53 protein-coding genes, 6 tRNA genes and 1 rRNA gene (1 of these 60 only partly in view) are annotated in these 57282 nt (G+C 55.9%); 16 read left to right on the top strand and 44 right to left on the bottom strand.

From position 1 onward, the window contains the following. Together yigL and pldB are read right to left on the bottom strand one after the other, a co-directional pair. Positions 1-388, bottom strand: the beginning of a protein-coding gene (gene yigL / locus M2433_RS23130; protein WP_063431779.1) for a sugar/pyridoxal phosphate phosphatase YigL. The gene continues 413 nt to the left of window position 1, outside the view; only the first 388 of its 801 coding nucleotides appear in the window; it begins with the start codon at positions 386-388; its stop codon lies off the left edge, out of view. Positions 389-413: 25 nt separating this feature from the next. After that, complete coding sequence (gene pldB, locus M2433_RS23125; protein ID WP_047345450.1) at positions 414-1406, bottom strand: lysophospholipase L2; 993 nt, start codon at positions 1404-1406, stop codon at positions 414-416. Positions 1407-1515: 109 nt separating this feature from the next. On the opposite strand from pldB, the gene rhtB reads away from it, so the two are divergent. Further along, complete coding sequence (rhtB, locus tag M2433_RS23120; RefSeq protein ID WP_063431778.1) at positions 1516-2136, top strand: homoserine/homoserine lactone efflux protein; 621 nt, start codon at positions 1516-1518, stop codon at positions 2134-2136. Here rhtB and rhtC read toward each other — a convergent pair. The 3 genes from rhtC to pldA form a co-directional block, all read right to left on the bottom strand. Continuing rightward, the gene (rhtC, locus tag M2433_RS23115; protein WP_006179256.1) at positions 2133-2753 is read right to left on the bottom strand and encodes a threonine export protein RhtC; all 621 of its coding nucleotides are present in this window, start codon (positions 2751-2753) and stop codon (positions 2133-2135) included. The genes rhtB and rhtC overlap by 4 nt on opposite strands. A gap of 61 nt (positions 2754-2814) precedes the next feature. Beyond that, positions 2815-4644: an ATP-dependent DNA helicase RecQ gene (recQ, locus tag M2433_RS23110; RefSeq protein ID WP_429057848.1), complete on the bottom strand. Its 1830-nt coding sequence runs from the start codon at positions 4642-4644 to the stop codon at positions 2815-2817. A gap of 90 nt (positions 4645-4734) precedes the next feature. Next, entirely contained in the window at positions 4735-5604 is an 870-nt protein-coding gene (pldA, locus tag M2433_RS23105) for a phospholipase A (protein WP_047345453.1), read from the bottom strand. A gap of 163 nt (positions 5605-5767) precedes the next feature. On the opposite strand from pldA, the gene yigI reads away from it, so the two are divergent. After that, a complete protein-coding gene (yigI, locus tag M2433_RS23100) occupies positions 5768-6235 on the top strand; it encodes an acyl-CoA thioesterase YigI (RefSeq protein WP_008501538.1) in 468 nt (155 codons plus the stop codon). A gap of 51 nt (positions 6236-6286) precedes the next feature. After that, complete coding sequence (rarD, locus tag M2433_RS23095; RefSeq protein WP_429057850.1) at positions 6287-7183, top strand: EamA family transporter RarD; 897 nt, start codon at positions 6287-6289, stop codon at positions 7181-7183. A gap of 43 nt (positions 7184-7226) precedes the next feature. Here the strand turns inward: rarD and corA are convergent, their stop codons facing one another. The 8 genes from corA to lptM all read right to left on the bottom strand — a co-directional run bounded on the left by corA (position 7227) and on the right by lptM (position 14156). Beyond that, positions 7227-8177 carry a magnesium/cobalt transporter CorA gene (gene corA, locus M2433_RS23090; RefSeq protein WP_008501540.1) on the bottom strand — a complete coding sequence of 317 codons (951 nt, stop codon included), beginning with the start codon at positions 8175-8177 and terminating at the stop codon, positions 7227-7229. Between the two features lie 151 nt (positions 8178-8328). Then, entirely contained in the window at positions 8329-8385 is a 57-nt protein-coding gene (gene ysgD, locus M2433_RS23085) for a YsgD/CorL family protein (protein WP_212743980.1), read from the bottom strand. A gap of 149 nt (positions 8386-8534) precedes the next feature. Next, positions 8535-10697, bottom strand: coding sequence for a DNA helicase II (uvrD, locus tag M2433_RS23080; RefSeq protein WP_429057853.1), 2163 nt, complete (start codon positions 10695-10697; stop codon positions 8535-8537). A gap of 76 nt (positions 10698-10773) precedes the next feature. After that, positions 10774-11490: a 5-amino-6-(5-phospho-D-ribitylamino)uracil phosphatase YigB gene (gene yigB, locus M2433_RS23075; protein WP_047345456.1), complete on the bottom strand. Its 717-nt coding sequence runs from the start codon at positions 11488-11490 to the stop codon at positions 10774-10776. Continuing rightward, positions 11490-12392, bottom strand: coding sequence for a tyrosine recombinase XerC (gene xerC, locus M2433_RS23070; RefSeq protein WP_059311535.1), 903 nt, complete (start codon positions 12390-12392; stop codon positions 11490-11492). Before xerC ends, yigB begins: the two co-directional genes overlap by 1 nt. After that, complete coding sequence (locus tag M2433_RS23065; RefSeq protein WP_047345458.1) at positions 12389-13096, bottom strand: DUF484 domain-containing protein; 708 nt, start codon at positions 13094-13096, stop codon at positions 12389-12391. Before M2433_RS23065 ends, xerC begins: the two co-directional genes overlap by 4 nt. Continuing rightward, the gene (gene dapF / locus M2433_RS23060; protein ID WP_008501545.1) at positions 13093-13917 is read right to left on the bottom strand and encodes a diaminopimelate epimerase; all 825 of its coding nucleotides are present in this window, start codon (positions 13915-13917) and stop codon (positions 13093-13095) included. Before dapF ends, M2433_RS23065 begins: the two co-directional genes overlap by 4 nt. A 35-nt stretch (positions 13918-13952) precedes the next feature. Further along, entirely contained in the window at positions 13953-14156 is a 204-nt protein-coding gene (gene lptM / locus M2433_RS23055; RefSeq protein ID WP_013099260.1) for an LPS translocon maturation chaperone LptM, read from the bottom strand. Positions 14157-14291: 135 nt separating this feature from the next. On the opposite strand from lptM, the gene cyaY reads away from it, so the two are divergent. Then, entirely contained in the window at positions 14292-14612 is a 321-nt protein-coding gene (gene cyaY / locus M2433_RS23050; protein WP_047345459.1) for an iron donor protein CyaY, read from the top strand. 95 nt (positions 14613-14707) lie between these two features. On the opposite strand, the gene cyaA is transcribed toward cyaY, so the two are convergent. Next, entirely contained in the window at positions 14708-17251 is a 2544-nt protein-coding gene (gene cyaA, locus M2433_RS23045; RefSeq protein ID WP_429057856.1) for a class I adenylate cyclase, read from the bottom strand. A 349-nt stretch (positions 17252-17600) separates the two neighbouring features. Between cyaA and hemC the strand changes: the two genes are divergently transcribed. The 5 genes from hemC to M2433_RS23020 all read left to right on the top strand — a co-directional run bounded on the left by hemC (position 17601) and on the right by M2433_RS23020 (position 23088). Continuing rightward, positions 17601-18542, top strand: coding sequence for a hydroxymethylbilane synthase (gene hemC / locus M2433_RS23040; protein ID WP_429057858.1), 942 nt, complete (start codon positions 17601-17603; stop codon positions 18540-18542). Further along, complete coding sequence (gene hemD / locus M2433_RS23035; RefSeq protein WP_429057860.1) at positions 18539-19279, top strand: uroporphyrinogen-III synthase; 741 nt, start codon at positions 18539-18541, stop codon at positions 19277-19279. The genes hemC and hemD overlap by 4 nt, the downstream gene beginning before the upstream one ends. 20 nt (positions 19280-19299) lie before the next feature. Next, entirely contained in the window at positions 19300-20502 is a 1203-nt protein-coding gene (hemX, locus tag M2433_RS23030; RefSeq protein WP_047345463.1) for a uroporphyrinogen-III C-methyltransferase, read from the top strand. A gap of 2 nt (positions 20503-20504) precedes the next feature. Next, positions 20505-21704, top strand: a complete 1200-nt coding sequence (gene hemY / locus M2433_RS23025; protein ID WP_047345464.1) for a protoheme IX biogenesis protein HemY — start codon at positions 20505-20507, stop codon at positions 21702-21704. Between the two features lie 172 nt (positions 21705-21876). Continuing rightward, the gene (locus M2433_RS23020; RefSeq protein ID WP_429057863.1) at positions 21877-23088 is read left to right on the top strand and encodes an MFS transporter; all 1212 of its coding nucleotides are present in this window, start codon (positions 21877-21879) and stop codon (positions 23086-23088) included. Positions 23089-23594: 506 nt separating this feature from the next. On the opposite strand, the gene M2433_RS23015 is transcribed toward M2433_RS23020, so the two are convergent. The 17 genes from M2433_RS23015 to trxA form a co-directional block, all read right to left on the bottom strand. Then, positions 23595-23671, bottom strand: a tRNA-Pro gene (locus tag M2433_RS23015). A gap of 46 nt (positions 23672-23717) precedes the next feature. After that, positions 23718-23803: transfer RNA gene (locus tag M2433_RS23010), tRNA-Leu, on the bottom strand. A gap of 22 nt (positions 23804-23825) precedes the next feature. Further along, positions 23826-23901 (bottom strand) — tRNA-His (locus M2433_RS23005). A 64-nt stretch (positions 23902-23965) separates the two neighbouring features. Beyond that, positions 23966-24042: transfer RNA gene (locus tag M2433_RS23000), tRNA-Arg, on the bottom strand. A 102-nt stretch (positions 24043-24144) separates the two neighbouring features. Then, entirely contained in the window at positions 24145-25530 is a 1386-nt protein-coding gene (gene thrP, locus M2433_RS22995; RefSeq protein WP_024907972.1) for a bifunctional threonine/serine APC transporter ThrP, read from the bottom strand. Positions 25531-25727: 197 nt separating this feature from the next. Next, positions 25728-26468, bottom strand: a complete 741-nt coding sequence (gene wecG / locus M2433_RS22990) for a lipopolysaccharide N-acetylmannosaminouronosyltransferase (RefSeq protein WP_059311526.1) — start codon at positions 26466-26468, stop codon at positions 25728-25730. A gap of 12 nt (positions 26469-26480) precedes the next feature. Then, positions 26481-27833, bottom strand: a complete 1353-nt coding sequence (gene wzyE / locus M2433_RS22985) for an ECA oligosaccharide polymerase (RefSeq protein ID WP_429057865.1) — start codon at positions 27831-27833, stop codon at positions 26481-26483. Next, positions 27830-28909, bottom strand: coding sequence for a TDP-N-acetylfucosamine:lipid II N-acetylfucosaminyltransferase (locus M2433_RS22980; RefSeq protein WP_429057867.1), 1080 nt, complete (start codon positions 28907-28909; stop codon positions 27830-27832). The genes wzyE and M2433_RS22980 overlap by 4 nt, the downstream gene beginning before the upstream one ends. Beyond that, a complete protein-coding gene (gene wzxE, locus M2433_RS22975) occupies positions 28906-30156 on the bottom strand; it encodes a lipid III flippase WzxE (RefSeq protein WP_429057869.1) in 1251 nt (416 codons plus the stop codon). Before wzxE ends, M2433_RS22980 begins: the two co-directional genes overlap by 4 nt. Position 30157: 1 nt before the next feature. Further along, positions 30158-31288 (bottom strand): dTDP-4-amino-4,6-dideoxygalactose transaminase, encoded by a 1131-nt coding sequence (rffA, locus tag M2433_RS22970; RefSeq protein WP_429057870.1) that lies wholly within the window; start codon positions 31286-31288, stop codon positions 30158-30160. A gap of 4 nt (positions 31289-31292) precedes the next feature. Further along, a complete protein-coding gene (rffC, locus tag M2433_RS22965; RefSeq protein ID WP_429057872.1) occupies positions 31293-31970 on the bottom strand; it encodes a dTDP-4-amino-4,6-dideoxy-D-galactose acyltransferase in 678 nt (225 codons plus the stop codon). Then, on the bottom strand, positions 31967-33229 hold the full coding sequence (wecC, locus tag M2433_RS22960) for a UDP-N-acetyl-D-mannosamine dehydrogenase (RefSeq protein ID WP_429057874.1): 1263 nt from the start codon (positions 33227-33229) through the stop codon (positions 31967-31969). Before wecC ends, rffC begins: the two co-directional genes overlap by 4 nt. Beyond that, positions 33226-34356, bottom strand: a complete 1131-nt coding sequence (wecB, locus tag M2433_RS22955) for a non-hydrolyzing UDP-N-acetylglucosamine 2-epimerase (protein WP_429057875.1) — start codon at positions 34354-34356, stop codon at positions 33226-33228. Before wecB ends, wecC begins: the two co-directional genes overlap by 4 nt. Positions 34357-34412: 56 nt before the next feature. Further along, positions 34413-35459 (bottom strand): ECA polysaccharide chain length modulation protein, encoded by a 1047-nt coding sequence (wzzE, locus tag M2433_RS22950; RefSeq protein ID WP_047345475.1) that lies wholly within the window; start codon positions 35457-35459, stop codon positions 34413-34415. A gap of 13 nt (positions 35460-35472) precedes the next feature. Then, positions 35473-36576 (bottom strand): UDP-N-acetylglucosamine--undecaprenyl-phosphate N-acetylglucosaminephosphotransferase, encoded by a 1104-nt coding sequence (gene wecA / locus M2433_RS22945; RefSeq protein WP_429057876.1) that lies wholly within the window; start codon positions 36574-36576, stop codon positions 35473-35475. A gap of 242 nt (positions 36577-36818) precedes the next feature. Then, the gene (gene rho / locus M2433_RS22940; protein WP_001054528.1) at positions 36819-38078 is read right to left on the bottom strand and encodes a transcription termination factor Rho; all 1260 of its coding nucleotides are present in this window, start codon (positions 38076-38078) and stop codon (positions 36819-36821) included. Between the two features lie 341 nt (positions 38079-38419). Further along, complete coding sequence (gene trxA, locus M2433_RS22935; RefSeq protein ID WP_006179218.1) at positions 38420-38749, bottom strand: thioredoxin TrxA; 330 nt, start codon at positions 38747-38749, stop codon at positions 38420-38422. A 144-nt stretch (positions 38750-38893) separates the two neighbouring features. On the opposite strand from trxA, the gene rhlB reads away from it, so the two are divergent. Together rhlB and gppA are read left to right on the top strand one after the other, a co-directional pair. Then, entirely contained in the window at positions 38894-40162 is a 1269-nt protein-coding gene (rhlB, locus tag M2433_RS22930; RefSeq protein ID WP_021242834.1) for an ATP-dependent RNA helicase RhlB, read from the top strand. Between the two features lie 6 nt (positions 40163-40168). Beyond that, entirely contained in the window at positions 40169-41653 is a 1485-nt protein-coding gene (gene gppA, locus M2433_RS22925; protein WP_429057880.1) for a guanosine-5'-triphosphate,3'-diphosphate diphosphatase, read from the top strand. Positions 41654-41710: 57 nt separating this feature from the next. Here the strand turns inward: gppA and rep are convergent, their stop codons facing one another. Next, positions 41711-43735 (bottom strand): DNA helicase Rep, encoded by a 2025-nt coding sequence (gene rep / locus M2433_RS22920; protein WP_264440326.1) that lies wholly within the window; start codon positions 43733-43735, stop codon positions 41711-41713. A 112-nt stretch (positions 43736-43847) separates the two neighbouring features. Between rep and ppiC (M2433_RS22915) the strand changes: the two genes are divergently transcribed. After that, entirely contained in the window at positions 43848-44129 is a 282-nt protein-coding gene (gene ppiC, locus M2433_RS22915) for a peptidylprolyl isomerase PpiC (protein ID WP_004886860.1), read from the top strand. A gap of 50 nt (positions 44130-44179) precedes the next feature. Beyond that, on the top strand, positions 44180-44461 hold the full coding sequence (gene ppiC, locus M2433_RS22910) for a peptidylprolyl isomerase PpiC (protein ID WP_023309650.1): 282 nt from the start codon (positions 44180-44182) through the stop codon (positions 44459-44461). 95 nt (positions 44462-44556) lie between these two features. Here ppiC (M2433_RS22910) and ilvC read toward each other — a convergent pair whose 3' ends face one another. Beyond that, the gene (gene ilvC, locus M2433_RS22905; protein ID WP_047345481.1) at positions 44557-46032 is read right to left on the bottom strand and encodes a ketol-acid reductoisomerase; all 1476 of its coding nucleotides are present in this window, start codon (positions 46030-46032) and stop codon (positions 44557-44559) included. Between the two features lie 152 nt (positions 46033-46184). On the opposite strand from ilvC, the gene ilvY reads away from it, so the two are divergent. Continuing rightward, positions 46185-47075 (top strand): HTH-type transcriptional activator IlvY, encoded by an 891-nt coding sequence (gene ilvY / locus M2433_RS22900; protein WP_429057883.1) that lies wholly within the window; start codon positions 46185-46187, stop codon positions 47073-47075. A 45-nt stretch (positions 47076-47120) separates the two neighbouring features. Here the strand turns inward: ilvY and ilvA are convergent, their stop codons facing one another. The 7 genes from ilvA to ilvL form a co-directional block, all read right to left on the bottom strand. Continuing rightward, a complete protein-coding gene (ilvA, locus tag M2433_RS22895) occupies positions 47121-48665 on the bottom strand; it encodes a threonine ammonia-lyase, biosynthetic (protein ID WP_429057893.1) in 1545 nt (514 codons plus the stop codon). A gap of 2 nt (positions 48666-48667) precedes the next feature. Continuing rightward, the gene (gene ilvD, locus M2433_RS22890; protein ID WP_429057885.1) at positions 48668-50518 is read right to left on the bottom strand and encodes a dihydroxy-acid dehydratase; all 1851 of its coding nucleotides are present in this window, start codon (positions 50516-50518) and stop codon (positions 48668-48670) included. A 60-nt stretch (positions 50519-50578) separates the two neighbouring features. Then, positions 50579-51508, bottom strand: coding sequence for a branched-chain-amino-acid transaminase (gene ilvE / locus M2433_RS22885; protein ID WP_014885677.1), 930 nt, complete (start codon positions 51506-51508; stop codon positions 50579-50581). An 18-nt stretch (positions 51509-51526) separates the two neighbouring features. Next, the gene (gene ilvM / locus M2433_RS22880) at positions 51527-51790 is read right to left on the bottom strand and encodes an acetolactate synthase 2 small subunit (protein WP_003860184.1); all 264 of its coding nucleotides are present in this window, start codon (positions 51788-51790) and stop codon (positions 51527-51529) included. Beyond that, the gene (ilvG, locus tag M2433_RS22875) at positions 51787-53433 is read right to left on the bottom strand and encodes an acetolactate synthase 2 catalytic subunit (RefSeq protein ID WP_429057888.1); all 1647 of its coding nucleotides are present in this window, start codon (positions 53431-53433) and stop codon (positions 51787-51789) included. The genes ilvM and ilvG overlap by 4 nt, the downstream gene beginning before the upstream one ends. Before the next feature lie 2 nt (positions 53434-53435). Then, complete coding sequence (gene ilvX, locus M2433_RS22870) at positions 53436-53486, bottom strand: peptide IlvX (RefSeq protein WP_166792073.1); 51 nt, start codon at positions 53484-53486, stop codon at positions 53436-53438. A gap of 86 nt (positions 53487-53572) precedes the next feature. Further along, positions 53573-53671, bottom strand: coding sequence for an ilv operon leader peptide (gene ilvL / locus M2433_RS22865; protein ID WP_001311244.1), 99 nt, complete (start codon positions 53669-53671; stop codon positions 53573-53575). Positions 53672-54009: 338 nt separating this feature from the next. Here ilvL and M2433_RS22860 point away from each other — a divergent pair, with 338 nt between their 5' ends. Then, positions 54010-55530, top strand: coding sequence for a YifB family Mg chelatase-like AAA ATPase (locus M2433_RS22860; RefSeq protein ID WP_429057890.1), 1521 nt, complete (start codon positions 54010-54012; stop codon positions 55528-55530). A gap of 25 nt (positions 55531-55555) precedes the next feature. Here the strand turns inward: M2433_RS22860 and M2433_RS22855 are convergent, their stop codons facing one another. Beyond that, positions 55556-55894 carry a DUF413 domain-containing protein gene (locus tag M2433_RS22855; protein WP_008501577.1) on the bottom strand — a complete coding sequence of 113 codons (339 nt, stop codon included), beginning with the start codon at positions 55892-55894 and terminating at the stop codon, positions 55556-55558. A gap of 118 nt (positions 55895-56012) precedes the next feature. Here M2433_RS22855 and hdfR point away from each other — a divergent pair, with 118 nt between their 5' ends. Beyond that, entirely contained in the window at positions 56013-56834 is an 822-nt protein-coding gene (gene hdfR, locus M2433_RS22850; RefSeq protein ID WP_248230086.1) for an HTH-type transcriptional regulator HdfR, read from the top strand. Positions 56835-56934: 100 nt separating this feature from the next. On the opposite strand, the gene M2433_RS22845 is transcribed toward hdfR, so the two are convergent. The 3 genes from M2433_RS22845 to rrf form a co-directional block, all read right to left on the bottom strand. Beyond that, positions 56935-57010 (bottom strand) — tRNA-Trp (locus tag M2433_RS22845). Between the two features lie 53 nt (positions 57011-57063). After that, a tRNA-Asp gene (locus M2433_RS22840) sits at positions 57064-57140 on the bottom strand. Between the two features lie 55 nt (positions 57141-57195). After that, positions 57196-57282: ribosomal RNA gene (gene rrf / locus M2433_RS22835) — 5S ribosomal RNA — on the bottom strand; the annotation flags it as partial.

Below are 57282 nucleotides of genomic sequence, written 5' to 3'. Positions count from 1 at the left end.
GGAATACGGCTTCCTTGAAGAAACGCATCTCTTCCGGGCGGTGGCGGTTCATGAACCAGTCGTCGTCGCGGTAAACGTTGGTGACGATGTTCGGGTTGTTATGCACGACCCCGAACAGATCGGCGGCAATATCGCGATCCAGGTTGTGGGTAAAGATCAGGTTGCCGTCGGTATCATGCACGCGCGCACCGTTAGAGGTGATCATGTACGATTTGATCTCAAGATTATCGCGGATCTGCCCTACGTCTACGTGGTGGCGGCCGGTGGCGAACACAAAGTTCACGCCCCGGGCGGTCAGCAGCTTTAAGGTCTCTTTCGCGTAAGGCGACAGGGTGTGGTCGGGAGAAAGCAGCGTGCCATCTAAATCAGATGCAACAACCTGGTACATAGGGAAATTTAACCTCAATAGAAAATCAGTTATGCCGGTCGAAAAACTCGACGATGGCGTTAAGCGCGACTGAGCGCATAGCGTCCTTTTCAAAAAGGATCTCATGGTACGCGCCGTTGATGACCAACGGTTTTCCCCCTTCACAAGGGTGCCCGGCGGCAGCGCGGAGTTCGCAAAAGCGGTCATGCATGCGGTTATCCACCACACGCTCTTCTTCAGCCTGAATCAGTAGCGTTGGCGTGTCATCATTCGCGACGCCCGCCAGAACCTGCTCACCGGCAAGGATCCCTTCCCGCACCCAGTGATATGTCGGGCCACCCACGCGCAGGCGCGGTTCATCGGCATAAAAACGCAGGTTACGACGATAGCGCTGTCGGCTGTGGGTCAGCACGTTCATCGCAAACGGCAATGCCCGCCAGCGCCCGGTGCCGATGGCGTAACCTTCACGAATGCGCTGATGGCCCTCAGCCCAGTCGAGAATATGGCGTACCATCCAGTCCGGAAAGCGCATGACGATGCCGTACATCGGCGCGGTGAGCGCAATGGCGTCGCACTGGTGCTCGTGACGCTGTAAAAACAGCGTTGAAATCGCACCGCCCATCGAATGCGCCAGGATATAGCGCTTCCGCCATGGGCCCGGCTCGACCTCCTGCTGCCAGAACGCGGCGAGATCGTCGACGTAATCGCTGAAGCTATCCACATGGCCGCGATGCGTATCCGATAACAGGCGGCCCGAAAGCCCCTGCCCGCGGTGATCGATAATCAACACATCGAAGCCCAGATGGAACAGGTCATAGGCCAGTTCGGCGTATTTGATGTAGCTCTCAATACGCCCGGGACAGACTACGATGACCCGGTCATTTTTCTTATCGTGAAAACGCACAAAGCGTACCGGTATATCACCGACGCCCGTAAACTCATCTTCCTCACGCTGGCGCCAGAAATCGGTCAGCGGCCCCATGGAGAAAGCAGCAAATGCGTTTTCTCGTGTTTCCCAGTCCTTTTTCTGCTGAAACATCGGGTTTCCACTCACGTAAGCCAAGGAATATCGTTTTTTCGTAACCGGTCACAAAATGACTCAACAATAGCGTATTGTGGCATAAAAACAGACGATTCGGGAGTTTCAAATGACCTTCGAGTGGTGGTTCGCTTACCTGCTGACATCCATCATCCTTAGCCTTTCACCGGGCTCGGGCGCCATTAACACCATGACCACCTCCATCAACCACGGCTATCGCGGTGCGGCAGCGTCGATTGCCGGTTTGCAGGCCGGGCTGGGCATTCACATCGTCCTGGTCGGAATTGGCCTGGGCACCCTGTTCTCCCGCTCGGTACTGGCTTTTGAGATACTGAAATGGGCCGGTGCAGCGTATCTGATCTGGCTGGGTATTCAGCAGTGGCGCGCGGCGGGCTCCATCAACCTGAATACGCTCGCTCAGACGCAAAATCGCGGCCATCTGTTTAAGCGCGCGGTGTTCGTCAACCTCACCAACCCAAAAAGCATCGTCTTCCTCGCCGCGCTGTTCCCGCAGTTTATCGTGCCACATCAGCCCCAGGTGATGCAGTACGTGGTGCTGGGTGCGACCACCATTATCGTCGATATCATCGTGATGATTGGTTACGCGACCCTGGCGCAGCGGATTGCGGCGTGGATTAAAGGGCCTAAGCAGATGAAGGCCCTGAATAAAGTCTTTGGCTCGCTGTTTATGCTGGTTGGCGCGCTGCTTGCTTCAGCGCGTCATGCTTAGCGAGAAATGATGAGATGAATGCCGAAGCCGGCGAACAGCGCGCCGGCGAAGCCGTCAATCCACTTCGCGATGCGCTGATAGCCACGGCGCATTGCCGGTAAGGCAAACAGGCTTGCCACCACGGTGAACCACGCAAAGGTCTCAACGACGATCAGCAGGAAGATACCCCAGCGCGCGCCCGCGCCGACGTTATCCCCGACAAACAGCGAGAACACCGAGCCGAAATAGATAATGGCTTTCGGGTTTGCCAGGTTGGTCAGCAGCCCTTTCACAAAGCTGCGGCCGCCCGTTGCCAGCTCAACCTTTGGCTCTTCCGGTTTTTTCTCTTCTTTTTTCAGCGCGCCGCGCAGCATCTGGTAGCCCATCCAGCACAGGTACAGGCCACCGCCAACCATAATGATGTTATGTAGCCAGGCCATCTTCGCCAGAATCAGGTTCAGGCCAAGCAGCGCGACCGCGGCCCAGACCATGACGCCCATAGTAATACCGAGCACGCCCATCATGGCCTCTTTACGGGAGCGGCTGACGGCCGTTTGTGACACGAAGAAAAAGTCCGGGCCCGGGCTCATCAGCGCAACGATGTGCACTAACGCCACGGTGAGAAATAGCATCAACATAATTCGCTCGCAGGGAAATAATTCAGTGAGTCATCATCCTGACACTTTTTTGCCCGGCTGACTACTCCTCATCATCACCGTCGGCATGAGAGCGGATGAGGGCCATAAACTCCTTCCCGAAGCGCTCCAGCTTGCGCGTACCGACGCCGTTGACGCTGAGCATTTCGCTGGCGCTGAGCGGCATCTGCTCGGCCATCTCAATCAGCGTCGCGTCGTTGAACACCACGTAAGGCGGGATGTTCTCTTCATCGGCAATGGCTTTACGCAGCTTGCGCAGTTTGGCAAACAGCTTGCGGTCGTAGTTGCCGCCGTACGATTTTTGCATCACCCGCGGCTTCAGGGCGATAACGCGCGGCACGGCGAGCTTCAGTTCAACGTCACCGCGCAGGACCGGACGCGCCGCTTCGGTCAGCTGCAGCGCGGAGTGCTGAGCAATGTTCTGTGTGGCAAAGCCGAGGTGAATGAGCTGACGAATAATGCTGACCCAGTGCTCGTGGCTCTGATCCTTGCCAATACCGTAGACGGGCAGTTTGTCGTGGCCCATATCGCGGATACGCTGGTTATTGGCACCGCGCAGCACTTCCACCACGTAGCCCATCCCGAAGCGCTGGTTAACACGGTAAATGGTCGAGAGCGCCTTACGCGCGTCCATCAGGCCATCGTACTGTTTCGGCGGATCCAGGCAGATATCGCAGTTGCCACACGGCTCCTGTCGCCCTTCACCAAAGTAGTTGAGCAGCACCAGACGACGGCAGGTTTGCGCTTCGGCAAACGCGCCCATCGCGTTGAGCTTGTGGCGTTCGATATCCTGCAGCTGTCCCTGCGGTTTTTCCTCCAGGCAGCGGCGCAGCCATGCCATGTCGGCCGGATCGTAAAACAGCATCGCTTCCGCTGGCAGACCGTCACGCCCGGCACGGCCGGTTTCCTGATAGTAGGATTCGATATTGCGCGGAATGTCGAAGTGCACCACAAAGCGCACGTTGGGCTTGTTTATCCCCATGCCGAACGCTACCGTCGCCACCACGATTTGCAGGTCATCGCGCTGGAATTTCTCCTGCACGTCGGCACGGATGTGGTTCTCTAACCCGGCATGGTAGGCCGCCGCGCTAAAGCCACGGTTTTGCAGACGCGCGGCGGTGTCTTCCACCTTCGCCCGGCTGTTGCAGTAGATGATGCCGGACTTGCCGCGCTGCTCCTGCACGTAGCGTAAGAGCTGATCCAGCGGCTTGAATTTTTCCATCAGCATGTAGCGGATGTTGGGGCGGTCGAAGCTGCTGACCTGAATATAGGGGTCGTTCAGCCCCAGCAGGCGAACAATATCCAGACGGGTGGTGTCATCTGCCGTGGCGGTAAGCGCCATAAACGGCAGCTCGGGGAAGCGCTGACGCAGCTGGCCGAGCGCAGCATATTCCGGGCGGAAATCGTGCCCCCACTGGGAGATACAGTGCGCTTCATCCACCGCCAGCAGGACCGGGTTCCAGTGCGAGAGATGGTCGAGGAAGTTATCCAGCATCAGGCGTTCCGGCGCGATATACAGCAGGCGAATTTGCCCGGTGCGGCACCCGGCCATCACCTCTTGCTGCTGCTCGCGGGTTTGCGTCGAGTTAAGACAGGCCGCCGACACGCCGTTGGCGAGCAGCTGGTCAACCTGGTCTTTCATTAGAGAAATCAGGGGCGATACCACGACCGTCAGGCCGTTAAGCACCAACGCGGGCACCTGATAGCAGAGGGATTTACCGCCGCCGGTCGGCATCACCACCAGGCAATCGCGACCTTCCAGCACCGTTTCAATGATGGTTTCCTGGCCAGGGCGGAACTGCTGGTAGCCAAAGGTTTCATGCAAAACCTGCTTAGCCAGCGACTCCTGATTCAATACTTCCGCCTGCGCCACATTAACCCCATATGCGAAAAATAAAACAGGCGCTATTTTCAGCGCCTGAGAGAGAAACTTCAACGTTTAACGCAAAAACATTCGAGCTGCCTAGAGAATATCGTTCAGCATCACGCCCACGCCGACGCGGGTCTGGTTGAAGTTGTAGTCGATAAGCGACTCGCCGTAACCGCTGTATACTTGCGTATAGATACGAACGTGCTTCGTCACAGGATAGCTTAAGCCCACTTCCGCGCCGCCGTAGCCGGTATTCCAGTTGTATTGACCTTTTGCACTCAGCACGGCATCACCCAGCTGATAGCCGACTTTTAGCTGGTAGTATCCCATGTATTTGGTGATGTCCGGGTTGTCATCAGTGCTGCCGACCACATACCACGGCTTCACCTCCACCATCCAGTTACCGTTCTGCGCCATCAGGCGCGTATAGGCGCGGTTCCAGCTACGGGAAGTCGGGTCGGAACGGCCGTTGGAATCATGGTTAAAGCCCACTTCGACATCACGCAACGTCCATCCGGCAAATTCATAATCCGTTGCAAAACCGAGGAACAGCTGCGGCTCGTAGTTCGTTTCACGGAACGGCGAGGACTCCCCGCTGTTAGACAGCTGCCACCAGGATTTCTGCGTGTAAGACGCACCAAGAACCGAGTTCGGCCCCAGAATGCCGCGCCAGAACGGGAAAGCGAGGCTGAGCTGGAACTTCACCTCATCTTTACGCGCATTATCAGACCAGTTATAGGAGCTTATCGCCTCTTTGTTGAGATCGCTGGTCTGGGTGTAAATCACGTAGTTGGTGTCGTACGGATAGAGCGTGAACGGATTGTCATGCTCCTGAAGAAGGTTCGCGATAATGCTGCCGTGAACGGCAGGTTTATCATGCACCTCTTTAATCGTCGCTTCCTGCGCATATGCTGTGAGGGGCAGCGCAACCGCCGCCAGTAACCAGGCCAGATACGTCCGCATCGGTGGTGTTCTCCTGCAAAAGAGTAAAATTACTTGAATAGTTATGTGGCGAACATTCTACATACTTCTGCGACAACTGCTGCATCCTCGTTTCTGAAAGTGGAATTCCTTATTGCTGAGGCATAAAATCAACATTTCATTAACAATAAGGATGTGATGCCTCATGTCAGCCATGCTTACCGCCGAAGAAGTGTTAAAACTCGTGGGCGAGATTTTTGTTTACCATATGCCGTTTAACCGCGCGCTGGGACTGGAACTGGAGCGTTACGAGAAAGACTTTGCCCAGCTGAGTTTCAACAACCAGCCGATGATGGTGGGTAACTGGGCGCAAAGTATTTTGCACGGCGGTGTGATTGCCTCTGCGCTGGACGTCGCGGCTGGACTGGTCTGCGTAGGCAGTACGCTGACCCGCCATGACACCATTAATGAAGACGAACTCCGCCAGCGTCTGGCGCGCATGGGCACCATTGATTTACGCGTTGACTATCTTCGTCCAGGGCGCGGAAATCGCTTCACCTGTACCAGCAGCCTGCTGCGCGCGGGCAACAAAGTGGCCGTGGCGCGCGTTGAGTTACACAACGAAGAACAGGTTTATATCGCCAGCGCAACCGCCACTTATATGGTGGGTTGAGGCGGCAAAATCGGGTAAAATTAATTCACTTTTTTGTAACGGATTTTCCCGATGGATGCTAAACAGACGCGGCAGGGCGTTTTACTCGCCCTTGCCGCTTATTTTATTTGGGGTATCGCCCCGGCGTATTTCAAGCTTATCGCCTACGTTCCGGCCGATGAGATCCTTACCCACCGCGTCATCTGGTCGTTCTTCTTTATGATTGCGCTGATGAGCCTCAGCCGTCAGTGGTCCGGCGTCAAAACGCTGCTGCAAACCCCGAAGAAGATTTTCCTGCTGGCGCTCTCTGCCGTGCTGATTGGCGGTAACTGGCTGCTGTTTATCTGGGCTGTGAATAACCATCACATGCTCGAAGCGAGCCTGGGGTACTTCATCAATCCGCTGGTGAACATCGTGCTGGGGATGATTTTCCTCGGCGAGCGCTTCCGTCGGATGCAGTGGGTGGCCGTCATTTTGGCCTTCTGCGGCGTGCTGGTGCAGCTGTGGACCTTCGGCTCGCTGCCGATTATTGCCCTCGGCCTGGCGTTCAGCTTTGCCTTCTACGGCCTGGTGCGTAAGAAGATTGCGGTGGAAGCCCAAACCGGGATGCTGTTTGAAACCCTGTGGCTGCTGCCGGTGGCGGCGATTTATCTCTTCGGCATTGCCGACAGTCCAACCAGCCATATGGGCAGCAACCCGTGGTCGCTGAATCTGATGCTGATGGCGGCGGGCGTGGTAACCACCATTCCACTGCTGTGCTTCACCGGCGCGGCGACACGCCTGCGTCTCTCCACGCTGGGCTTCTTCCAGTACATTGGCCCGACGCTGATGTTCCTGCTGGCGGTGGTGTTTTACGGCGAAGTGCCGGGCGCTGATAAGATGGTGACGTTTGCCTTTATCTGGGTAGCGCTGGCGATTTTCGTTGCCGATGCCATTTATACCCAGCGCAGGGCCCGCAAAGGAATGTAGGTGTTTTGAAGGGCGGGTAAGCGCAGCGCCACCCGCCCGATTTTTACAGCCAGTTCCTGCGCTTGAAATAGAGATACGGCGCCAGCCCGGCGAGGATCATAAAGATAATCGCCCCCGGGTAGCCAAAGCTCCACTTCAGCTCCGGCATAAACTCAAAGTTCATCCCGTAGCTGGAGGCCACCAGCGTCGGCGGCAGGAACACCACAGAAACCACCGAGAAGATCTTGATGATGCGGTTCTGCTCGATGTTGATAAAGCCCATCGCCGCCTGCATCAGGAAGTTGACCTTCTGGAACAGGGATTCGTTGTGCGGCAGAAGGGATTCGATATCTCGTAAGATCTCACGCGCCTGCTCCAGCTGGCCGCCCGGCAGACGCGCCTTGCGCACCAGGAAGTTCAGCGCGCGCTGGGTATCCATCAGACACAAACGCACCTTCCAGCCGATATCTTCCAGCTCCGCCAGCGTCGAAAGGGCTTCGTCGTACTCATCGCCCTGATGCCCTTCCATGATCACGCGGCTCAGCTTTTCCAGATCGCTGTAGATGTTTTCAATTTCGTCCGCCAGCTGTTCAATTTTGGTTTCGAACAGGTCGAGCAGCAGCTCGTAGGCGTTGCCGTCCACCATCGCCTGGCTGCGGGCGCGCATGCGGTAGAGACGAAACGCAGGCAGTTCGCGCTCGCGCAGGGTAAACAGGCGGCCGTCGCGAATGGTAAACGCCACGGTGGAGTTACCCGCGTGATCTTCGGCATCTTCAAAGAAGAAGAAGGAGTGAATGTGAAGGCCGTCTTCGTCTTCAAAAAAACGTGCGGATGCTTCGATGTCTTCCAGTTCCGGGCGTGTCGCCAGGCTTTGTCCCAGCTCAGATTGTACGCGCAGGCGTTCATCGTCGTCCGGCTCGACCAGATCCACCCATACGGCATCAATGAGGGGCTGTGACTCTTCGGCTTCAAGCCGAGTCAGTCGGTTATTTTCGAGTTGAAATGCGCTCAACATGACCGGGACTCCCAATGCAAAAAATATCGGACAGTTCGGTGGGCACACAGAAACAAATTGGGTTTCAGACCATTAAACAGCCTGACTCAGCGCGACGGGAATAGTGCAGGTCGCTGACAACCACTAAGGCCATCAGCAAGGGGAGATAGCCTTAGGAGTTGTTCCTGGATGACAGGGAATTGAGCCAGTATCTACTGGGTGTGTCCAAGGCGAATGTCCTCTTAGCGTAATCGTGCGCGCATGTTACGCCAGCTATAACTGTGGCGTCAACACGCAACGGAACGCTGAAGGGCATTAATTGACCTTCAATGTATAAGGCTAGCAGATTATTACAAAATAATTATATTTTTCTGAATGTTAGACTGTTTCCAGCTTCGCATAGGCCGCCACCAGCCATTTGATCCCCTGCCCCTGGAACGCCACCTGCAGGCGGCTATGCTCGCCGCTGCCTTCCAGATTCACAATGGTACCTTCGCCAAACTTTGAATGGCGCACGCGCTGGCCCAGCTTGTAGCCGGTGTCGGTTTCCGCAATCGGCGAGCCCATGCGCTGATGGCTGACCGGGCGGCTGATACTGGCACGCAGACGCACCTCTTCCACGCACTCTTCCGGCAGTTCACCGATAAAGCGCGACGGACGGTGATAGACCTCTTTACCGTACAGACGGCGGGTTTCGGCGTAGGTCAGCGTCAGCTTTTGCATCGCTCGCGTCACGCCCACATAGGCCAGACGGCGCTCCTCTTCCAGGCGTCCGCCTTCATCCAGCGACATCTGGCTCGGGAACATCCCCTCTTCCATGCCGACGATAAACACCTGCGGGAACTCCAGCCCCTTGGCAGAGTGCAGGGTCATGAGCTGAACCGCATCCTGCCAGGTATCCGCCTGCCCTTCGCCCGCTTCCAGCGCGGCGTGAGAGAGAAACGCCTGCAGCGGCATCAGATCTTCGTCTTCTTCGTTGTAGCTGAACTGGCGCGTTGCCGTGACCAGCTCCTCTAAGTTCTCAATACGGGTCTGGCCCTTCTCGCCCTTTTCCTGCTCGTACATGGTTCTCAGGCCGGAGTCTTTAATCACCCGGTCGGTCTGCACGTGAAGCGGCATGTCGGCCGTTTCCTGTGCCAGCGCGTCAATCAGCTCAAGGAAGCGCTGCAGGGCGCTGGCGGCACGGCCGGCGAGCGCTTTTTCCTGGAGCAGCTCGCGGCACGCCTGCCAAAGCGTGAGCTGACGATCGCGAGAGGCCTGACGCACCACGTCCAGCGTGCGGTCACCAATGCCGCGGGTCGGCGTGTTGACCACGCGCTCAAACGCCGCGTCGTCGTTACGGTTGGCAATCAGGCGCAGATACGAGAGCGCATCTTTGATTTCCTGACGTTCGAAGAAGCGCATGCCGCCATAAATGCGGTACGGCATGCCCACCTGCAGCAACGCCTCTTCCAGCACGCGCGACTGGGCGTTGCTGCGGTAGAGAATGGCACACTGCTCAAGCGCGCCGCCGTTGTCCTGCCACGTTTTAATGCGGTTCACCACGAAGCGGGCTTCGTCGAGTTCGTTGAACGCGCAGTAAATAGAAATGGGTTCGCCGTCGACGCCGTCGGTCCACAGTTTTTTCCCCAGACGCCCGTTGTTGTTTTCAATCAGGGCGTTGGCCGCGCTCAGGATATTGCTGGTCGAGCGGTAGTTCTGCTCCAGGCGGATGGTCTGTGCGCCAGGGAAATCGTTGAGGAAGCGCTGGATGTTCTCCACCTGCGCCCCGCGCCAGCCGTAGATAGACTGGTCATCATCGCCCACGATCATCACCTTGCCGGTATCACCGGCCAGCAGGCGGATCCACGCGTACTGAATGTTGTTGGTATCCTGGAATTCGTCCACCAGGATATTGGTGAAGCGTTCGCGGTAGTGCTGCAGGATATGCGGCTTATTCAGCCACAGCTCGTGGGCGCGCAGCAGCAGCTCGGCGAAGTCCACCAGACCGGCGCGATCGCACGCTTCCTGATAGGCCTTGTAGACGTTCTGCCAGGTCTGCTCGACCGGGTTGCCGAAGCTCTGAATATGGTGCGGGCGCAGCCCCTCGTCTTTCTGACCGTTGATGTACCACATCGCCTGACGCGGCGGCCACTGCTTCTCGTCGAGGTTCATCGCCTTGATCAGGCGCTTCAGCAAACGGAGCTGGTCTTCGCTGTCGAGGATCTGGAAATCCTGCGGCAGGTTGGCGTCCATATGGTGCGCGCGCAGCAGGCGGTGCGCCAGGCCGTGGAAGGTGCCAACCCACATGCCGCCCTGGCTGGTGCCCATCAGCTGGGCGATACGGTGGCGCATCTCCGCCGCCGCCTTGTTGGTAAACGTGACCGCCATGATGGAGTACGGTGAGCAGTTTTCCACGCTCTGCAGCCAGGCGATACGGTGAACCAGCACGCGCGTCTTACCACTGCCCGCCCCTGCCAGCACCAGCATGTTGGTGCGCGAGGCGGCAACCGCGTCACGCTGTTTGTCATTAAGGCTGTCGAGCAGGTAAGAAACGTCCATTGGCACCGTCACGTCATGTCGGGCAGGCGAATAGCATTCGCCAAAACCCTGTTAATTTATACAGAACAATTGATGATTATATCAGCGTCGTGAGGGATGCCAACCGCGAAATTTCCACGTGTGGCAGAAGACGGCTATCGGAGGCGATCATAAGGTCGGCGTTTTCCGGCTTGATCCAGCAAGCCTGCATGCCGCAGCGAATGGCACCGGCCACGTCAGTGGTGAGATCATCCCCCACGTGCAGAATTTCACCCAGCGGCAGGTTCAGTTTTTCCGCCGCCAGATGGTACATATCGCTAAACGGCTTGGAGCGTCCGTGGGGACCGGCACGCAGCACAAATTCAAAGTAATCGCCGAGACCAAACAGCTCAGGCTGGGCATTGCCATTGGTGATGGCCACCAGCGGCCACTTTTCGGCAAGCTTCGCCAGCGTGTCGTGTGTCTCCTGCGGCACGTCGATACGGCTGCGCCATTTGGCGAAGTTTTCCATTGCCGCTTCGGCCCCAATGGCCGCATCCTGCGCGCTCAGACCCACGTTGAGCATCGCCTGCTCAACCGCGCGACGACGCCATTCGGTCACATCGTGGTAAATGTCCGGCTCGGTCTCCCGCAGGGACTGACGCAGCGTCTGGAAATCCTTGTTCTGCATCGTCTTCAGCGCGGGATGGTAGTTCTGGACAAACGCCAGCGACTCCTGCTCGGTACGCAGGATCACTTCGCGGTTGTCATATAGGGTGTCATCAAGGTCAAACGTCAGGGCTGAAATCTGACCGAGTGGGCGGTAAAAACGCATTATTTCCCCCGTTTGGCGCGTGGATGCGCCGCGTCATACACCGAGGCAAGGTGTTGGAAGTCTAAGTGGGTATAGATTTGAGTGGTCGACAGATTCGCGTGGCCAAGCAGCTCCTGCACGCCGCGCAGATCGCCGCTCGACTCAAGCATGTGTGTCGCAAAGGAGTGACGCAGCTTGTGCGGGTGAACGTGGCTGTTCAGCCCCTGCTTAATGCCCCACTCTGCAAAGCGCTTCTGCACGTTACGCGCCGAGATCCGCTTACCGAGTTTCGACAGGAACAGCGCGTCCTCTTCTGCGCCAAACAGCCCGCGCAGGTCAAGCCAGTGCTCAATCCAGGATACCGCATTGCGGCCAATCGGCAGGCGGCGCTCTTTGCTGCCCTTGCCCATGACCCACACTTCACCGGTGTCCAGGTCGAGGTGTTTTAAATCAAGATTAACCAGCTCTGAAAGACGCAGCCCGGCGCCGTACATCACCTCCAGCATCGCGCGGTCGCGCACGGCCAGCGGATCGTTTAGGTCGATATCCAGCAGGCGGTTTACGTCGTCGACGTCGATATTTTTAGGCAGATGGCGCGGCGCTTTCGGCGTGGCGATCCCCTTTGCCGGGTTGGCTTTTAAGCCTCCCTGACTGACCAGCCAGTCGAAGAAGCTGCGCAGCGCAGAGAGCCTGAGCGCCAGGCTTGCCGGGCCTAATCCTTTTCTACGGCTACGCACGACAAACCCGCGAACCGTCGCAGCGTCACAGTGTTGCCAGCTTTTCAGGCCGATTTCGTCGGCAATCTGCATGATGGCATCAAGCTGACGCTGGTAGTTGAGCAGGGTAATGGGGCTAAGCTGACGCTCCACGCCCAGATAGCGCAGAAAGCGCGAGACGTCAGTGGCGAGCAGTGCGTCCGTCATACGCGCTCAATCCAGCGCTCCAGCAGCTCAGGCAGCATCAGGGCAATCTCCTGCAGCAGGTGCGTGGCTTGCCCTTGCTCATAGTGATGTGCGTCTCGGCTGGTAAATAACATCACGCCCAGATCGCCATCGCGCCCCATCAGCGACATCGCTACCGAGCCTATCGCTTTAGCTTCGGGTAACACCACCAGCAGTTCAGGCCCGTTCAATGGCCCAAGGTAGTGATGCTCATGGCCCAGACGCTGAATGCGCAACGGTTCAAACGCCTGACGGCTAATTGCCAGATGGGTAAACCCCGACGGTGCGCCAATGCGCCAGCGGTCAGGGAAAAGACGGATCGTTGCGCCCGCCAGCCCAAGCTCGCGCGCCCAGCGATGGAAGCGGCTGAGGAATTCTTCGAGACTGTGCGCCGACGCCAGACGCGCCTGCAGATGCAGCAAACGATAGAACAGGCTTTCGTTAGTGCTAGCCTGTTCCATCAGCAGCGTCATGTTCTCTTCAAGCTGATTAATGTGGTTGCGCGAGCGCGCCATGTGCCATTCGACCAGCGACACGGTTCCGCGAACCGGATGCGGCACACGCATCTCTTCGACGACGCGTGCATTGCGAATAAAAAACTCAGGATTGCGCAGCAGATAATCAACAACAGCTCTGTCGTCCAGCTCCGTCACTGTTTCCTGCAGTTCTTCCCCTGGTTGTTTCATAGATGGATAAACCCGTCATAGACATGTGCCGCCGGGCCAGTCATATACAGTGGATGACCCGGTCCTTTCCAGGCGATATCAAGCCGACCGCCCGGTAACTCCACGCGAACTTCTTCAGCCAGTAACCCCTGAGAGATGCCCACGGCCACTGCCGCACAGGCACCGCTTCCGCAGGCCTGCGTCTCGCCCGCGCCACGCTCGTAAACCCGCAGGCGGATGTGCTCGCGCTTCACCACCTGCATGAAACCGATGTTCGCGCGCTCCGGGAAACGTTCATGGCTTTCCAGCACCGGGCCGAGCGTTTCGACGGCGGCAGTTTCCACATCATCAACCTGAATCACGCAGTGCGGGTTACCCATGGAGACGACGCCGCACAATACTGTCTGCTCGGCCGCACGCATAATATAGGTCTTTTCCGCTTTGTTTGCGCGAAACGGCACGACGGAGGGCTCGAAGTTCGGCTCGCCCATGTTCACGCGCACCAGCTCATCGTCGGTGACGCTGAGCACCATGCGGCCATTGGCCGTGCTGACGCGAATATCACGCTTGTTGGTCAGCCCTTTCAGGCGAACAAAGCGGGCGAAACAGCGCGCGCCGTTGCCGCACTGATTCACCTCGCTGCCGTCCGCGTTAAAAATACGGTAGTGGAAATCGAGGTCAGGATCGTATGGTGGCTCAACCACCAGCAGCTGATCGAACCCCACGCCCAGATGCCGATCCGCCAGGCGACGGATCAGTTCCGGGGAGAAAAACACATTCTGCGTTACCGCGTCGACGACCATAAAATCGTTGCCAAGGCCATGCATTTTAGAGAACTGCATCATTTGCTCCATTGCGCGGGTACAGAACGTTGTCGTCAGAGATTTACCTGAGTCGGGCCACCGTTGTTGCCACGATCGTTAGTATCTGGCGTAGATGACTCAATGCCGCTGTTCACAGGTTTCGTCGGCGGCGGCGCGGTTTTATCCGCTGGCGGGAAGTACAGGGGTCCCTTCAGTCCGCAGCCAGTCAGGCTAAACAGCGTGATGAGAACGGCAAGCGTTCGGAAAGCGTTTTTCATTATAAAGTTGCCCGTAAGTTCAAATCTGTTTCTATCATCGCAGGAGAAGACACAAAAGCAAGAGTTTGCCGCTTTCCTGCAACGGGATTTATTTAGGGTTATACTGCCGGCATCACGAAAAACAGGAACAAAACCATGAACGACAGTGAATTCCATCGCCTTGCCGACAACCTGTGGATGACCATCGAAGAGCGTCTTGACGACTGGGACGGCGACAGCGATATCGATTGTGAAATCAACGGCGGTATTCTGACCCTGAGCTTCGAAAATGGCAGCAAAATTATTATTAACCGCCAGGAGCCGCTTCACCAGGTATGGCTGGCCGCTAAACAGGGCGGCTATCATTTTGATCTGAAAGACGGGGAATGGGTTTGCGACCGTAGCGGCGTCACGTTCTGGGATCTGCTGGAACAGGCGGCGACCGCGCAGGCAGGTGAAGAAGTGAGTTTCAGGTAGTTTTGTTGCCGGGTGGCGCTGCGCTTACCCGGCCTACGGATTCGAGCTGTTGTAGGCCCGGTAAGGCGTAGCCGCCACCGGGCGGGCGAAAAGCATCAGGAGAAATACTGCTGCAGCAGCGGCGCAGTGTCCTGATTTGCAGGCGCGACAGGCGTGACCGCCTGGGTCCGGAACGGAATCACCTGCGTACGACCGTCGACGTTCACAATCTGGTAGAACTGCGGCAGGTTAAAGTTGATAAAGCTTGAGCCGTAGGTGAAACGGTCATGCGAAGAGGAGTAGAAGCGGCTGACGTCGCGCACCAGCTCCTCTTTACTGCCTTCACAATGGTGATACACCTCGGCGCGGTTGGTCTCATCCAGAATGTAGATGTTGAAACCGGCATCGTCGCCCGACTCTTCGAAGAAGAACTGAATAATCCCTTCACTGGCAAAGCCGTCCACGACCTGCGGCAGCTTAACGTGGTTTGTTTCCACCTGCACCGACAGACCATGCAGCTTGTTGTGGGAAATCGCGCCGTAGAACTCGATGGCGTTTTCCAGCTTCTGTACCGACACGTTGAGACGTTCGAAGAACAGGCCCCAGGTCTGGCCGGAGACGCGCAGCGCTTTAAAGCGCCCGGTTTCCTGGCGGGTACTGGAGAGACGCAGTTCGATACACTCAGAAACCAGCTGCTGTACGCGGGTACGAATTAAACCGCGCAGGTGCTGGCTATAGCAGAACACTTCCACGCTGTCCGGCGGCGCGGCATCCTGATGCATCTTGCCGAGAATAGTTTTCAGCGCTTCGATCATCGCCTGCTCGCCGTTGAAGTGCAGGGTACGCACTTCGTTCCACGAGTTGCGGTAAAGCAGATCCACGCTGCCCACCAGGCAATTTTGCTGCTCGCCAAAGCTAAAGACGTCCAGCTTGCGGAAGTCAAAATGGACCACCTGATTGCGGAAGGCCGCCGTCGGGTCGTACTCCAGGTTAACAATGATCGCCAGATGGCGAATCTCACACGGGCTGTAGAGCGCCTTCGGCGTTGGCGCAGGCAAACGCAGCGGGAAGTGGTGTGAAACATCCGCCACCATCTCCTGCAGCTTAGCGAGATCAACCACCTCGTTGCCTTTGATAAACAGGCGGGTACGCGAAGTTAGCAGACCGTTGAACCAGGCCCAGGCCACCAGCTTGTTCAGATAGCGGTTATATTCCAGCGGCTGATGGCTGATAATTGAATCCATGCTTGGCGCACGGTTGTAAAGATACCACCCGGTGCGGTTCGCGCGACCCGGCGGGACATAGATAAAGGTCAGATTCGGTTCAGACAGGTCAGGCGAAATCTGCGGGTTAACCAGGGTAACTTTACCCGGCAGCGCTTCAAACGCGGCGTACAGCTTACGGGTCAACACCCCGATATCCTGCGGGCTGGCGGAAACGCTGAGGTTGTTACGGCGCGCAAAGCGGATCAGGTTACGGTAGCTTTGCATCATCGCATCGAGCAGTTCGTTGTGCGCTTCACGCACCTGATCGATTTTCCAGTTGGCCCGGTTGTCGAGCATGGACAGACGCTCTTCGTCCCATCCCCACTCTTTCACTAACTGACTAACCACTTCACGACGCCAGCCCACGCAGGCGCGCTCGCGGCTCAATTTCTCACACACTTTGAGATAGAAACATCGGCGCACCAGGTCAAGACGCGTGGTGTCGTCAATGGCTTTCAGGTATTCGGTCACGCGCTCCAGCATCATGCAGTAGGCGTCCAGCCCGAAGGAGACGATCTCCCCGTCGTGCAGACGCTGCTTGATATCTTTCGCCAGCAGGCGTGGTGTTGGGTATTCCCAGGAATAGGCTTCAAGCAGAAGCGTTTTCAGCACCGCTTTGTACGGCGAGTCGATACTCTTATAGAGCTGCCAGAGGCTTGCGCCAAAGTACTCTTCTGCTGACAGAGAGCTCAGGCCGCCGAGGTCCAGCCATTCGTTTGGCGTCAGTACGCCCTGCGAATAGAGCGACATGACGTAATCGTCGTAATGCTCTTCTTCATCGCACGGGACCATATTCCACAGAATACGCTTGCCGGCGAGGCGAACGGCAGTACGGTAAAATTCATCCAGCAACAGGATGTGCTGGGTCGAGCCGCAGTCCTCACCACCCAGACTGCCGCTTTCGTTATGGCGGAAACGGTTTTCATCAATCAGGAAGAAGCTCACTTCCACGCCGAGCGACGCCGCCCAGCTTTCCAGCAGGCTGCATTTACGCTGCAGCAGCTGACGCTCTTCGTTATCGAGCCAGGATTGATGGCAGACCCAGATATCCAGGTCCGAAGAACAGCTTTGCCCTACCGATGAGGTACTCCCCATAGAGTAAACGCCGGTAATCGGCAGTTCACCTTTCGGGGACTCCTGTGGCGGCATGCCGCGATAGAGTTCAAGCTCGTTCAGATAGTGCTGTTGGGTTTCATCAGGCGTGAAAAGGCAAATGCCCTGGGGAACGTTACCGTCAAGGTAGCCAGGCATTAGCGGATGGTGATAGTGCAATAATGTCGGCAGCAGACTGTATACCTGCTGGAAAGCAGGGCCCATAGCAGCAAGCGCGCGATCCACACGCAGTTGATTTATGGCATCCAGTCTCTGTTTCAGAGTCTCAATATAGAGGTACAAGACGTATCGCCTGATGTTTCCGGGTGGCGCAAGCTATTCAAAACACGAATAACAGCGGGCCCGCAGTATTTCAAAAAGATAACCGTTACCCTTTTTCGCCCTTATCATTATGGTGGTACCGACGAAAAAATGGTCTAAAACGTGATCAATTTAACACCTTGCCGGTTGACCGTAAAGAAAGATGCGCTACATACAAGTGTAGCACCGTTCTGTACGTGTAAATTCCTGAATACGGCTATGGCTGACGAATACGCCGCCTTGTCCCTCTCACTCTTCATCAACCGTAAAACTGCCATCCCAGAGTCAACAATGTTAGGATGGTTAGCGATTGATAATGACGGTAACAAGCATGTTAGACAATGTTTTGAGAATTGCCACACGCCAAAGCCCTCTCGCGCTCTGGCAGGCACATTATGTTAAGCAGCGCCTTGAAGCCTGCCACAGTGGATTGCGCGTCGAGCTGGTGCCGATGGTCACGCGCGGTGACGTGATCCTGGATACGCCGCTGGCAAAAGTGGGCGGTAAAGGCCTGTTTGTCAAAGAACTGGAACTGGCATTGCTTGAGAACCGCGCCGATATCGCCGTACATTCGATGAAAGACGTGCCCGTCGAGTTCCCGGAAGGGCTGGGGCTGGTGACCATCTGCGAGCGCGAAGATCCGCGCGACGCGTTTGTCTCTAACCACTACGACTCGCTCGATGCGCTGCCAGAGGGTAGCGTGGTTGGCACGTCCAGTTTACGCCGTCAGTGTCAGCTGGCGGAACGTCGTCCTGACCTGATCATTCGCTCGCTGCGCGGTAACGTCGGCACGCGTCTGGGCAAGCTGGATAACGGCGATTACGATGCCATTATTCTCGCCGTTGCCGGGCTGAAGCGTCTGGGTCTTGAGAAACGCATTCGCGTGGCGTTACCGCCAGAGCTGTCGCTGCCGGCCGTTGGCCAGGGCGCCGTTGGCATTGAGTGCCGTCTGGACGATGCGCGTACCCGCCAGCTCCTGGCGCCGCTGAACCATGACGAGACCGCTACCCGCGTTAAAGCCGAGCGTGCGATGAATACCCGCCTCGAAGGGGGATGCCAGGTTCCAATTGGCAGCTATGCTGAATTGACGAATGGTGAACTGTGGCTGCGCGCGCTGGTAGGTGCCCCGGACGGTTCGCAGATGGTGCGCGGCGAACGTCGCGGTAAAGCGCAAGATGCCGAACAGCTTGGCGTTTCGCTAGCAGAAGAGTTACTGGATAACGGCGCCCGCGAGATTCTGGCTGACGTTTATAATGGAGAACCCCCTGCATGAGTATTCTCGTCACCCGCCCTTCTCCCGCAGGAGAGCAATTAGTGAGCCGTCTGCGCGCACTGGGGCAGGTGGCCTGGAGTTTTCCGCTTATTGAATTCTCCCCGGGTCGGGAGCTCTCTGCGCTTGCCGACCAGATGAATACCCTTCAGGAAGGCGACCTGCTGCTTGCACTGTCGCAACATGCCGTGGAATTTGCCCACGCGCAGCTGCAACAGCAGGGGTTGTCCTGGCCAACCGCACCGCGCTATTTCGCGATTGGCCGCACTACGGCGCTGGCGCTGCATACCGTAAGCGGCGCGGATGTTCGTTACCCGTTAGATCGGGAAATCAGTGAAGTCTTGCTACAATTACCTGAATTACAAACCATTGCTGGAAAACGTGCGCTGATTTTACGCGGTAACGGCGGACGCGAACTGTTGGGTGAAACGCTGCGCGAGCGCGGGGCTAACGTCACGTTCTGCGAGTGCTACCAGCGTTGTGCAAAACATTACGACGGTGCAGAAGAGGCGATGCGCTGGCATACGCGCGGCATTACGACCCTGGTCGTGACCAGCGGTGAAATGCTCCAGCAGCTCTGGTCACTTGTGCCGCAATGGTATCGTGAAAACTGGTTACTCCACTGCCGGCTTCTGGTCGTCAGTGAGCGTCTGGCGAACCAGGCCCGGGAGCTGGGCTGGCATGATATTCGGATCGCTGATAACGCTGACAACGATGCGCTGCTGCGCGCATTACAATAACTCTCAAATGGGAAGCCATAATGACGGAACACGATAAATCCTCCGCCGTGGTTGAAGAGACCAGGGAGACTGTGGAGACAACGCCACAGCCAGAGACGACTGAGAAAACCGCTGAGAAGAAAAACGGCAGCAACAAAACGAGCCTCACGCTGAGCGCGATTGCCATCGCCATTGCGCTGGCAGCAGGTGTTGGCCTGTACGGCTTGGTGAAGCAACAGGGTGCTAACCAGACGTCCACCAGCGATGCGCTGGTAAATCAGCTCACTGCCCTGCAAAAAGCGCAGGAGACACAAAAAACCGAGCTGGAAACCGTGATTAAACAGCAGGCCGCCGCGCTTGCCGATGCGAACAGCAAACAGGAAGAGCTGACCAAACAGCTGGGCGAAGTGCAGCAGAAAGTCGCCACGATTTCCGGCACCGATGCCAAAACCTGGCTGCTCTCGCAGGCTGACTTCCTGGTGAAGCTCGCCGGACGCAAGCTCTGGAGCGATCAGGACGTCACCACTGCCGCCGCGCTGCTGAAAAGCGCTGATGCAAGCCTGGCAGACATGAACGACCCAAGCCTTATTACCGCACGTCGTGCGATCACCGAAGACATCGCCAGCCTCTCCGCCGTCTCACAGGTGGACTACGACGGCATTATCCTTAAAGTGAACCAGCTTTCGAATCAGATTGATAACCTGCAGCTGGCGGATAACAACGACGACGACTCCCCGATGGACTCCGACGGCACCGAGCTTTCCACCTCCCTGAGCGAATGGCGCGTGAACCTGCAAAAAAGCTGGCAGAACTTTATGGACAGCTTTATCACCATCCGCCGCCGCGACGAAACCGCCGTACCGCTGCTGGCGCCGAACCAGGATATCTATCTGCGCGAAAACATTCGTTCCCGTCTGCTGGTAGCGGCACAGGCCGTGCCGCGTCATCAGGAAGAGACCTACAAACAGGCGCTGGATAACGTCTCAACGTGGGTACGCGCCTACTACAACACCGATGATGCGACGACCACCGCCTTCCTTGAAGACATTGATAAACTGAGCCAGCAGAACATCACCATGAACGTGCCGGATAAGCTGGCCAGCCAGCCGATTCTGGAGAAACTGATGCAGACGCGCGTTCGTAACCTTCTGGCGCAGCCGGGCGTACCGGCAGAGCAGACGGGCGGAGCGGCAGCCGCTCCAGCATCCGCACCCGCGCCTGAAAGCGCGCCGCAGGGAGAGTAACGATGCTAAAAGTTCTCTTACTCTTCATCCTGCTGATCGCCGGGATCGTGCTGGGGCCGATGCTTGCCGGTCATCAGGGCTACGTCCTGATCCAGACCGATAACTACAACATTGAAACCAGCGTAACGGGTCTGGCGATCATTCTGATCCTCGGCGTGGTGGTGCTGTTTGCTCTCGAGTGGATCCTGCGTCGTATTTTCCGCACCGGTGCCCATACGCGCGGCTGGTTCGTTGGCCGCAAGCGTCGCCGCGCCCGCAAACAGACCGAACAGGCGCTGCTTAAGCTTGCAGAGGGTGACTATCAGCAGGTTGAAAAGCTGATGTCGAAAAACGCCGATCATGCCGAACAGCCGGTGGTGAACTATCTGCTGGCTGCCGAAGCCGCGCAGCAGCGCGGTGACGAAGCCCGCGCCAATCAGCACCTGGAGCGGGCGGCAGAGCTGGCGCATGGCGATCCGATTCCGGTGGAAATTACGCGCGTTCGTCTGCAGCTGGCGCGCAATGAGGATCACGCGGCTCGCCACGGTATTGACCGCCTGCTGGAAGTCGCGCCACGCCATCCGGAAGTGCTGCGTCTTGCCGAGCAGGCCTATATTCGTACCGGCGCGTGGGGCTCGCTGCTGGATATCATTCCATCGATGGCGAAGGCCGAGGTCGGTGATGATGAACATCGTGATGAGCTTCAGCGCCTGGCGTGGATTGGCCTGATGGATCAGGCGCGCGCTGACCTGGGCAGCGATGGACTGAAAACGTGGTGGAAGAATCAGAGCCGTAAAACGCGCCAGCAGATCCCTCTGCAGGTAGCGATGGCGGAACATCTGATTGAATGTGACGATCACGACACCGCACAGGAGATCCTCCTCGATGGTCTGAAGCGCCAGTACGACGATCGTCTGGTGATGGTGATCCCGCGCCTGAAAACCAACAACCCTGAGCAAGTCGAGAAAGTGCTGCGTCAGCAGATTAAAACCGTTGGCGACCGTCCGCTGCTGTGGAGCACGCTCGGTCAGTCGCTGATGAAGCACGGTGAATGGCAGGAGGCGAGCCTCGCCTTCCGCGCGGCGCTGAAACAGCGTCCTGATGCCTTTGACTACGCGTGGCTTGCCGATACGCTGGACAAGCAGCATAAGCCGGAAGAGGCGGCCGCCATGCGCCGCGATGGGCTGTTGCTGACGCTGCAAAATAACGGTAATCCGCAATAAACAAAAAGGAGGCCAGACGGCCTCCTTTTTTTATCGCCTTTCTCCTGCTACATTCTTTACAACCGCATCTGTAAACGAACCCGCCAATGTAACGATGTCTTTTCATTAACCTTTTTTCACACACGCGCATTTTCTGCAGCGTGGATTAAAACGTTTTTGAAAAGAAATCTTCATGAACTCGCTTTTGTATGCGCTTATTGAAGCGCTGCGCTGCCACCGCTGGCTGCGCCTGCTTGCCTGTGCTTTTATCTTTTCTTCGCTGGGAAATGGTTTAACCCAGGTCGTGGTCTTTGGTTTACTGTTAGCGTGGTCGGCCCCGCCCGCCCTGCTAACCCTCGCTTTTCTTTTCGCTACGGTTCCGGGATTCATCGGCAGCGCGATCGGCGAAAAGCTGTGCTCGCGCTATTCTCCGCTATCCCTGCTGATACTGACCGAGGGGCTGGGATTGCTCGCCCTGCTCTTCCCCCTGCTCGGTGCGGGTTATCACAGCATTGCCTCGCTACTCGCCGTGCAATCCACCGAAGCGCTGCTCAGCGGGATGAGCTGGCCCGCGCTGACAATGCTCTTTAAGCGCGGACTTCGCGAAACAGAGCTGCCTGCTGCGACCTGTCTGGAAAATGTGATTTTTGCTTCTCAGGTGTTATTGGGTACCGGACTCGGCGTGGTGCTGTTCAAGCAGACCTCCGTGTTTACCTTGCTGGCTCTTGATGCCGCCAGCTTTCTCGGGTCGCTGTTGCTGCTGTGGCTGGCTGGACGCCGGTTTTCTGCGCCATTGCTACCGCTCCCCGGAAAAGAGGCAGCCCCCGCGCCACTCCGCTGGCGGACGTTGACCGTTCGGCAAAAACGCAGCCTGCTCATTCTGCCGGCGCTGGCGGCGGTCGGCTCACCGGCTATGGCGCTACTTCCGGCCCTGGCGCAGCAGCTCCATCCTGAGGATGCGGCGGGCCTTGCTCTGCCTCTGCTTTTCGCAAGGAGCATGGGACAACTTTGCGGCCCCATGCTGCTAAAAAAAGAGAGCCTGACGCGCTTTGCCGCCCATACGCCGCGAATCATCATTTGTCTCGGGATCTTTCTGGCCGCTTATGGAATGCTGCCGTTGTTGTCCGGGTGGATGGCATCTGCGCTGGGGATGATCTTTATCGCGCATCTGGCTTCGAACGTTCTCTTCGCGGCCGGCACGTTTGGCGTACTGAGCAGTTTTCATATCACGCAAACCGCGTCGGCCAGCGGTAAAGCCTGGCGCTGGCAAACGCTCAGCGCCTCTCTTTTCACCGGCATTGCAGCGCTGGTGGCAGTTGGGTTTGGCTCAGTGCTGGCGCTCTATACGGTCTCGTCAGCCGCCCTGCTGTTGGTCGCCCTGATCATGCGTAGGTACCGGGAATAAGGCATAAAAAAACGCCTGCTATAAAAGCAGGCGTTAAAACAGGTCTGTAAGACAACATATTTGGTGCTTCACTCAACGTTGTGTCCATGGTGTCTGATGAGGCCGAAGCGACATCTGTCAGTGGACGATAAGCACCGTAAATGGCTCTGCGTCATTCCTGAGTTTATGAGGCACTAAGGCGAACATAAGAGATGGAATGAGCATCTACGCGTATATTATTGCACGTAACGTGCCAACATAACATCCAGAAGTTTTACATGACGCAACATTTTAAGATAAAAGGAAATTATGCTGCTGAGCGCCGTCTTAATCGCTACAAGACATCGATCAATAAAGAAATTTGTCGCCAGGAGGAGACAGCAAAACCCATGGATAATAAATATGTTTATTTTCAATGCATTATATGTCGCTGAATCGCGACAATGAAACAGGATGCTGTCGGGGAATGACTACAGGAGTAAAAAGTGGCAGAAAACAAAAAACCCCGCCGAAGCGGGGTTCAAAATTGGTCGGCGAGAGAGGATTCGAACCTCCGACCCACTGGTCCCAAACCAGTTGCGCTACCAAGCTGCGCTACTCGCCGATGTACTGCTTTTTTGAATTTTTAGTTCAATTCATTTAAAAAGTCGTGGTGCGAGGGGGGGGACTCGAACCCCCACATCCAAAGGACACTAACACCTGAAGCTAGCGCGTCTACCAATTCCGCCACCTTCGCAATTCACAACTCTTTCAAATAATGGGGTGGCTAATGGGATTCGAACCCACGACAACTGGAATCACAATCCAGGGCTCTACCAACTGAGCTATAGCCACCACTGTATTCTTTCACGCGGTACTGACTACTTCTCAGACCACCGCAGCTCCAGCACCGGGTTAATGGTGCGCCCGACAGGATTCGAACCTGAGACCTCTGCCTCCGGAGGGCAGCGCTCTATCCAGCTGAGCTACGGGCGCTTAGCGCCGTTGCGGGGCTGGATATTACGTACCTCCGTCCCCGCTGTCTAGTGCTTTTTTGAAAAAAATGCGCGTTTGGTTATGGTTTGCACATTTTGCCGCTTATTCCTCCACTTTCTGCGTGGTGGCACGGCGACCCAGGCCAAAAAGCTTATAAGCAGCCGTTACGGCCGCCAGGAAGATCACCCCGACAAACAGCGACATGCGGGTATCTTCATTAAAGTACATCCCGATTAATACGCAAATCAGGAACGCCATCGTTAAATAGTTCGCATAGGGGAACAGAATTGAGCGGAACGGATGGCTTTCAATCGCCTTTTTATGCGCATGGCGGAAACGCAGCTGGCTGATGAGGATAACAAACCACGGCACCATGCCCGGCAGTACGCTGGCGCTATAGACGTAAACGAACACGCGCTGCGGATTAGGAATGATGTAATTCAGGCAGGAGCCAATCAGCAGGATAGCAATGGATACCGCGACGCCGGCAACCGGCACGCCTGCACGTGAGACTTTGCTCATTGCCGCAGGCAGCTGGTTATTCTTCGAGAGTGCGTAGAGCATACGCCCGCAGCTGTACATCCCGCTGTTGCAGCCTGACAGCGCTGCCGTCAGGACCACAAAGTTGATGATACCCGCCGCCGCCGTGATGCCAATTTTGGCGAAGGTTAATACAAACGGGCTACCCGTCGTGCCGATTTCGTTCCACGGGAAGATAGTCACGATGACGAAGATCGCGCCCACGTAGAAAATAAGGATACGCCACAGCACTTTGCCCACCGCGCTACGCAGCGTGACCTGCGGGTTTTTCGCTTCACCGGCGGTGATACCGATCAGCTCTACGCCCTGATACGAGGCCACAACGATACATAGCGCCGTCAGGAAGCCCTTCCAGCCGCCGGCGAAGAAGCCGCCGTTTTCGGTCAGGTTGCCAAAGCCGATAGCGTGTCCACCGTTGCCAAAGCCGAAGAAAATCACGCCCAGGCCGACGACAATCATCACGATAATGGTGGTGACTTTGATCATTGCGAACCAGAACTCAATTTCACCGTAAAGACGCACGGCAGCCAGGTTTGCCAGGGCCACCAGCCCCACGGCAATCAGCGCGGGTATCCACTGGACCATGTCCGGGAACCAGAACTGAACGTAGACCCCTATCGCGGTGATCTCGGAGATGCCCACCGCCATCCACATAAACCAGTATGACCAGGCCGTCAGATAGCCGAAGAATGGGCTCATATAGCGATGCGCGTAAACGGCGAAGGAGCCGGTTACGGGCTCCAGGAAGAGCATTTCGCCCATGGAGCGCATGATGAAGAAAACAAACAGCCCGGCAATAATATATGCCAGTAATACGGAAGGGCCTGCCCATTTGAGCGTGCTTGCCGAGCCCATAAACAGGCCCACGCCGATAGTGCCGCCCAGCGCTATCAGTTCTATATGACGAGCTTCCAGCCCACGCTGTAGCTCCGGTTTTTTCTCTGCCATAAATCCTCGATTGTGTTTGCTGTTTCCCGGCTTAAGACCGGGTATTGTTTTTTAGGGGTACTAAAATACGGAGCGAATGGTTTCTTAAAATCTGCCAAATGGCAAACGATGCATTAAAAAAATGAATGCATTGCACAGATTATCAGCAGTTTTGCAGGCGAGTTGCAGCGCGAATAGCATATCGCGCTACATTTTGATTACATTTTCCCGGTGTAATGCCAGGCGAGGTAGCGTAGCAGTCGGATCTGTCGTTTAAGGCGCGTCGGTTGCGATAACAGGCGGTATAGCCACTCCAGCCCCAGATTTTGCCAAACCTTCGGGGCGCGCTTAACGTGGCCGGTAAAGACGTCGTACGTGCCGCCGACGCCCATGTAGAGAGCGTCCGGACAAACCTGACGGCAGTCACGCATCAGGATCTCCTGGCGCGGAGAACCCATCGCCACGGTGACAATTTTCGCCCCGCTGTCGCGAACGCGCTCAAACAGAGCCTGCCGTTCTTCAGGCTTGAAGTAACCATCCTGGCTGCCGACAATATTAACATTCCATTGACGACGCAGTTTCTCCTCAGTCTGGGCCAGTATCTCCGGCTTCCCGCCAATCAGGAACACTGGCGTACCCTGCGCGCCTGCGCGAGCCATAAGCTGCTCCCAGAGATCGGCACCCGCCACGCGGGAAACATTAGCGTCAGGATACTTTTTACGGAGAGAGCGGACCACGCTGATCCCGTCAGCGTATTTGAATTCAGCCGCGCCGATCAGGCTTTTGACCTCGGCGTTATCTTCTACGGCCAGCATCTTTTCCGCATTGATGGCGACCAGCGTGCCGGATTTCATCTGGCCGTCGGCGAACAGAAAATCCAACGCGTGCTGCATGTTGCGCCAGCCAATAAGCTGCAGACCACGTAGCGCATAGCGCGGTGCAGAAATGTTATCAGTCATTACTATCCTTACTCAGACTTGCGACAGCGTCGTGCTGCCCTGCCGCTCGCGCTTGTGCACAAGCCCTGCGCTGTCAAACAGCCAGTACAACAGTTTGGCCAGTAGCAGGCAGAGGCCGAAAATCACCATGAAGAAGACCACGCGCGAAACGAACGAGTCCAGACCTTCGCGCGCCAGAACGATCATATTGAAAATGGCACCAAAGCAGAAGCTGTGCAAAATGGCCGCCTTGTAGCGGTTGGTCTCTTCGTTGCCGCGCAGGTAAAGCCAGTCGAACCACTTAATAATCAACCCCACGGCAACTGCTCCGGGCAGAATGAACCACGCCCCGCCCATCACCACCAGTGAACCGATAAGCGTAGGCGAGATTGCCAAACCGGAATGGTTGTTCAGCACTTCCCAGGTAAAGTAGTTCGCCGTGTTCAGCACCACGCCAGGCCGGTCCGGCCATAGCCAGGAAGGGATAAAGACGTAGAAGTCGCGAACAATCGGCGCCAGTCCCTGGAAATCAATCTTGTCGTAGTTTTGCAGCAGCAGTGCCAGGTTTTCCCACGGCGAGAATGTATCGCGCGTGAGGTAGAGAAATGTGTAAAACGCCTCATCACCCGCCACGTTCATTCCATACCGCTTCAGCGCCAGCCAGAACATCCCCACTATGCCAAACACTCCTGCCGCAACCAGCATCCACAGCGAGATCCAGCCGCGAATAATGCCAATAAACAGGAAGATGGCGAAGGCGATGATGATGTTGGCGCGCGTACCGCCCACAATCATGTAGGTCAGGATGCCAAACGCGACGGTACTGACCAGGAAGAACAGCCACGCTTTGCTGTCCTGGCGCAGGAAGAAGATCACCAGCATCGCCGGGATGAAGAAGTAGAAGAACCGCTTAAGCGCCACGCCCGAGACTTCAGCAGAAAAAATCTGGCTGTAGGAGTGGAGCTTAAACAGCAGGAAGCCGTTATGCATGAAGAAGATGCCGACACTGACCAGGGCAATCGTCATCAGCATCACCCACGTCAGGTGGGTCTCCACCCGATTCATGGTAAACAGCGCCCGGCGCGGCGCGTCGGCATGCGCTGGACGCAGACGCGTTTTATAGGTGACGTAGTACACCGCATAGAAGCAGGTCGCCGCCAGAATCGCCTGGAGGAGAATTTCCGGCGGCGCGACGCTCACGTCAAAACGGAAGACCAGAATGCTGGTCAACGGGAAACCGAAAAAGAACGTCAGCAGAAACAATAGCGAGAAGAACACGTTAAAGTTGAAACGCACGCGGCGGAACTCAAACCAGGTGAGCGTGGCGATAAACAGGGCGCTCAGGAGCCAAACGACCAGCAAACCGCTGAATTGCAACTGGCTCATGCTTTGTCTCCTGCAGCGATACGCAGCGCACGGTGCCACGGCGTGAGGTAATTCGGGCTAAAGAAGTCGATGGAATTTTTATCCACCAGCGCCAGCTGCCGCTGTGCTTCCCGTACAACCTCTTCATTGAGCACATCGGTGGTGAACAGGACCGGAAGATGCTGTTCGGCCATATCCTGCCAGAACGGGTTGTCGCGGTTGAGCACGCAGGGGATCCCCGCCTGAATCAGCAGGCACAGTGTGCCAATGCCCTGCTGACGGGCAAAGATAAAATACCCGAGGTCGCATTTTCTCAGCAGCGTAAGGTATTCATCAAATTCCAGCTTATCCCGCAGAATATGCAAGTTATCCGCGCTGAATAACGTGAGCCCCTGCTGGCGAACCTCATCAATGTAGGCGTCGTTGTTGGCGGGGTAGCCCATCGGCACCACCACGTTCACCGTGTCGCCAAACTGCTGATGCACCGCCCTGAGCGCCGAGACATGTTCGTTACTGCGATCGCCGGAATTCCCCACCAGGATCGTCAGCTTGCCTTCACGCACCGTGTCATTCGCCATGGCGTTCAGCGCCGGATTCATCCGGGTCGGGAAATAGAGTAGTTCGCCGCGCACGTTCGGGTGCTGCTTCGCAAAATAGTTGAGATCGCCACGGGTAGCAAAAACGCAGCCCACCCTTCCCTGTGCCATACGGCGCAGCGGATAGAAAAGACGGAATTTCCAGCCGCGGGAGACTTCGTAGAGATCGGCGCCCCAGATATGCCAGCTACACTGGGAAGGCTTGATCCCCCCACTGAGGAGTCCCAGCCACAGGCCGGTATTAAACTGCCCGTGGAAGAAGAATCGCTGGTCACGATCCGCTTTGGCTTTGGCAATAACTGCCTTCGCCAGCGCGGCCTTATCCGGCCAGAAGCTCATCTTCAGCGCCGGAAATGCGGCGCTCAGGCCCTTATCCTGACCTGTAACCATAAACTCGCGCGCATCAGGATTACCCGATGCCAGCTCGTCGTTGAAGAACCGCAAGACGGTCTGGTTATGGTGTGGGATATCCGATCCCAGGATGTGAATCAGTGCAGTCATGCGCGTTTACGCCACAATAAAAATACGCCGCAACAGGCAGCGAAATAAACGATATAGGTTGCCATGTAGGCCTGAGCCGCCCCCAGCGCCCCATGAGCGGGTATCAGCCAGTGCGAGAACGAGGTCAGTAATGCAAACTGGCTAATTTCCGCCAGGATATACAGCCGCAGGGACGCTTTTGCAATCACCAGATAGCCGAAAACGTAAGCACCCACTTTCAGCACATCGCCCACCAGCTGCCAGGCAAAGAGATCGCGCATGGCTATAAACTTCGCGGAAAACAGCAGCCAGATGGCGACATCGCGCAATAGCCAGACGGTAAAGCTGGCAGCCGCAACAGCCGGCAACACAAAGCGCAGAGATCGGAAAATCTCACGGGTAATATCCTGCCTGGACGTCAGACGCGATAATGTTGGCAGCAAATAAACGCTAAAGGAAGCCGTAATAAACTGGAGGTAGGCGTCGGAAATGCTGCTTACGCCCTGCCAGATCCCGACTTCGTCCCAGCTATAATGCGCCGCCAGCAGGTTTCGCATCATCACGTAGGCCACGGGCAGCGTGACAGAGGTAATGAGCGCCATCAGGGTAAATTTACCCAGCTGGCTGGCAAGGACCTTATCCCATTGCGGTTTCAGGTAGCTCAGCGGGATGACGCCCCGACGCATCAGCATCAGCGCCGCGGGAATAACGACCAGCGCCGGCACCAGCGCCAGGCCGAGCAGCGCGCCTTCATAGCCACCGAGGCGATAGCAGAAGTAGTAGGCAATCACGCCGATGACGCTGCCCAGGATTAACGCAAGGGCGTTCCCGGCAGCATCGCGAAAACCTTTCATCAGCGCCAGCAGCAGGTTAGCCCAGGCAATGCCCATCTGAACCAGCGCAACCAGACGCACCAGCCCCTGATAATGGGTGTGCCCGAACAATCCCAGGCTGATGGGGGCCGCCGCCAGCAGAAAGACAATCGCCATCAGGGTCGAAAAACCTGTGACCATCGCCGAAGAGGTGCCCACCACCCTGCGAAGCTGAACCGCGTCATCATGGTACTGAGAAACGTATTTGGTCACACCGTTGAAGATACCGGCACCTGCCAGCACCCCAAGGACGGTGACAAGCTGGCGGAAATTACCCGCCAGCCCCACGCCGGAGGGGCCAAATGAGACGGCCAACAGCTTGACGACCAGCAGCCCGGCGCCAATTTTGACAAGTGTGGACGCGGCGGTCCACACCGATGCTTTTGCCAGAGACATATCAGCGGAAATAGCTCAGAAGAGTATTAATCACCGTACGCTGGTTAACTGGCGCGAGGTTGTAGAAAAGTGGCAGGCGAAGCAAACGCTCACTCTCAATGGTAGTGTAACGGTCTTCACCCGCGAACGTGCCAAACGCTTCGCCCGCAGGGCTGGAGTGCAGCGGGATATAGTGGAACACCGCCATAATCTCGGCTTCTTTCAGCCAGGCGATGAGCTGGCTGCGGTCGTCGTTATCGCGCAGCTTGATGTAAAACATGTGCGCATTGTGGACGCAGCCTGCCGGGATGGTTGGCAGTTCAATACGCCCGGCTTTTGCCAGAGGCTCAAGCGCATCGTAATACGTTTGCCACAGGGAAAGACGCTGAAGGTTGATACGCTCCGCCGCTTCCAGCTGCGCCCACAGGTACGCCGCCTGCAGGTCCGCCATCAGATAGCTTGAGCCAATATCGCGCCAGGTGTATTTGTCTACCTGGCCGCGGAAGAACTGGCTGCGGTTGGTCCCTTTTTCGCGGATCACCTCTGCACGTTCAACCAGCGCGCGATCGTTAATCAGCGTCGCGCCGCCTTCCCCACCCGCGGTGTAGTTTTTGGTTTCGTGGAAGCTAAAGCAGCCAATGTGGCCGATGGTACCCAGCGCGCGTCCCTTGTAGGTGGACATCACACCCTGCGCGGCATCTTCAACCACAAACAGGTTATGCTTTTTGGCGATCGCCATGATGGTGTCCATTTCACAGGCCACGCCCGCGTAGTGAACCGGTACAATCGCCCGCGTTTTGTCGGTGATCGCCGCTTCAATCAGCGTCTCATCAATGTTCATGGTATCCGGGCGGATATCCACAAAGACGATTTTTGCCCCGCGCAGAACAAACGCGTTCGCCGTGGAGACGAAGGTATAGCTCGGCATAATCACTTCATCGCCGGGCTGGATATCCAGCAGCAGGGCCGCCATTTCCAGCGATGCCGTACAGGACGGGGTCAGCAGCACTTTGGCACTGTGAAAACGCTGCTCCATCCACTGCTGACAGCGACGGGTAAAACCGCCGTCACCGCAGAGCTTGCCGCTGCCCATGGCAGACTGCATATAGTCCAGTTCAGTTCCGACGACGGGTGGTGCGTTAAATGGAATCATCTTGTCACCTGTATAACCAATAGGCGGTGGCGTCAATGTTGGCACCACTCGCAATATAACGTTTAAGCGCGGCGGTGTTGCCCACCTGGGTCGCTACCCGCAGCGTCACAAGCTGTTGCTGCTGCGCCCAGTGCAGCGCCGCCTGCATCAGTTTCTCGCCCATTCCGCGCCCGGCTAATAAGCCAATACGCGCCTCGCGCTCGTTGAGCTTACGCAGCGAGACAAAGCCCTGAATTTGACCGTCCGCAGTGCGAAAAACCAGGCAGACATGGTCGAACGTGCCTTTAACCGCATTCTCTACCCACTGGGCGTAGAAACGCCCGCTATCGTCAGGTCTGTACCAGGGCGCGCGAAAGCGGCTCTGCGCAAACGCCTGAGCCGCCATTTGACGGAGCGCGGGGATGTCCTGTTCCATTGCAATTTCCGCGCCGGACGCATCGTGCCGGGTAAGGGTAATGGAAAGGTCTACCTCACCTTCAACCAACTGAAAGCCGTGCTGCTGGAGCGCATCGAGCAGGTCAGCACGGTCCGCCGGGATCTTAACCTGCACCCGTTGCCAGGCGGTCAGCTCAGATTCAGTCAGTACCGGCGCATCATCGCGCAGGCGCACGATGGCCGACGGCAGGCCGAAAAAGGCACTCTCCCACTCAAGGGAATTGAGTTGCCCATGCAGGCTGTTCAACGCCAGACGCCTTTGGTATCGACAATATAGTGCTGACGAACGGCATCCCCCGACGTCGCTTTAAATTCTTTATGATCCACCAGCAGCACCAGCACATCCGCCGTCGCCAGCGCATCGTTCAGCGCTGTCAGCGTACAATGCCCCGCCAGTTTTGCTGGCAGTTCATGAATGTTTGGCTCGACCACCAGCGTTTCGCCCTTATGCCATTCGGCAATCATCTCAGCAATTTCCATTGCCGGGCTTTCGCGCAGGTCGTCAATGTTTGGTTTAAATGCCAGGCCAAAGCAGGCAATTTTCATCTCGCTGGCGCGCTTGCCGCTCTCTGCCAGACAATCCGCCACCGTGGTTTTTACCTGGTTGAGCACCCAGTGAGGTTTGCTGTCGTTTACTTCACGCGCGGTGCGAATCAGACGAGCCTGTGCCGGATTCTGCGCCACGATAAACCACGGGTCGACGGCGATACAGTGTCCGCCCACGCCCGGGCCAGGCTGGAGAATGTTTACGCGCGGATGGCGATTCGACAGGCTAATCAACTCCCAGACGTTAATTCCCTGATCGGCGCAGATCAGCGACAGTTCATTCGCGAAAGCGATATTGACGTCGCGGAAGCTGTTTTCCGTCAGCTTGCACATCTCAGCGGTGCGGGAGTTTGTCACCACGCATTCGCCTTCGAGGAAAATCTTGTACAGCGCGCTGGCACGTTCGGAACAGACTGGCGTCATGCCGCCAATGACGCGGTCGTTTTTAATCAGTTCGACCATAACCTGGCCCGGCAGCACGCGCTCCGGACAGTAGGCGATATTGATATCAGCCTGCTCGCCCGCCTGCTGCGGGAAGCGTAAATCAGGGCGCGCGTCGGCCAGCCACTGTGCCATCTGTTCGGTGGCACCGACGGGAGAGGTCGACTCCAGGATTACCAGCGCCCCTTTTTTCAGCACGGGTGCGATGGATTTCGCCGCCGCCTCGACGAAGGCCATGTCGGGCTCATGGTCGCCTTTAAAGGGGGTTGGAACGGCAATCAGATACGCATCTGCCTCAACAGGCGTCGTGCTGGCACGCAGGAAGCCTCCGTCCACCGCCTCTTTCACCACACGGTCAAGATCGGGCTCCACAATATGAATTTCGCCACGGTTTATGGTTTCCACCGCACGGGCGTTGATATCCACACCGACAACCTGTTTTTGACGAGAGGCAAACGCCGCCGCGGTGGGCAAGCCGATGTAGCCAAGACCAATGACAGAGATGGTAGTAAAACTCATAGCGATACCCGATTGTTTTTAAGTGCATGCAAAATACGGCCACAAGCCTGCCCGTCTCCGTAAGGATTATGGGCCCGGCTCATCGCCTGATACGCTTCATCGTCGTGCAGGAGGCGCGTGACCTCTTCGACAATCAACTGTGTATTGGTTCCGACCAGGCGCACGGTTCCCGCTTTGACGGCTTCCGGACGTTCGGTCGTTTCACGCATCACCAGTACCGGTTTACCGAGGGAAGGCGCTTCTTCCTGAATTCCGCCGGAATCGGTGAGGATCAGCCAGGCATGGTTCATCAGCCAGACAAACGGCATGTAATCCTGCGGCTCTATCAACAGAACATTGTCGACATGGCCCAGAATGCGGTTAACCGGTTCGCTGACGTTAGGGTTGAGATGCACCGGATAGACAATTTGCACATCTTCATTCTGCGCGGCAATTTCAGCCAGCGCATGGCAGATTTGCTCAAAGCCCCGGCCAAAGCTTTCGCGACGGTGGCCGGTGACCAGGATGGTTTTTTTGCCGTTGTGCAGGAACGGATAGCGGGCAGCGAGGTCTTGCTGGAGGGAGCTATTTGCCAGAACGCGGTCACGCACCCAAATTAACGCATCAATGACCGTATTCCCGGTCACAAAGATTTTGTTATCAGCGATATTTTCGCGCAGCAGGTTCTGACGCGAGTTTTCCGTGGGTGCAAAGTGGTACATCGCCAGATGGCCGGTTAGCGTGCGGTTGGCCTCCTCTGGCCACGGTGAATAAAGATTGCCGGTGCGCAGACCCGCCTCAACATGTCCAACGGGAATACGCTGATAAAACGCGGCCAGGCTTGTCGCCACGGTGGTGGTGGTATCGCCGTGGACCAGCACCACGTCAGGCTTGAATGACTCCAGGATCGGCTTGAGCTCTTGCAGAATGCGGCAGGTAATCTCCGTCAACCCTTGCCCCGGCTTCATAATATTAAGATCGTAATCCGGGACGATGGAAAAGAGCGTTAAGACCTGATCGAGCATCTCACGGTGTTGGGCAGTGACGCACACTTTCGCTTCAATATCAGGATCGCTGGCCAGCGCATGAACCAGAGGTGCCATCTTAATGGCCTCCGGCCTGGTGCCAAATACGGTAAGTACTTTCACATCGATTCTCTTCGATTAGGCGATGAAGGCCGTAGCCTTCATCGTAGACGGCGTTCTTAGTTTGTGCGACGACGCGTTAACGCCACGCCAGCGCCCGTCAGTGCGCCTACAATCCCCCACATAATCATCAGGAATGCACGACGCGGACTATCGCGTTTTACAGGCTCTTCAGGCGTTCGCAAATAACGATAGGTCTGAAAACGCGGGTCCATCGTTGGGCCAACATTCAGAGTGGTCAGCATGGCGCGGTTTTGATCGTAGTCGAGGTCAAAATCGGGGCCAACGGCCTGAAGATTTTCCAGACGAGCCTGCAGCATAGGGCGCCCAAGAAGGAACATTTCAGAGTCAGGCAGCTCATCTGCCGGAACATCCGTTTCGCTGCGGGAAATATTGTGCTGTTCCGCGATTTTCAGCGCCTGCTCAATATTATGTACGCGGCGAGCGAAGATGGCTTTCGCCACCTCTTCCTGACGTTTTACCTGCGCTTTCATCTGGATGGTACGGGCTGCCCAGGCCCCCTTAAGCTCTTCGTTAAGATGGCTTGCGGCACGCTGGCTGGCAAACGCAACATACTGGCGCAACAGGTTGTTAGCATCCGGCGCGGTTTCTGCAATCAGCTTGACGCTGTCATTGACGTTACGCAGCGCATCGCCCGGCATAAACTGGATATTGTTAATCAGATCGTCCAACAGAGCGGCATCAACCTTGCTGTTACCCACCATGCGCTGCTTGTAATAATCCGTCTGGGACCAAAAGTCGCGACGGGTGTCCCAGGAGGCCAGTTGCATCACAAATTCTTTATAGGCTTCATCCATAACGGAAGCCTGATCGGGTGTTGCCAGATTCGCCTTGATATCCAGGTTACGCAGGAACTGCTGCTGGGAATAAAACCCGCCGAGCATGTTAACCGTTGGTCGGTCTGTAATTGCCGTGGCACTCCATTCCTGTTTTGCAAAGAAGGTGTAGGCCAGCGCTAACAGCGCAAACCCCAGCGCGATCCCCGCAATCCAAAGTTTGCCTGCCCATAACACGCGAAACAAACCCCGAATATCCAGTTCATTCTCAGTTACCACTGATTTCGCTCCCGCCAACGGTTGAGTCATCATAGTCCCGGTTTTACTTAGTTAATGTTGTGTTTTTGTCATTATTACGACGCATCCTGCGTTTCAGACGTTTAATGAATCGCGCTACTTTCCAGGCGCGCTTAATGCAATAGCCGTACAGGAAAAATGCTAGCAAGAATAATACCAACATTACCCATTCAGGAATAAAATGAGCATATTCTGCAGCGACGCCAATAGCAGCGAGAATAGCCGCGGCCAGGGTGATCAGAACAAACGCCTGACGAGAAGTGAACCCCGCGCGCATGATGAGATGATGAATATGCTGACGATCGGGAGAGAAAGGACTCATCCCTTTGCGCAGACGGCGATACATAATCGCCACCATATCCATTAACGGAATGGCAATGATCCATAATGCTGTGACCGGACTGATCGGGTGAGTTTTACCCTGTGTGGTTTCGAGCAAAATCCAGATCACGGTAAAACCGATCAACGTACTGCCCGCGTCACCCATAAAGACTTTATAGCGACGCCCCAGCGCACCGAGGTTTAAGAGGATATAAGGCAGGATTGCGGCAATCATGGCAAAACACCACATTGCCAGGCTGTACTGACCATCAAACCACAAAATAATGCCGATTGCGGCGAACGAGACGGAAGACAATCCACCAAGCAGTCCGTCAATACCGTCCACCATGTTGAAAGCATTGATTGCCGCCCAGACGGCAAAGAGCGTCAGGAAGAAGCCAAATGGACCCAGAACTAACTCCCAGGGACCAAACACATAGCCCAGGCTTCTCAGATACAGGCCGCCCACCAGCATCATCACCACGCCAATTGCCGCCTGAACGGTGGCGCGTATTTTCACCGCGATATCGAACCGGTCATCAAGCGCCCCGACGAGTACGAGGACACCCGCACAGGCAATATAGAGGGCTGCGTGTGGAATATAATAATCCGCAATACCAAACGTGAAACAGATACCCGCGTAAACAGAAATCCCTCCAACAAGAGGAATAAGTCCCTGATGACGTTTGCGAAAATTAGGTTTGTCCACCAACCCTATTCGTTTTGCCACCTTGCGCGCGATGAACAAAAAACAGGTTGTGAATAAAAATATACTGATTAGCTCAGTCACAACGGTGAGTAGATTCACAATGGATTGCTCTCAACAAATGTTAGTCCCGGAAGTATAACCATGAAGCCACCGCCTCAGAAGTAATAAAGGTGGCTTCTCACAACTCCCTTTGTATATTTTTCAATCAATTATTTCTTTGACTGTATAAACGACCCTATTGTCGCACCGACCGGTCAAAATTGGGAGTAGGTGGTACTAGCGTATAGTCCATAAAAGAAAAACGCCACGTAAAAACGTGGCGTTCACTGGCTTTATTTGCGTTACGAGCGTTTCATCATGTCGAAGAAATCGTCGTTTGTTTTGGTCATCGCCAGTTTGTTAATGAGGAACTCCATCGCGTCAATTTCACCCATTGGATGGATGATTTTGCGCAGGATCCACATTTTCTGCAGCTCTTCCTGTGTGGTGAGCAGCTCTTCTTTACGGGTACCGGAACGGTTGTAGTCAATTGCCGGGAAGACGCGTTTCTCAGCAATTTTACGAGAAAGGTGCAGTTCCATGTTGCCTGTACCTTTAAACTCTTCGTAAATGACTTCGTCCATTTTAGAACCGGTATCGATCAGCGCCGTCGCGATGATGGTCAGGCTGCCGCCCTCTTCCACGTTACGTGCTGCACCGAAGAAGCGTTTCGGACGATGCAGGGCGTTAGCATCCACACCACCGGTCAGTACTTTACCGGAAGCCGGGACAACGGTGTTGTAGGCACGCGCCAGACGCGTAATGGAGTCGAGAAGGATGATCACATCTTTCTTGTGCTCAACCAGGCGTTTCGCCTTCTCGATTACCATTTCTGCTACCTGAACGTGGCGAGATGCCGGTTCATCAAAGGTAGAAGCGACAACTTCACCTTTAACCAGACGCTGCATCTCGGTTACTTCTTCCGGACGTTCGTCAATCAGCAGAACCATCAGCACGCAGTCTGGGTGGTTATAGGCGATGCTCTGTGCGATGTTCTGCAGCAGCATGGTTTTACCCGCTTTTGGCGGCGCCACAATCAGACCACGCTGACCACGACCGATTGGTGAGGCCAGATCCAGAACGCGAGCGGTTAAATCTTCGGTAGAACCGTTACCACGCTCCATGCGCAGACGAGAGTTTGCGTGCAGTGGCGTCAAGTTCTCGAACAGGATCTTATTGCGCGAGTTTTCCGGTTTGTCGTAGTTAACTTCGTTAACTTTCAACAGCGCAAAGTAGCGTTCACCCTCTTTAGGAGGACGAATCTTACCTGAAATGGTGTCACCAGTGCGGAGGTTGAAACGGCGGATTTGGCTGGGGGATACGTAGATGTCGTCAGGGCCGGCGAGGTAGGAGCTGTCTGCAGAGCGGAGGAAACCAAATCCGTCTTGCAATATCTCCAGCACACCGTCGCCAAAGATATCTTCGCCACTCTTAGCGTGCTGCTTCAGGATGGCGAAAATGATGTCCTGCTTGCGCATACGAGCCTGGTTTTCCAGCCCCATATTTTCGCCGAGAGTGATCAGCTCAGAAACCGGCGTATTCTTTAATTCGGTAAGATTCATAATGGTGTGGGTTCTTAAACTCGGGGTGATTCTCGAACTTAATGTTGTGAATGGTATGGCAGGGTCATCCATGCCTGTTTAGCGGCCATCACCTCATGTCTGTTCGCTGTCTGGTCACAGGGAAAGAACGCAGAACTGAAACGACAAGACGGATTGAGTGACAAGCCCGGAATTTAGCCACTTCACGCACTATTTATGTCAATAGCGGGAAGTATCGGGTAAAACAAGATTCAAACAACAAGATATGTTTAAAACGAAGTCATAGCTAACTTAGCACGACTAAAGCCGGGCGTCCAGAGATCCACACAATTTAGGCGCTCAGGACGCTCAGCCGAGAAACCTTACGCCAGGTTAGCGTCCAGGAACTCTTTCAGTTGACCTTTGGACAGCGCGCCTACTTTGGTGGCCGCCACTTCGCCGTTTTTGAACAGCAGCAGGGTCGGGATGCCACGGATACCGTATTTTGGTGCGGTGCCCGGGTTTTGGTCGATGTTCAGCTTGGCAACGGTCAGTTTGCCCTGATATTCGTCGGCGATCTCATCCAGAATCGGGGCGATCATTTTGCAAGGACCACACCATTCAGCCCAGAAATCGACGAGGATCAGCCCGTCAGCCTTAAGTACGTCCGTGTCAAAACTGTCGTCAGTCAGGTGAATAATTTTATCGCTCATATATAACTCCACAGGAATAAGCCTGGTACGTTGGTTTTGTCTCCACCAACGACGTGTTGATGTCGCATTAACCAACTAAAGGTTGACTTTATTTCACCGGATACGCTTTCGTAAAGCAATAGTAAGCTGATATTCTACCACACTATGAGCAAAACACATTTAACAGAACAGAAGTTTTCCGACTTCGCGCTGCACCCGAAGGTGATTGAAGCCCTTGAAAATAAAGGGTTTCATAACTGCACACCCATTCAGGCCCTCGCGCTGCCGCTGACGCTGGCCGGTCGCGATGTTGCAGGGCAGGCGCAAACCGGTACTGGCAAAACGATGGCGTTTTTGACGTCAACGTTTCATTATTTACTTTCTCACCCAGCGATTGCAGACCGCAAAGTTAACCAGCCGCGCGCGCTAATTATGGCCCCGACGCGAGAACTGGCGGTACAGATCCACGCAGACGCTGAACCCCTGGCGCAGGCTACCGGCCTGAAGCTTGGCCTGGCCTATGGCGGAGATGGCTACGATAAGCAGCTTAAAGTGCTGGAAAGCGGCGTGGATATCCTGATCGGTACCACAGGCCGTCTTATCGATTACGCCAAACAGAACCACATTAACCTCGGCGCAATCCAGGTTGTGGTGCTCGATGAAGCTGACCGTATGTACGATCTGGGCTTCATTAAAGACATCCGCTGGCTGTTCCGCCGTATGCCTCCGGCTAATCAGCGTCTGAATATGCTGTTCTCTGCAACCCTCTCGTACCGCGTACGCGAACTGGCGTTCGAACAGATGAACAACGCCGAATATGTAGAAGTTGAACCTGAGCAGAAAACGGGTCACCGCATTAAAGAAGAGCTCTTCTATCCGTCTAATGAAGAGAAAATGCGTCTGCTGCAAACGTTGATTGAAGAAGAGTGGCCAGATCGCGCCATTATCTTCGCAAACACCAAGCACCGTTGTGAAGACATCTGGGGCCATCTGGCTGCAGACGGTCACCGTGTTGGCCTGTTGACCGGCGACGTGGCGCAGAAAAAACGCCTGCGTATTCTCGAAGAGTTCACCCGTGGCGATCTCGATATTCTGGTCGCAACCGACGTGGCAGCACGTGGTTTGCACATTCCAGCCGTGACGCACGTGTTTAACTATGACCTGCCAGACGACTGCGAAGACTATGTACACCGTATCGGTCGTACCGGTCGTGCGGGCGCAAGCGGTCACTCTATTAGCCTTGCGTGTGAAGAGTATGCGCTGAATCTTCCAGCCATTGAGACTTACATCGGTCACTCTATTCCGCAGAGCAAATATAACCCGGAAGCGCTGTTAAGCGAACTGCCGCCGCCTAAGCGTCTTACCCGCCCACGCTCCGGCAATGGTCCGCGTCGTTCAGGCGGCGCACCGCGTAATCGTCGTCGTTCAGGTTAAGAAAATATGCTCAGCTCCACCTCGCTTTATGCAGCAATCGATCTCGGTTCGAATAGTTTTCATATGCTGGTTGTGCGCGAGGTGGCAGGAAGCATACAAACGCTGACGCGCATTAAGCGCAAGGTCCGCCTCGCGGCGGGCCTGAGCAGCGATAATTACCTCTCACCTGAAGCCATGGAACGTGGCTGGCAGTGTCTGCGACTCTTTGCTGAGCGTCTGCAGGATATCCCTCATGCCCAAATCACCGTCGTCGCCACCGCGACGCTCCGACTGGCGGTCAACGCCGTAGATTTCATTGCCCGAGCGCAGGAAATTCTGGGTTGTCCGGTTCAGGTTATCAGCGGTGAAGAAGAAGCTCGCCTGATTTATCAGGGTGTTGCGCACACTACGGGGGGTGACGATCGCCGCCTGGTGGTGGATATCGGCGGTGCCAGCACAGAACTGGTAACCGGTACCGGCGCGCAGGCGACGTCGTTGTTCAGCCTGTCAATGGGCTGCGTGACCTGGCTTGAGCGCTACTTTGCTGACCGGAATCTGGGTAAAGAGAACTTCGACGAGGCAGAAAATGCCGCGCGCGAGGTGTTACGTCCCGTCATGGATGAACTGCGCTATCACGGCTGGAAAGTCTGCGTGGGTGCGTCGGGGACCGTGCAGGCCCTGCAGGAAATCATGATGGCGCAGGGAATGGACGAGCGGATTACGCTTGCCAAACTTCAGCAGCTGAAACAGCGCGCCATTCAGTGCGGGCGGCTGGAAGAGCTGGAAATTGAAGGTCTGACGCTTGAGCGCGCGCTGGTTTTCCCGAGCGGGCTGGCCATTCTGATTGCGATATTCACCGAGCTCAACATCACCTGTATGACGCTGGCTGGCGGCGCGCTGCGCGAAGGCCTGGTCTATGGGATGTTGCATCTGTCGGTCGATCAGGACATTCGCAGCCGCACCCTGCGCAACGTGCAGCGCCGCTTTCTGGTTGATATCGAGCAGGCCGGACGCGTGGCGCAGCTGGCGTCACGCTTCGCCGATCAGGTCGCTAACGTCTGGGATCTCGACCTTCTGAGCCGCGATTTGTTGCTAAGCGCCTGTGCGCTCCACGAAGTGGGATTAAGCATAGATTTTAAGCAGGCACCTGCTCACGCAGCGTATCTGGTGCGTAATCTTGATTTACCGGGCTATACCCCCGCGCAGAAAAAATTGCTGGCAACGCTGCTGCTGAACCAGACCAATGCCGTTGATCTCTCCTCTTTGCATCAGCAAAACGCCGTACCGCCTCGTGTGGCCGAGCATATGTGCCGCCTGCTGCGCCTGGCGATCCTGTTTGCCAGCCGTCGTCGCGATGATTTGCTCCCTGCTATCAGCCTGGTTGCCGATGACGAAAAGCTGTCTCTGACGCTGCCGGAAAACTGGATTGAACATCACCCGCTTGGGGCAGAGATGATCGAGCAGGAGTGCCAGTGGCAAAGCTATGTGCACTGGGTGTTAGAAGTAAAGTAAGATAGTGAAAAATGCCGGGTGGCGCTGCGCTTACCCGGCCTACAAGTCCCTCCGGACTTATCCTTTCTCTTTGGCTTTTGCCAGCATGGCGCGAATATTCGCCACGTTAGCCTGCCCCTTGTGCATACGCTCTTCAGCGGTAATCACTTTGCGCTCCTGTTCCCAGATCAGGTCATCCTGCGGCAGTTCCAGCAGGAAACGGCTCGGCTCCGGGCGCACCAGTTCACCGTACTGACGGCGCTCTTTACACAGCGTGAACGTCAGTTCTTTCTGCGCCCGGGTGATCCCCACATAGGCCAGACGGCGCTCTTCGTCGACGTTGTCTTCATCAATGCTGCTCTGGTGCGGTAATAATCCCTCTTCCATGCCGACCAGATACACATACGGGAATTCCAGACCTTTGGACGCATGCAGCGTCATCAGCTGAACCTGATCGGCCTCTTCTTCGCTCTCGCCGCGCTCCATCATATCGCGCAGGGTAAAGCGGGTGACCACCTGCGTCAGGGTCATGGGCTCGTCGATTTCAGAACCTTCCAGCATTTCAGTCATCCAGCTAAAGAGCTGGTTAACGTTTTTCATGCGCATCTCAGCCGCTTTCGGGCTGGCCGAGGTTTCGTATAGCCACGACTCGTAGTCGATGCCGTGGATCAGATCCCGTACGGCGGCAATCGGTTCGCGCTCTGCCAGCCGCTGCACTTCGCCAAGCCAGTGGGTGAATCGCGTTAACGAATCATATCCACGTCCGCTTAAGGTCTGGCTCAGCCCCATGTCGAAGCTGGCGGTGAACAAGCTTTTGTTACGCGTCATTGCCCATTCCCCGAGCTTTTGCAGCGTCGCCGGGCCAATCTCACGTTTTGGCGTATTCACAATGCGCAGAAACGCGCTGTCGTCGTCCGGGTTAGTGAGTACGCGCAGATAGGCCAGCAGGTCTTTGATTTCAGGCCGAGAGAAGAACGAAGTGCCGCCGGAAATTTTGTACGGAATGCGGTTCTGCATCAGCATCTTTTCAAAGACGCGCGACTGGTGATTCCCGCGATAGAGGATCGCGTAATCCTTATATTCGGTTTTATTGACGAAGTGGTGAGCAATAAGTTCGCCCGTGACGCGCTCCGCTTCATGCTCTTCATTATTGGCACTGAGGACTTTCAGCTCCGTCCCGTAACCCAGCTCGGAGAACAGGCGCTTCTCAAACACGTGCGGGTTGTTGGCGATCAGGATATTTGCCGCCTTCAGGATGCGCCCCGATGAGCGGTAGTTCTGCTCGAGCTTAATCACCTGCAGCGCCGGAAAATCTTTGCTCAGCAGTACCAGGTTTTGCGGACGCGCGCCGCGCCAGGAGTAAATTGACTGGTCGTCATCGCCAACCACGGTGAAACGCGCGCGCTGCCCCACCAGCAGCTTCACCAGCTCGTACTGGCTGGTGTTGGTATCCTGATATTCATCCACCAGCAGGTAGCGGATTTTATTCTGCCAGCGCTCGCGCACCTCTTCATTGCGCTGCAGCAGCAGCGTGGGCAGCAGGATCAGGTCGTCAAAGTCCAGCACGTTACACGCTTTCATATGCGCATCGTACAGACCATAGCAGTGGGCGAAGATCCGATCCCGTTCGCCTTTGGCGATCGCCGCGGCCTGGGCCGGCGTCATCAGATCGTTTTTCCAGTTGGAGATCGTCGAGATCAGCTGCTGCAACAGCACCTTATCGTCTTCGATCAGTCCCTCGGTGAGCTCTTTGAGCAGCGCCACCTGGTCGGTGTCATCGAAGAGCGAGAAGTTGGACTTCATTCCCAGGGCCGCATATTCGCGCTTGATGATATCCAGTCCCAGCGTGTGGAACGTTGAGATCATCAGGCCGCGCGCCTCTTTACGCCCCAGCGTCTGGCCGACACGCTCTTTCATCTCACGCGCCGCTTTATTGGTAAAGGTCACTGCTGCAATGTGCCGGGCCTGATAGCCACAGCCGCGAATCAGGTGCGCAATTTTGTTGGTGATTACGCGGGTTTTACCCGAACCGGCCCCTGCCAGCACCAGGCATGGTCCAGTAACGAATTCGACCGCTTGTTGTTGTCCAGGGTTTAAACGCATGGGATGGTTGCTCAATCTTCGAACGGGGTGTGGATTGTAGCAGAAAGCCGGACGCAGATTTACCGGCTAATGATAAAGTGGAGAAATCACGATTAACCCGTAGAGCAGAACCATGAAAAAGACCGCAGCAGCCCTGCATATTCTGGTAAAAGAAGAGAAACTGGCTCAGGAGATCCTGGCCAAGCTGGAACGCGGCATCAGCTTTGATCATCTGGCGAAGCGTTACTCTAAATGCCCGTCCGGGCGCAATGGAGGGGATCTCGGAGAATTTCAACAAGGGGCGATGGTCGGCCCGTTCGATCAGGCGGTCTTTAGCTGCCCGCTTCTGAAACCCTACGGCCCGGTAAAAACCAAATTTGGCTACCATATCATTAAGGTGCTTTATCGACGCTGACGCGTGGTATATTGCGCCCCGATTTATTTCAACCTATTCAAGGCACGATCATGGCAAAAACAGCAGCAGCAGTGCATATCCTCGTTAAAGAAGAGAAACTGGCTTTAGATCTTCTGGAGCAGATTAAAAACGGTGCCGACTTCGGTAAGCTGGCGAAGAAGCACTCCATCTGCCCGTCAGGCAAACGCGGCGGTGACCTGGGTGAATTCCGCCAGGGCCAGATGGTTCCGGCGTTTGATAAAGTGGTTTTCTCCTGCCCGGTGCTGGAGCCAACCGGCCCGCTGCATACCCAGTTCGGTTATCACATTATCAAAGTGCTGTATCGGAAATAAACAGCAAGGCCTTCTCAAAGAGAAGGCCTTTAATGTTTACCCCCTCTTCCGGCGGGAGAGGGTCGGGGTGAGGGCATCAGCCCTCACCTGCGGTGTTAACCCGCTACTGCAATACGCTTCATATCGGTCATGTAACCGCGCAGTTTGTGACCCACTTTCTCGATCTGGTGGCCGCGAATGGCTTCGTTCACATCGCGCAGCTGCGCGTTATCCACGGCACCTTCCGCAATCGCCTTGCCCAGATCGCCGGTCTGCAGGGTGGTCATAAACTCTTTCAGCAGCGGTACGCAGGCGTAAGAGAACAGGTAGTTACCGTATTCTGCGGTATCAGAGATAACCACGTTCATTTCATACAGACGCTTACGGGCGATGGTGTTCGCGATCAGCGGCAGCTCGTGCAGCGATTCATAGTACGCAGATTCTTCGATGATGCCGGAATCCACCATGGTTTCGAACGCCAGCTCAACGCCTGCTTTCACCATCGCGATCATCAGTACGCCTTTATCGAAGTACTCCTGCTCGCCGATTTTACCTTCATACTGCGGTGCGGTTTCGAACGCGGTTTTACCGGTCTCTTCACGCCAGGTCAGCAGTTTCTTATCGTCGTTCGCCCAGTCCGCCATCATGCCGGAAGAGAACTCACCGGAGATAATGTCGTCCATATGTTTCTGGAACAGCGGCGCCATGATGGTTTTCAGCTGTTCAGACAACGCGTAAGCACGCAGCTTCGCCGGGTTGGACAAACGGTCCATCATCAGGGTGATGCCGCCCTGCTTCAGCGCTTCGGTGATGGTTTCCCAGCCGAACTGGATCAGTTTTTCCGCGTAGGCCGGGTCGGTACCTTCTGCCACCAGCTTGTCGAAGCACAGCAGAGAGCCCGCCTGCAGCATGCCGCACAGAATGGTTTGCTCGCCCATCAGGTCAGATTTCACTTCCGCCACGAAGGACGATTCCAGTACGCCCGCACGGTGGCCGCCGGTCGCCGCCGCCCATGCTTTGGCAATGGCCATACCTTCGCCTTTCGGATCGTTTTCCGGGTGAACGGCGATCAGGGTCGGCACGCCGAAGCCACGCTTGTACTCTTCACGCACTTCCGTACCCGGACATTTCGGTGCCACCATCACTACGGTGATGTCTTTGCGGATCTGCTCGCCCACTTCAACGATGTTGAAGCCGTGTGAGTAACCCAGCGCCGCGCCGTCTTTCATCAGCGGCTGTACGGAACGTACAACGTCAGAGTGCTGTTTGTCTGGCGTCAGGTTAACCACCAAATCCGCCTGCGGGATCAGCTCTTCGTAGGTGCCCACTTTGAAGCCGTTTTCGGTCGCTTTACGCCAGGAGGCACGCTTCTCAGCAATCGCTTCTTTGCGCAGGGCGTAGGAGATATCCAAACCGGAGTCACGCATGTTCAGGCCCTGGTTCAGACCCTGTGCGCCACAGCCGACGATGACCACTTTTTTACCCTGAAGGTAGCTCGCGCCATCGGCAAATTCGTCGCGCGCCATGAAGCGGCATTTGCCCAGCTGCGCCAGCTGCTGGCGCAAGTTCAGTGTATTAAAGTAGTTAGCCATGGGTGATACCTCGTGATGTTGTGTGTCTTATTGTTCGGTTCGCGTTTCAGCGAGAATGTACCCACATTACAACAGGAAATTTATTGCGGAAATTGATATATTCACAACGTCATATTGCAATTTTTGCAATGTAAAAAGAGGGAGTGGAATCGGTGGATTTACGCGATCTGAAAATGTTCCTGCACCTGGCGGAAAGCCGTCATTTTGGCCGCAGCGCCCGGGCGATGCACGTGAGTCCTTCCACGCTTTCACGCCAGATCCAGCGCCTTGAGGAAGACCTCGGCCAGCCGCTGTTCGTGCGCGATAACCGCACCGTCACGCTCACGGAAGCGGGTGAAGAACTGCGCATTTTTGCCCAACAGACTTTGCTGCAGTATCAGCAGCTGCGGCACTCTATCGATCAGCAGGGGCCGTCACTCTCTGGTGAACTGCATATTTTCTGCTCCGTGACCGCCGCTTATAGCCATCTGCCGCCCATTCTTGACCGCTTCCGCGCGGCACACCCGTCGGTTGAAATTAAACTCACCACCGGCGATGCCGCGGACGCCATGGAAAAAGTGGTCACGGGCGAGGCGGATCTCGCCATTGCCGGCAAACCCGAAACCCTTCCGGGCGCAGTAGCGTTCTCCATGCTGGAGAATCTGGCGGTGGTGCTGATCGCGCCGGCGCTGCCCTGCCCGGTGCGTAATCAGGTATCGGTGGAAAAGCCGGACTGGTCGGCGGTGCCGTTTATCATGGCCGATCAGGGACCGGTGCGTCGCCGCATCGAGCTGTGGTTCCGTCGGCAGAAAATCAGCAACCCGTCGATTTACGCCACGGTCAGCGGCCATGAGGCGATGGTGTCGATGGTGGCGCTCGGCTGCGGCGTGGCGCTACTGCCGGAAGTGGTGCTGGACAACAGCCCGGAGCCGGTGCGTAACCGCGTGATGATTTTAGAGCGCAGCGACGAGAAGACGCCATTTGAGCTAGGCGTGTGCGCACAAAAAAAGCGGCTGCATGAGCCGCTTATTGATGCGTTCTGGAAGATTTTGCCTAACCATTAAAGCCGGGTGGCGCTTCGCTTACCCGGCCTACACCCAGGCTACCCCTTAACCCGCCAGGAAGAACCTGAACGCCGGGTTATGGGTTTCGTCGTGGCACTCGTAGCCCAGCTCGTTCAACCGCGTTTCGAAATCCGGCTCGTGCTCGCCCAGCTCGAACGCCGCCAGCACGCGGCCGTAATCGGTGCCGTGGCTGCGGTAGTGGAACAGGGAAATGTTCCAGTGTGTGCCCAGCGTATGCAGGAACTTGAGCAACGCGCCCGGTGATTCCGGGAACTCAAAGCTGAACAGGCGTTCCTGGAGCGGCTTCGAGGGACGGCCGCCGACCATGTAGCGCACGTGCAGCTTCGCCATTTCATCGTCGGAAAGATCCACCACGCTGTAGCCACCGTTGTGCAGCAGATTGAGGATCTCTTTACGCTCCTCCAGGCCACGGCTTAAACGCACGCCGACAAAAATGCAGGCGTCTTTGGCATCGGCAAAACGGTAGTTAAACTCCGTCACCGAACGGCCGCCCAGCAGTTGGCAGAACTTGAGGAAGCTGCCCTTCTCTTCCGGAATGGTCACCGCCAGCAGCGCTTCACGCTGTTCGCCCAGCTCGCAGCGCTCGGAAACGTAGCGCAGGCCGTGGAAGTTGACGTTAGCCCCTGAAAGCACGTGCGCCAGGCGCTCGCCGCGAATGTTGTGCTGCGCGATGTATTTTTTCATCCCCGCCAGCGCCAGCGCGCCGGACGGTTCCGCCACCGCCCGCACGTCCTCGAACAGATCCTTCATCGCCGCACAGATAGCGTCGCTGTCTACGGTGACAATATCGTCAAGATATTCCTGGCACAGGCGGAAGGTTTCATCCCCAATGCGCTTCACCGCCACGCCCTCGGCAAACAGCCCGACGCGCGGCAGGTCTACCGGATGACCCGCATCCAGCGCCGCCTTCAGGCAGGCGGAGTCTTCCGCTTCAACGGCGATAACTTTGATCTGCGGCATCAGCTGTTTGATAAGCACCGCGACACCTGCCGCAAGGCCGCCACCGCCAACCGGGACGAACACGCGGTCGAGGTGGGCGTCCTGCTGCAGCAGCTCAAGCGCCAGCGTGCCCTGACCGGCAATCACCATCGGATGATCGAACGGCGGCACCCAGGTAAAACCCTGCTGCTGCGCCAGCTCAATCGCTTTGGCTTTCGCTTCGTCAAAATTGGCGCCGTGAAGCAGTACTTCGCCGCCGAACCCGCGCACCGCGTCGACTTTAATATCCGCGGTAGCAACAGGCATCACGATCAGCGCTTTCAGCCCCAGACGGGCAGAGGAGAAGGCGACGCCCTGAGCGTGGTTGCCCGCTGACGCGGTAATGACGCCGCGCGCTTTTTGCTCGTCGGTCAGCCCGGCCATCATCGCGTAGGCGCCGCGCAGCTTGAAGCTGTGCACCGGCTGGCGGTCTTCGCGCTTCACCAGAATCACGTTATCGAGGCGCGAAGAGAGTTTTTCCATTTTCTGCAGGGGCGTAACCTGCACGGCTTCATAGACCGGCGCGCGTAGCACCGCCCGGAGATATTCCGCCCCCTCAGGGGCGGCGGATAAGGGTTGCGACTCGGCCATCATTAGCCCCCAAGTTTAGATTTATCGCGCACCGCGCCTTTATCTGCACTGGTGGCAAGGCTCGCGTAAGCGCGCAGGGCGAAGGAGACTTCGCGCTGGCGATCTTTTGGCGTCCAGGCTTTGTCGCCGCGCGCTTCCTGCGCTTCACGACGGGCCGCAATTTCCTGGTCGCTCAGCTTCAGCTGAATACCGCGATTCGGGATGTCAATTTCAATCAGGTCGCCATCTTCGATGATCGCGATGTTGCCGCCGCTTGCCGCTTCTGGCGAGACGTGGCCGATGGAGAGACCGGAGGTGCCGCCGGAGAAACGACCGTCGGTGATCAGCGCGCAGGCTTTACCGAGACCCATCGATTTCAGGAAGGTGGTTGGGTAGAGCATCTCCTGCATGCCGGGGCCGCCCTTTGGCCCTTCGTAGCGAATGACAACCACGTCGCCTTCCACCACTTTGCCACCAAGGATAGCGTCCACCGCGTCGTCCTGGCTTTCGTATACTTTTGCCGGGCCGGTGAATTTCAGGATGCTGTCATCCACGCCAGCGGTTTTTACGATGCAGCCATTTTCCGCAAAGTTACCGTACAGAACGGCCAGACCGCCGTCTTTGCTGTAGGCATGTTCAAGAGAGCGGATGCAGCCTTCGGCGCGGTCATCGTCCAGGGTGTCCCAGCGACAGTCCTGGGAGAACGCCTGAGTGGTACGAATGCCCGCCGGGCCCGCGCGGAACATCTTTTTCACCGCGTCGTCTTTGGTCAGCATCACGTCGTACTGATCCAGCGCCTCCGGCAGCGTCAGGCCGAGCACGTTTTTTACGTCACGGTTCAGCAGCCCGGCGCGATCCAGCTCGCCCAGAATGCCCAGCACGCCGCCCGCGCGGTGTACGTCTTCCATATGGTATTTCTGGGTACTCGGCGCGACTTTACACAGCTGCGGCACTTTACGGGACAGCTTGTCGATGTCGCTCATGGTGAAGTCGATTTCGGCTTCCTGCGCGGCAGCCAGCAGGTGCAGAACGGTGTTGGTGGAACCGCCCATGGCGATATCCAGCGTCATGGCGTTCTCAAACGCGGCTTTACTGGCGATGTTGCGCGGCAGCGCGCTGGCATCGTCCTGCTCGTAGTAACGCTTGGTCAGTTCAACAATGCGCTTACCGGCGTTAAGGAACAGCTGTTTGCGGTCGGCGTGGGTCGCCAGCAGCGAGCCGTTACCCGGCTGAGAAAGACCCAGCGCTTCGGTCAGGCAGTTCATGGAGTTGGCGGTAAACATACCGGAACAGGAGCCGCAGGTCGGACACGCGGAACGTTCCACCTGATCGCTCTGCTCGTCGGACACTTTCGGGTCCGCGCCCTGGATCATCGCATCGACCAGGTCGAGCTTGATGATTTTGTCGGAAAGTTTGGTTTTACCCGCTTCCATCGGGCCACCGGAAACGAAGATCACCGGAATGTTCAGGCGCAGGGAGGCCATCAGCATCCCCGGGGTGATTTTATCGCAGTTGGAGATACAGACCATCGCATCGGCGCAGTGGGCGTTAACCATATACTCCACCGAGTCGGCGATCAGCTCGCGAGACGGCAGTGAATAGAGCATGCCCCCGTGACCCATCGCGATACCGTCATCCACCGCAATGGTGTTGAACTCTTTCGCCACACCGCCGGACGCTTCGATTTGCTCGGCAACCAGCTTACCGAGATCGCGCAGGTGCACGTGGCCCGGCACAAACTGGGTGAAGGAGTTCACCACGGCGATAATTGGCTTGCCGAAATCGGCGTCGGTCATTCCGGTGGCGCGCCACAGCGCGCGGGCACCGGCCATGTTGCGGCCGTGGGTGGTGGTGGCGGAACGATACTTAGGCATGCTTTATTTACTCCCGTCTGACTATTTAATGGGACGGTGCGTGCCGCCCCAAATTTATATTTAGTGATTAACCTGATCCAACCAGCCGTATTTGTCTTCTGTTTCGCCCGTAAAGAGGCCGAAGAAGGCTTGCTGAATGCGTTTGGTAACCGGACCACAGCGGCCTTCACCCACCTGAATGCCGTCTACGCTGCGAACCGGCGTGATTTCAGCGGCGGTACCGGACATAAAGACTTCATCCGCCAGGTAGAGGGATTCACGGGACAGAACCTGCTCGCGCACTTCGATACCCAGATCTTTCGCCAGCTTGATGATGGCGTCACGGGTGATGCCCGGCAGCGCGGACGAGGTGAATGGCGGCGTGAACAGAATGCCATCTTTCACTTCAAACAGGTTTTCACCTGCGCCTTCGGAGATGTAGCCATTCACATCGAGCGCGATACCTTCCTGGTAGCCGTGACGGCGCGCTTCGCTACCAACCAGCAGGGAAGAGAGGTAGTTACCGCCCGCTTTAGCGGCGGTCGGAATAGTATTTGGCGCAACGCGGTTCCAGGAAGAGACCATTGCGTCGATCCCCTGCTCCAGGGCTTCTGCACCCAGGTAGGCACCCCACGGGAACGCGGCAATGATCACATCGGTGTTGTAACCTGCAGGCGGGTTAACGCCCATACCGACGTCACCCACGAAGACCAGCGGACGAATATAGGCGCTGGTCAGGTTGTTCTTGCGAATCACCTCGCGGCAGGCTTCCATCAGCTCATCAACGCTCTGAGAAACCGGGAAACGATAAATTTTGGCTGAGTCATGCAGACGCTGCATGTGTTCACGATGACGGAACACCACCGGCCCTTTGTGAGAATCGTAGCAACGGATCCCTTCAAAGACTGAAGTACCGTAGTGCAGCGCGTGGGACATCACGTGGACCTTCGCGTCCTCCCAGCGAACCATCTCACCGTTGAACCAAATGTAATCAGCTTTTTTTGTCGTCATTTTCTCTTCCTGTCACGCTCAAGCGCGGATTTGTTGTGATGTGGTTGTGCTCTGGCAGATGGCAACATGGGCAACGTCTACCAGCTTTGATAACTGACTAAACAGTAAGTCGACCGGCCGCGGGCTGGCAACGGTTAATTCAATACTGATGTTTTGCGCATCGGTGGCCGTCTCCATATTCATAGAGCAAATCTGAAAGCCACGATGACGGACCACGCGCAAAACGCGTTCTAATGTTTCCGGGTTGAAGCGAGCCTGCACGGCAACCTGATGTTGCATCATGATAATTTCTCCAGCATTTGTGAGTTACTGGCACCTGGCGGTACCAACGGCCAGACATTCTCAAGCTCGTCGATTGAGACATGAAGCAGGTAAGGCCCTTCGCTTGACAGCATGGTGTCGAGTGCCGCTTCAACCTGGTCTTTACGGGTGATGTGCTGGCCGGGGATACCAAACGCATTGGCCAACATGAGGAAATCGGGGTTATCGGTGAGGGTGGTTTCGCTGTAACGCTCCTGGAAAAACAGCTGCTGCCACTGGCGAACCATCCCTAAACGCTGGTTATCAAGCAACACGATTTTCAGCGGTAACTGCTTGCGCTTCACGGTGCCCAGTTCCTGAACGTTCATCATGAAGGAGCCGTCACCGGAGATACAGATAACCGTGTCGTTCGGGCGGGCAACCTGCGCGCCAACGGCAGCAGGTAAGCCGAAGCCCATCGTGCCTAACCCGCTGGAGGTGATGAAATTTTCCGGACGGGTATAGGTCATGTGCTGCGCTGACCACATCTGGTGTTGCCCCACATCCGTCGTCACCACGCTATTTGCCGGTTTACGATCGGACAACTGCTTCAACAGCAGCGGTGCGTAGATAGCGTCGCCAGGATGGTCGTAACGCCAGGCGTGTTCAGCGCGCATGTCTGCGGCGTGCTGACGCCACGCGTTGATATCCAGCGGCTGCTGCAGTACCGGTAACAGCGCATTGAGATCGCCCTGCAAGGCAACATGCACCTGACGCAATTTGTTCATTTCCGCCGGGTCGATATCCATATGGATCACTTTGGCATTCGGCGCGAAGGTATTCAGCTTGCCGGTGACGCGGTCGTCAAAACGGGCGCCTACGGCGATGAGCAGATCGCACTCCTGCACCGCCAGGTTTGCCGCTTTGGTGCCGTGCATCCCCAGCATGCCCAGATAGTATGGGTAGTTCGCGTCTACGGCACCCAGACCTTTCAACGTGCAGGTGGCAGGCATTTGCGTCACCGCGATAAATTCACGCAGGGCGGGAACGGCCTGCGCCATGCCGACGCCACCGCCGACGTACAGCATCGGCTGTTTCGCCTGCGATATCATCTGACGCGCCTCTTCAACTTCCGCATGCGGAAACGCATCGTCGCTTTCAACGGTGGAGAAGTGCGGCTCCAGATCGCCTAAGGCCACCTGGATATCTTTCGGGATATCAACCAGAACCGGGCCGGGGCGGCCAGAGCTCGCGACTTCAAACGCCTCTGCCATCACGCGCGGCAGCTCTTCCAGAGACTGGACGAGGAAGCTGTGTTTGGTGCAGGCCAGCGATAAACCAAGGACGTCGACTTCCTGGAAAGCATCGGTACCGATGAACGGAGACGCCACCTGGCCGGTGATGGCGACAACGGGAACGGAATCCAGCAGGGCATCCGCCAGACCGGTGATTAAGTTAGTTGCGCCTGGGCCTGAAGTGGCCATGCAGACACCGGTTTTGCCCGTGGCACGAGCGTAACCAATGGCCGCCATCGCTGCACCTTGCTCGTGTCGGCACAACAGGTGTTCCATGCCGCCGTCATACAGTGCATCGTAAATCGGCATAATTGCGCCACCCGGATAACCGAATACGGTTTCCACTCCCTGCGCGCGCAACGCATGTACAACCCATTGTGCCCCATTCATAGTTAGTTCCCCGTCATAAATCTGGAGAAACAGAATTTTGTGCTAGTCGTCATGCTCTGCTCCTCATTTGCGTTTTTTAGTCATAAAAAAACCCCCGGACCTTTCGGTGCGGGGGTCTTAGTTCGTTAAGGCTTAATTTCTAAGCCTTTCCTCGTCCAAGTGCAGCCCCGCACGGTGGGATAATAATCACCACCACGCTAATCACGACCAGGCTAATCACTCGTAGAAGGGCTGTCATTTTCAGTTCTTTTTGCATCTTGTTCGAAGGAATACCTAAAGAGTTATCACAGTTTTCAAATCTAACACAAGATTTATTTATGACCACTTTGGTTAGCTTGCGAAGCAAATCTTTAAAAACCGTTGTTTTATATGAGAAAAATAGATGGTGAATATTTTTCATTTTTTTGGGTGTACAGGGGGCCTCAAAACGAGCAATTTTTTTCTGCGATGAGGCTTCCATTAAGAATAAATTATTGCAAATCGCTGCTAAAAGTCAGGAACAGCCCTCGTAAATCACAAAAATCGCACTAAAGATGTGAAGGCGACACTGGCATAGTCGAGCCCGAGGAGGTACTTATGTCACTGTCAGTTGTTTATACCCGCGCAGCTATTGGAGTAAAAGCACCGCTCATTTCCGTGGAGGTTCATCTGAGTAACGGACTCCCTGGATTGACGCTTGTCGGCTTGCCAGAGACAACGGTGAAAGAAGCCAGAGATCGGGTCCGCAGCGCTATTATTAATAGCGGTTATACCTTCCCGGCGAAGAAGATCACTATCAACCTCGCACCTGCGGATCTGCCCAAAGAGGGAGGGCGATATGATTTACCTATCGCTATTGCGCTTCTCGCGGCCTCTGACCAGCTTAATACGTCCAGGCTAGGCTCGTATGAGTTCATCGGTGAACTGGCGCTTACAGGTGCATTGAGAGGCGTTCCTGGTGCCATCTCAGGTGCGCTGGAAGCCATCCATGCCGGTCGAGAAATTATTCTTGCCAATGAAAATGGTGCCGAAGTGAGCCTGATAGCCGAGAAAGGATGCCTTATCGCCGGGCATTTGCAGGAGGTTTGTGCGCACCTTGAAGGGCGACATGCGTTGTCAGAGCCCGAGGAAGCGGAAGATATCATTCCTGAAAGTCCCGACGATCTCAGCGATATCATCGGTCAGGAGCAGGGAAAGCGAGCGCTGGAGATCACCGCCGCCGGCGGGCATAACCTGTTGCTTATTGGTCCGCCGGGTACAGGGAAAACAATGCTGGCGAGCAGGCTGAATGGGTTACTCCCTCCCCTCAACAACCATGAAGCACTGGAAAGCGCTGCGATAGTGAGTCTGGTGAGTTCAGTGTCGTTGCAAAAGCAGTGGCGACGTCGCCCTTTCCGCTCTCCGCACCACAGCGCTTCACTGACGGCCATGGTTGGGGGAGGCTCTATTCCGGGACCGGGAGAGATCTCACTGGCTCATAACGGTATCCTGTTTCTTGATGAGCTTCCTGAGTTTGAGCGGCGAGTCCTTGATGCCCTAAGGGAGCCCATAGAATCCGGTGAGATCCATATCTCACGTACCCGAGCCAAAATAAGCTATCCCGCGCGGTTTCAGCTGGTTGCGGCAATGAACCCCAGCCCATCGGGGCATTATCAGGGGAACCACAATCGCTGTACGCCAGAGCAGACGCTGCGATATCTGGGGAAGTTATCGGGACCTTTCCTGGACCGTTTCGATTTATCCCTCGAGATCCCCTTACCCCCTCCCGGCCTGCTCAGCCAGAGCAGTGTCAGAGGGGAGAGTACGGTAGAGGTTCGCGACCGGGTTATCGCTGCTCAGGCCCGGCAATATGTGCGGCAAAATAAACTGAATGCCCGCCTGGATAATGCTGAGATCCGGCAGTTTTGCCAGCTAAAGGATGAGGACGCAAAGTGGCTGGAGGAAACGTTGACGCGCTTTGGGCTCTCTATTCGCGCATGGCAGCGTCTCTTAAAAGTGGCCCGTACTATTGCCGATGTGCAAAAGTGCCATGAAATTGAGAGACACCATCTGCAGGAAGCGTTGAGCTATCGGGCTATCGATCGTTTGCTTGTGCACCTGCAAAAGTTACTGGCGTAAAAAAGGGGCCGTAGCCCCTTTTTTATTAGTCGTCAGACTCGGTGTAATCTTCTGCACCTTCCATCTGCGGCTTACCGCCAGACAGCGTATGGAAACGCTTTGGACGCTTAATGCGCGCCATGTACTTGATCCATACACGTTCTGCTTCAGATTGTGGCTCACGCTCACCACGGCACACGGAGACAAACTGCTTTTCATCTTCAGTTGCAGGCTCACGTTTACCCAGATCCAGCTCATTAAAGGCATAACCATGACGCTCAAGCAGCTGCGCCTCTTTGATGGTGAAATCGCCGTGACGAGAGAACCCGCGCGGATAATGTTTATTGTCGAAAAAACGATTAGTCGTCGTAAAGCTTTCCGCCATCCTACACGCTCCTAATTCTTTGGCCGAGCTATTTATGGCGCGGAGTATTAGTTACGCTTGACAGAGTGTAAAACAAAACATTTAAATCATAACGACAAATAATTTTGCGGAGAAAGATGTGGATACGGAATTGCTAAAAACTTTCCTTGAAGTGAGCAGAACACGCCACTTTGGGCGAGCAGCTGAAGCCCTTTACCTGACGCAGTCAGCGGTCAGTTTTCGTATTCGACAGCTGGAAAATCAACTGGGTGTGAATCTTTTTACGCGCCATCGCAACAACATCCGCTTAACGCCTGCCGGTGAGAAACTGCTCCCGTACGCAGAAACGCTGATGAATACCTGGCAGGCAGCCCGCAAAGAGGTTGCACATACGTCCAGGCACAATGAGTTTTCGATAGGGGCCAGCGCGTCCCTGTGGGAATGTATGCTAAGTCAGTGGCTTACCCGGCTGTATCATTCCCATGGCCATTTGCAATTTGAAGCCAGGATTGCGCAACGGCAGTCGCTGGTTAAGCAACTTCATGAGCGCCAGCTTGATCTTTTGATCACGACCGAGGCCCCAAAGATGGATGAATTCAGCAGCCAGATTGTTGGCCAGTTTGGCCTGGCTCTTTATGCCTCTGAGCCTTCAATGATGAAGAGTGACCTGACCTATTTGCGCCTGGAATGGGGCCCCGATTTTCAGCAGCACGAGACGGGGTTGATTGCCCCTGATGATGTTCCGCAGTTAACGACCAGCTCTGCGGAGATCGCCTGTCAGCAGCTGTCTCTGCTGAAAGGTTGTACCTGGTTACCTGTTCGCTGGGCAGACACTAAAGCAGGACTGCATACCGTGATGGATTCCACCACGCTTACCAGGCCGCTGTATGCCATTTGGCTGCAAAATAGTGATAAACAATCGCAGATAAAAGATCTATTAAAAATCAATGTCATGGATTGATACATCAGCCAGCAGAGATGCTGGCTGAAAATTTAGAAGAGGGGGTTTTTACAGTATTCCAGGCAAAAAAAAATCCTTTGCCGAAGCAAAGGATTATATATGGCAGGGGCGGAGAGACTCGAACTCGCGACACCCGGTTTTGGAGACCGGTGCTCTACCAACTGAGCTACGCCCCTAAAGTTTTTTACCATTAAGCCTGCCAGGTAGGCAGGCTTAATGTCTTAATAAGTGGCGGAACGGACGGGACTCGAACCCGCGACCCCCTGCGTGACAGGCAGGTATTCTAACCGACTGAACTACCGCTCCACCGAAGACTGCTGTAACCACCGGATTTATGCACCGGCTTACTACTTAATTTGATGCCTGGCAGTTCCCTACTCTCACATGGGGAGACCCCACACTACCATCGGCGCTACGGCGTTTCACTTCTGAGTTCGGCATGGGGTCA

This window comes from Enterobacter sp. AC1 (assembly GCF_050434705.1).
In the GTDB taxonomy this organism is placed as follows: domain Bacteria; phylum Pseudomonadota; class Gammaproteobacteria; order Enterobacterales; family Enterobacteriaceae; genus Enterobacter; species Enterobacter cloacae_L.
This window is presented reverse-complemented; position numbering and strand designations above follow the sequence as displayed.

Bases quoted from the DNA above. Each gene is read 5' to 3' on its own strand.
- pldB (WP_047345450.1), bottom strand. From the start codon at position 1,406: ATGTTTCAGCAGAAAAAGGACTGGGAAACACGAGAAAACGCATTTGCT.
- rhtB (WP_063431778.1), top strand. From the start codon at position 1,516: ATGACCTTCGAGTGGTGGTTCGCTTACCTGCTGACATCCATCATCCTT.
- rhtC (WP_006179256.1), bottom strand. From the start codon at position 2,753: ATGTTGATGCTATTTCTCACCGTGGCGTTAGTGCACATCGTTGCGCTG.
- pldA (WP_047345453.1), bottom strand. From the start codon at position 5,604: ATGCGGACGTATCTGGCCTGGTTACTGGCGGCGGTTGCGCTGCCCCTC.
- yigI (WP_008501538.1), top strand. From the start codon at position 5,768: ATGTCAGCCATGCTTACCGCCGAAGAAGTGTTAAAACTCGTGGGCGAG.
- rarD (WP_429057850.1), top strand. From the start codon at position 6,287: ATGGATGCTAAACAGACGCGGCAGGGCGTTTTACTCGCCCTTGCCGCT.
- corA (WP_008501540.1), bottom strand. From the start codon at position 8,177: ATGTTGAGCGCATTTCAACTCGAAAATAACCGACTGACTCGGCTTGAA.
- uvrD (WP_429057853.1), bottom strand. From the start codon at position 10,697: ATGGACGTTTCTTACCTGCTCGACAGCCTTAATGACAAACAGCGTGAC.
- yigB (WP_047345456.1), bottom strand. From the start codon at position 11,490: ATGCGTTTTTACCGCCCACTCGGTCAGATTTCAGCCCTGACGTTTGAC.
- xerC (WP_059311535.1), bottom strand. From the start codon at position 12,392: ATGACGGACGCACTGCTCGCCACTGACGTCTCGCGCTTTCTGCGCTAT.
- M2433_RS23065 (WP_047345458.1), bottom strand. From the start codon at position 13,096: ATGAAACAACCAGGGGAAGAACTGCAGGAAACAGTGACGGAGCTGGAC.
- dapF (WP_008501545.1), bottom strand. From the start codon at position 13,917: ATGCAGTTCTCTAAAATGCATGGCCTTGGCAACGATTTTATGGTCGTC.
- lptM (WP_013099260.1), bottom strand. From the start codon at position 14,156: ATGAAAAACGCTTTCCGAACGCTTGCCGTTCTCATCACGCTGTTTAGC.
- cyaY (WP_047345459.1), top strand. From the start codon at position 14,292: ATGAACGACAGTGAATTCCATCGCCTTGCCGACAACCTGTGGATGACC.
- hemC (WP_429057858.1), top strand. From the start codon at position 17,601: ATGTTAGACAATGTTTTGAGAATTGCCACACGCCAAAGCCCTCTCGCG.
- hemD (WP_429057860.1), top strand. From the start codon at position 18,539: ATGAGTATTCTCGTCACCCGCCCTTCTCCCGCAGGAGAGCAATTAGTG.
- hemX (WP_047345463.1), top strand. From the start codon at position 19,300: ATGACGGAACACGATAAATCCTCCGCCGTGGTTGAAGAGACCAGGGAG.
- hemY (WP_047345464.1), top strand. From the start codon at position 20,505: ATGCTAAAAGTTCTCTTACTCTTCATCCTGCTGATCGCCGGGATCGTG.
- M2433_RS23020 (WP_429057863.1), top strand. From the start codon at position 21,877: ATGAACTCGCTTTTGTATGCGCTTATTGAAGCGCTGCGCTGCCACCGC.
- thrP (WP_024907972.1), bottom strand. From the start codon at position 25,530: ATGGCAGAGAAAAAACCGGAGCTACAGCGTGGGCTGGAAGCTCGTCAT.
- wecG (WP_059311526.1), bottom strand. From the start codon at position 26,468: ATGACTGATAACATTTCTGCACCGCGCTATGCGCTACGTGGTCTGCAG.
- wzyE (WP_429057865.1), bottom strand. From the start codon at position 27,833: ATGAGCCAGTTGCAATTCAGCGGTTTGCTGGTCGTTTGGCTCCTGAGC.
- M2433_RS22980 (WP_429057867.1), bottom strand. From the start codon at position 28,909: ATGACTGCACTGATTCACATCCTGGGATCGGATATCCCACACCATAAC.
- wzxE (WP_429057869.1), bottom strand. From the start codon at position 30,156: ATGTCTCTGGCAAAAGCATCGGTGTGGACCGCCGCGTCCACACTTGTC.
- rffA (WP_429057870.1), bottom strand. From the start codon at position 31,288: ATGATTCCATTTAACGCACCACCCGTCGTCGGAACTGAACTGGACTAT.
- wecC (WP_429057874.1), bottom strand. From the start codon at position 33,229: ATGAGTTTTACTACCATCTCTGTCATTGGTCTTGGCTACATCGGCTTG.
- wzzE (WP_047345475.1), bottom strand. From the start codon at position 35,459: ATGACTCAACCGTTGGCGGGAGCGAAATCAGTGGTAACTGAGAATGAA.
- rho (WP_001054528.1), bottom strand. From the start codon at position 38,078: ATGAATCTTACCGAATTAAAGAATACGCCGGTTTCTGAGCTGATCACT.
- trxA (WP_006179218.1), bottom strand. From the start codon at position 38,749: ATGAGCGATAAAATTATTCACCTGACTGACGACAGTTTTGACACGGAC.
- rhlB (WP_021242834.1), top strand. From the start codon at position 38,894: ATGAGCAAAACACATTTAACAGAACAGAAGTTTTCCGACTTCGCGCTG.
- gppA (WP_429057880.1), top strand. From the start codon at position 40,169: ATGCTCAGCTCCACCTCGCTTTATGCAGCAATCGATCTCGGTTCGAAT.
- rep (WP_264440326.1), bottom strand. From the start codon at position 43,735: ATGCGTTTAAACCCTGGACAACAACAAGCGGTCGAATTCGTTACTGGA.
- ppiC (WP_004886860.1), top strand. From the start codon at position 43,848: ATGAAAAAGACCGCAGCAGCCCTGCATATTCTGGTAAAAGAAGAGAAA.
- ppiC (WP_023309650.1), top strand. From the start codon at position 44,180: ATGGCAAAAACAGCAGCAGCAGTGCATATCCTCGTTAAAGAAGAGAAA.
- ilvC (WP_047345481.1), bottom strand. From the start codon at position 46,032: ATGGCTAACTACTTTAATACACTGAACTTGCGCCAGCAGCTGGCGCAG.
- ilvA (WP_429057893.1), bottom strand. From the start codon at position 48,665: ATGGCCGAGTCGCAACCCTTATCCGCCGCCCCTGAGGGGGCGGAATAT.
- ilvD (WP_429057885.1), bottom strand. From the start codon at position 50,518: ATGCCTAAGTATCGTTCCGCCACCACCACCCACGGCCGCAACATGGCC.
- ilvE (WP_014885677.1), bottom strand. From the start codon at position 51,508: ATGACGACAAAAAAAGCTGATTACATTTGGTTCAACGGTGAGATGGTT.
- ilvM (WP_003860184.1), bottom strand. From the start codon at position 51,790: ATGATGCAACATCAGGTTGCCGTGCAGGCTCGCTTCAACCCGGAAACA.
- ilvG (WP_429057888.1), bottom strand. From the start codon at position 53,433: ATGAATGGGGCACAATGGGTTGTACATGCGTTGCGCGCGCAGGGAGTG.
- ilvL (WP_001311244.1), bottom strand. From the start codon at position 53,671: ATGACAGCCCTTCTACGAGTGATTAGCCTGGTCGTGATTAGCGTGGTG.
- M2433_RS22860 (WP_429057890.1), top strand. From the start codon at position 54,010: ATGTCACTGTCAGTTGTTTATACCCGCGCAGCTATTGGAGTAAAAGCA.
- M2433_RS22855 (WP_008501577.1), bottom strand. From the start codon at position 55,894: ATGGCGGAAAGCTTTACGACGACTAATCGTTTTTTCGACAATAAACAT.